Here is a 42,191-nt window from a genome sequence, read left to right on the forward strand (position 1 = left end):
TCGGCCAGCAGATGACCGCCGTCGCGGTCGCCGTCCAGGTCTACGACCTCACCGGCTCCACCTTCGCCACCGGCCTGGTCGGACTCTGCTCACTGCTCCCACTCATCGCCTTCGGCCTGTACGGCGGCGCCATCGCCGACCGGGTCGACCGCCGCCGCCTCGGCCTGATCGGCTCCGGTGGACTCGCCGCCGTCTCCGCCCTGCTCGCCGCCCAGGCCCTGCTCCACCTCGACGCCGTCGCCCTGCTCTACGCGGCCGTCGCCCTCCAGGCCGGCTTCTTCGCCATCAGCTCGCCCGCCCGGTCCTCGATGATCCCCCGGCTCGTCCCGCGCGAGCAGCTGACCGCCGCCAACGCCCTCAACACCATCGGCATGAACCTCGGCCAGACCGTCGGCCCCATGCTCGGCGGCGTCGCCATCGCCGCGTACGGCGCCCAGGCCGCGTACCTGGTCGACACCGTCGCCTTCACCGCCACCCTCTACGCGATGTGGCGGCTGCCCGCGATGCGACCGCAGGCCGCGAGCGGCAAACGCGCCACCGTCCTCGACGGCCTGCGCTTCCTGCGCGAGCAACCCAACCTGCGGACATCCTTCCTCGCCGACCTCGCCGCGATGATCTTCGGCCTCCCGCGCGCCCTCTTCCCCGCCATCGCCGTCGCCTTCTACGGCGGCGGACCCGGCACCGTCGGCCTGCTGGTCGCCGCCCCCGCCGTCGGCGCCCTGGCCGGCGGACTCTTCTCCGGCTGGATCAGCCGCATCCACCGGCACGGCGCCGCAGTCCTCACCGCCGTCGCCGCGTGGGGCCTGGCCATCGCCGCGTTCGGACTCGTCCACAACCTGCCGCTCGGCCTGCTGCTGCTCGCGGCGGCCGGCTGCGCCGACACCATCTCGATGATCTTCCGCAACACGATGATGCAGGTCGCCGCACCCGACGACATGCGCGGCCGCCTCCAGGGCATCTTCATCGTCGTGGTGGCCGGCGGCCCCCGCCTCGGCGACTTCGAATCCGGCACCGTCGCCACCCTCACCACCCCCACCCTCTCCATCCTCACCGGCGGCCTCGCCTGCATCGCCGCCGTCCTCCTCCTCGCCACCCGCCGCCCCGCCTTCCTCCACTACGACGCCCGCCACCCCACCCCCTGACCCACCCCCTCCGCCACCCCACCCGATACCTGGCAGCGAGCACCCCCCGACGTGCTGTATTGTTTTCCACGTCGCCGGGGAACACCGGAGACAAGGTCAGAAAGCCAAGGAGCCCAACAGGGCGCCAAGGCGGACGACCACGGGACGTGGCGCAGCTTGGTAGCGCACTTGACTGGGGGTCAAGGGGTCGCAGGTTCAAATCCTGTCGTCCCGACGGTAACGTCGCAGGTCAGAGGCGGTTTTCCTGGTAACGGGAAGGCCGCCTCTGGCGGTTTTCGGACATGGCGAATCGGGGCATTTCGGACATCGGGTCAAGTGGGGTTATCGCTGATTCATAGGTCGCATCGGGCAACTGGCATTGAACCCACGACTTTCGCGGCGATCTTCGGCCCTATTCCAAGGCTGGTCGCTGGCTGGCGCACTTGACCGGCGCGCGGCGTGTCGATTCTCGAAATTCCTTTCCTTGCTCGGCTGTTGATGGGTCGTCTGGCGGTCTCCGGTTTGATGGGTTTCGCAGCCTCGCCCGATCTGCCTGAGTTTTTTGACCACTCTGGGTGATCGAGACTGTTTCGTGACGTCCTGTTTCGGGGTCCCTTCTGCATGAAGTGGGCTTTGCGCTGCGGGAGTTGGCTTCATGTGACGGCTGTTCAGTCGGTGGCTTCGCGCCTGAATCGTTACCGTCGTGCGCGGTGGCCTTGGTTGGTGTGTCACCACCTTCGGGGGATTCGTCCGGTTCGGCGGAGTTGTTCGGCGAGGTGGCGGGTGAGGTTGTCTCCGGCTTCGGCGATCGTGCGGAGGTCGGGGTGGAGGTAGCGCACCGTGGTGCCGAAGTCCTGGTGGCCGGCGATTTCCTGGAGGATGTGGGGAGGGACTCCGGCGTCGGCCATCCAGGTCAGGCCGGTGTGGCGGAGGTCGTGGCGGCGCAGGTGTGTGTGGCCGAGGGCGTGGACGACGTTGTCCCAGTGGGTGGCGTCGCGCAGGGTGGCGGTGGTGATGCGGCCGCCGCGGGGGCCGGTGTAGAGGCGGGCGTCGGGATCGCCGCGGGTGGTGTGGAGGCGGCGGAGGATCTGCGGGCGCAGCGGTTCGATGATGGGGATGTGGCGGGTGTGGCCGCCTTTGGGGGCTTTGTCGACGAGGCCGCCGGGGGCGGGTGTGGTCTGGTGGCGGCAGGTCAGGATCCACTGTTCGGTGTCGATGTCCTCGGTGCGGACGCCGGAGACCTCGCCGATGCGGGTGGCGGTGCAGGCGCTGTGGACGACGACGTCGCCCCAGCCCCGGTAGTGGTTGTAGGAGGCGTAGATGAGGGCGTCGGCGAGCTCGGTGAGGGCGTCCCAGTCGCGCAGGGCGAGGCTGCGGGGTTCGAGGAGTTCGTCCTCGGCCTGGCGGAGTTCGTGCTGCCAGCCGGTGACGTGGGCCGGCTCGTTCGCGATCAGTCCGTCGGCGACGGCCTGGCGCAGGATGCGGTGGAGCATCGCGAGGGTGCTCTTGGCGGTGGAGCGGCCGCAGCCGTCGGCGATCCAGGCGTACACGGCGTCCTGGATCAGGCCGGTGGTGATCAGGTCGATGGGCAGGTGTCCGAGGTCCGGGAGGATCCGCAGGCGTAGGCCGGCGAGGTAGGGGGTGTGGGTGGTGCTCTCCAGCCCAGCCAGGATCACCGACAGGCGCCGCTCGACGTACTCGGCCAGAGGCATGGAGCTCAGTCGGGGGAGGACGGGGCTTCCGGTGGCGTCGGCCAGCACGGTCAGCCACTGGGTGACGAGAGTGGGGTCGAGCCCGTTGTGTACGGCGGTGTTCAGGAACACTGCCCACGCCTGCGTCTGGGCCGGGATGGCATCACCGAGGGGGCGGTGGGGAAGGGGCACGTCTGCGATGTTGGGGCGGTGGGCGGCCCGAGGTGCCGTAGAGCCGGAGGACGAGGCGCTCCGTGCGTAGGGTCCGGTGCCTGGTGAGTGTTTCGGGGTCTTGCGTGAGGTGTTCATGATTCAGGGTTGCCTGATGCCGGACGTGACATCGCCGGTTCTTGCGTCGGACGCCTGAGGTGCGACGCTCGCCGGTCGTGCACGGCGCATGGGTCCAATGGATGGTTCCAGGTCGGCGCCGCAGCAGTTGGCGCGGCTGTGGCGCGGGTGCGCCGATGAATGGTCGCGGCGTTGGCTCTTGGACGGGGAGACTTTCCGGGATGCCGAGCTCGACCGCGAGGTCGTGGCACCGGTGGGCCAAGTAGCTCCTGCTCGCCTCGGAGGCGCCATCCTGCGCGCGACCGTGGCGTTCGGCGGCGCGAGGTGCTGATCGGCCGGGTGCGCTCGCCGCCGAAGACGAAGCTGGACCGGCCCCGGTCGGCCTTCGGAGAGGGCGTGCCTCCGCGCGGCCGTTGCCTGTCGGCTCGCGGTCCGCTGCAACCGTCGCCGGTCAGTCTTGACTTAATGACGACGTCATGGTGTCATCACGTCATGCTCTATGCTGTGCCCGCCCTCCGCGACATCGACCAGTCCGTTCTCGCGGAGATCGGCGAGATGCGGGACCGGCTGCGCCTGCACCTGCGCACTCCGCGGCGATGGGAAGGGCAGTTGCGGCGCAACTTGACGGCGCGGGCGATCGCTGGCTCGAACACGATCGAGGGCTACGCGGCGAGTGTGTCGGATGTCGAGGACATCATGGTCGGCGAGGCGCCGATCGATGCGAGTGACACCGTCGCGGCCGAGATTGAGGGCTACCGGCAGGCGATGACCTACATCCAGCGTCTGGCCGAGGCCGGCGACGACTTCGCCTACAGCAAGGGTCTGCTCAACTCGCTGCACTTCATGATGCAGGGCCACCACCTGCTCAAGCGGCCCGGTTGGTGGCGCAGCGGGCCGGTGTACGTCACCTCCGCCGAAGACCCGACCATCGCCGCCTACACCGCCCCTGACGCTCAGCAACTGCCGGAACTCACCGGCGAGTTGGTCGCCTGGCTGAACGCGGGTGACCTCGAAGCGCCCGGTCTGGTGCGGGCGTCGATGGCGCACCTGAACCTGGTGTCGATCCACCCGTGGTCGGACGGCAACGGCCGGATGTCGCGCGCCTTGCACACCCTGGTCCTGGCCCGTGAAGGCGTCATGGCGCCGGAGTTCTCCAGCATCGAGGAATGGCTCGGCCGGGCCCGCAACACCTACCGCTACTACGACATCCTCGCCGAAGTCGGTGGCCCGGTCTGGACCCCCGACCGTGACACGCTGCCCTGGGTCCGGTTCTGCCTGCGTGCCCACCACCAGCAGGCCCAGACCGTCGAACGCCAGGTCACAACCACGCGGGAAGTGTGGACCGGCCTCGACGAGGCCGTCGAGCGCCAGGGCTGGCCAGACCGGATGCTCTACGCCCTCTATCCGGCGGCGATGGGCAATCGCGTCCGTCGCGCCACCTACCAGGCAGATGCCGACCTGAGTGAGCAGCAGGCCCAGCGCGACATCCGCGAACTCGTCCGCGCCGAGTGGCTCGCCGCCAACGGCGAGGCCCAGGGCCGCTACTACACCGCTGGCCCTGGCCTTCCCGAAGCTATCGTTCGAGGCGTGCGGGAGCCACGGCCCCTTCGCGATCCTTATTCGTCCTGAGGCTCATTCAGTCGATGCCGGGCCGATCAGGATCGGTAGGGCTTCCTCCGGATGGTCGGCGTGTGAAGGGCCCAGCGCTTCGGCTGCTTGAGAATGTGCCAGAGGGGTCCGGCAAAGGAACGGACCGTTGGGCCGGAGAGGTCCCCGCTGCCGGTCCACCCGGCCCGGTGTTCACCAAGGGGTTGGTCAGCGCCTCACCATCGGTGTTGGCCGGGATGTAGTCGAGCAAGCCGACGGACTGCCCAACCCGGGGGTACCTGCCTCCTCGGCCAGGGAGACAACACCCAGCATCTCTGGTGCGCCAATGTGGTTTGCACCGGCCGCAATTTCGCTGACCGCCAGTCACCTTGGCTACTACCATTCCCATACGTCGCAGATCGCAGACTGTCCCACCGCCCCTCGCACGACACAAGGTAACGATGAAGATCAAGCGAGCACGCATCCAGAACTTCCGCAGCTTGCGGGAGGTGGACATCGAATTCGATGCGACGACGTGCTTCATCGGGCCGACCGGCGCGGGGAAGTCCACCGTCCTGCGGGCGCTCGACTGGTTCTTCAACGGGGAGAAGACGCTCTCCCTTGACGAGCACGATCTCCACTCTGCGGCCGACAGCCGCCGGATCACCGTCGAGGTCGAGTTCAACGACCTCACCGAGTACGACCGGGGCGTGCTGGGCAGCTACGCCCCGCCCGAGAGCGACACCGTGATCGTGTGGCGTACCTGGGAGGACGGCGAGGACAAGATCAGCGGAAGGGCGCTCGCCTTCCCGCCCTTCGAAGCCGTCAGGGCCGTGCCGACCGCGATGGCCAAACGGAAGGCATATGGCGAACTGTGCGACCAGCAGCCGGACCTGGACCTCCCGTCCGCAGGCTCCGAGGCCGCTGTCATGGAGGCGCTCTTGACCTGGGAGCGTGAGCACCGCGACCGGCTCGTCCCCACTGAGCGCAACAGCACCTACTTCTTCGGCTTCGCGGGCCAGAGCAAACTCGCCGAACTGATCGACTTCGTCTTTGTCTCCGCCGACCTTCGCGCCGCAGAGGAAGCCGACGACCAGAAGGCCTCCGCGCTGGGCCGCATCCTCGACTACGCGGTGAACCGGACCCAGGAGATCGCAGCACTCAGCGAACTTGAGAAAACCGCCCACGAGGAGCGTCTGAAGATCCAGAACGAGGCGTACAAGCCGGTCCTCGACAGGATCTCGGGTGCGCTCTCCCGGGAACTCGCACAGTTCACGACGGGACGGGGGATCGCGCTCGCACCGGTCGTCCACACGCCGAAGCCGGCCAGGACCAGCTTCAAGGTCAGCATCTGGGATGGCGCGGCCGAGACCTCCGTCAGCCGCCAGGGCCACGGTTTCCAGCGCGCGCTGATCATCGCCGCCCTCAAACTCCTCGCCGAGACCCGGAAGCCCAGCCAGGAGACGCGCACCCTGTGCCTCGCCATTGAGGAGCCCGAACTCTTCCAACACCCCGCGCAGGCAAGGATCTTCGCCGACGTCCTGCGCGACCTCGCCACTGCTGACGGAAGTCGGGTCCAGGTCACGTACGCCACCCACAGCACCGTTTTCGTGGACCACCGCGCGTTCCACCAGGTACGCAGGTTGCGCCGCGACTTCGTCGACAACCACCCCACGACCCGCACCAGTCAGGTCACTGTGGACGACCTCTGCGAGGCGCTCGCCGGTTACGTGAAGCCTGACAGCGTGCGCCGCCACGCCGGCCTTCGCTGCACCGACACCCTTGCCGAAGGCTTCTTTGCTCTGGCCGCCGTGCTCGTGGAGGGGGACACCGACGCCGGTCTGATCACCGGCTGTGCCCAGAACATGAACCTCGGCCTTGCCGCCCAGGGCGTCACTGTGATTCACGTCAGTGGCAAGAACAACCTGATCCTCTGCCATGCCATCCTCACCGCCCTCGGAGTGCCCTGCTACGTCGTCTTTGACGGTGACTGCGGTATGGAGGAGCGGAAACTGGCTTCGATCCAGGGGCGGGAGGGTGACGACTACCTCCAAGCCATGAAGAAGATCACCGCAGCGGCCGACGACGCCGCCCGGATGAATACGGACCTGCTCGGATACCTGGGCGCGCAGAAGCGGGTCCCTTGGCCGGAGTCGGTGTCCACCTCGACCTACACGGTCTTCGACGACAACCTGGAGGAGTACCTCAAGGGTGCCTGGCCCGCATGGTCCAAGCGGCTCAAGCAACTGATCGAATCCGGCGAGGGGTTTCCCGGCAAGAACGCCCCCACCTACCGGGAAGCCGCCAGCGGCGCGGAAGGCAATCCGCCCGCGCTGCTCGTCCAGCTCCTGGCCAACGTCCAGGAGCTACTGAAGGCCAGCATGCCGCCGTCAGTCCACGCCCTGCCGCGCCAACTCGGGCCCGACAACGCTGCCGAGGCTGTAGTACCCGCTACCTAGACCGAACCGAACCATTCCGGAGCTGCCGCAGCGTACCGGCGAGGGCGCCAGCAGGGATAGTTGTGTCCTTGCCGTGAGCTGTCATCTCGGACAGGCCGCACCAATTGTCGGCCGCTCCCTGCTCGTCGTGTGCGGCTCACCACCGAGGACCGAAGCTGACCTCCCCGCGCTCTCCGTTCCGGCGGTGAACTCGTCGTCCTGATATGCGCGGTGGGGTTAGCGGCTTCGGCTATGGTGGAGGGAAGCCTCGGATCCGGGCTGCCGGCAATACCGGCGGAACCAGTCACGGGCGACGACTTCACCACCGTCCGGGGGCGCGCTCGCAGCGCGCCCACCAGCGGGACTCCACTTTCACCGGGCACGCCCGTCCGCCTGCCCTTCTGCCCCCGGAGCCTTCCGCATGCCCGATCAGCACGTTGCCGCCATCCCGCGGGACTTCTTCTGCGAGCACACCCCCAGCAAGAGCCGGGTCATGGCCCTCGTGGACCACGAGAGCGGCCCCGCTTCGCTCCAGGCCGTCCTGACCTGCCGTGATCGTGAACTCGCCCACCATGCTGCGGTGTTGCTGCGGCAGGCATTGAAGTCCGCGACGAAGTCGTGGCAGCCGGAGCGGGCGGATGCGTTGTACTCCAGGCTCCCCGACGCGCCGGCCTCGTCCCTGCGCCAAGCTGTCTCGCACGCCCTCGTCGGCACCTGGCCCGTGAGCGCCGCGTCCTTCACCGTCTCGCCCGACCAGGAGCAGGAAACCGCGCCGGACTACCTTGACGAAGACGAGGACACCGGCCACGAGGAGCGGGAGAAGCGGACCCCCTACGACGCGAGGCTGCGCGACCTCCCGGGCCTGGTCGTTCAGGTCACCACACTGCGCGAGTTCCACGTCCACGACTCCGACCTGCTGCTGAAGACCGCCCGGGGAGCCGGCTGGACTCCGATGTCCGACGACGAACTCCCCGACGAGGACCCACAGGACCTGGTCGGGGCGGTCATGTGGCTGGCCGACCAGGACGGCTACTTTGAGGGAGCCGACACACTCACCGACCAGAGCTCGGCTTCCTTCCTGAACGCCGAACAGGGACATGAGCTCGCCGACTGGAGCAGCCAGCCCGTCGTCGCGACCTTCCAATCCGGATGGCGCCTGCAGGCCTCCCAAGACGATCAGCCGGAGGGGGAGGGGGAACTCCCCGATTTCGCTGCCCTGTTCCCGGTCACCGAAGACCACTGCAAAGACGACGACTGCGAGGAATGCGGCTGGCAGCTCACCCCCCGCACCGCCGACCTCCTGCACACCGCGCTGAGCGTCCTCGCCGACCAGGCGTACGACGAAACCGAGGACCTCGGTGACCGGCCGCTGACCGCCGAGAATCGCAGTGCATGGGACATCTTTGCCAGCATGCCCAAACTCACCTACCGCTGCGACCTGCAGTGGCGCCGCCGTATGGCCCGCGCCCTGGACGATCTGGTCGGCGACCTCGAAAAGGGCGACTGGCCCGAACCGACCTGCACCGCCGAAGAACTCGCCCTCCACCTCGCGCTCCGCGAAGCACCCAGTTACCGCGATGAGGTCGACGACAACGACGGCCACCCGCACCACCAACTCCCCGTCCACCGCGACGACTACGACTACGACGCATGCAGAGACTTGTTCTTCCAGGACACCGACGTCCTGATGCTCTACAGCGCTCGGTTCGACGGCATCGAAGACCCCGACAACGACATTAACCGCGACCTCGGCATCGGCGACCTGCGTCCGGCCGCGTGGTTCGAACCGTTCGGCAACGTCGAAGCCCGCGACCCCCGCCGTGGCTTCCGCCGCTGACCGGAAAACGGGTGGGGAGGCCCAGGCCGCTGCTCCCCGGCGTCCTGGGCAGGCGAAGGCTGCGAATCCGGGCAGGTTCCGCCCACGAGCGCAGACCCGCAAGCTGCGGATTCACCTGCGAGACTTTCAAAGTCCTTGGCCAATTGGACAGTTGAGATGTCCGGATCGATCCGGCAACTGACCCCCGATGTTGCCGGAAGGTAATGGGGCCGACACTCTCTGTCCATGGTCAACAGGTGCCGTGCCATGAAGAAGGACGGAAGGCTCTGCAAGAACCGGGTGCGGGAGGAGGGACTGCGCTGCCACAAGCGCCAAGGACTCCCTGCAGGCCGCCGCCCGCTCGGGCCCTCGCCCCGACGAACCCTGGCCGGTTCACGCACCGGCACCACCAAGCCGCGGCCCCACCGTACCGGCACCCTTGCCAGCCCGCGCCGCACACCCGATCCGCGACCCGCTCGGATTCCCGCCCAGCGCGGCCAGCCTGCGCCACCACCTCGGACCCCGCGCGTGGTGACCCGTGCCGAGACGGACAGCACCGTCCGGGCGTGCGCCCAACTCGTCGGCGGGGGCGGTGGTGACGTCATCGCCGCCCAGGCCGTCCGCTACGTGGCCCCGGACACCTGGAACGCCCTCGTCGAGCGGCACCGCGGCAAGGGCTGCGACACACTCGCTGCCTTCGCCCGAGCCCTACTGGACGGCAAGAAGTCCCTGCACGGCGTGATGGGCAGTCTCGTCGGCGCCCTGCTGGCCGCGCTGGGCCGTCCCCGGATCGAGCAGGTCTTCGCCCAGGAACTCGCCAGCCGCGTACCGCTCCCCTTCGGACACGAGATCGCCCTCGCCGCCCGCGGCCTCCAAGCAGCCGGCATCTTCATCTGCTTCACCGACGCGGGCACGATGAACGACTGCGCCTGCCTGCGCGACCTCCTGGTCAACGAGGGCAAGGCGCAACTGGACAACCTGCTCCAAGGATCCCTGAACGACTGGAGCGAACTGCCCGCCCGCATGCTGCCCACGGCCGCCGGTGGCCGGACCGCGAGGAGCTGAACGATCCTGTCGCGCCGCCCGGCCGCCCGGTTGCGTCATTGTGAAGCGTGCGAACCCGCCTGGGGATCGCCGAGGGGGCCGCCGTACGATGAACAAGGTGCTGGACCGCGCGCCAGGGGTATCCGTCGTCCGAGGCGCTCGTTAGAGTGGCAGGCCGGTCTGCTGAAGAGGAGCGTGAGGGGTGTGGCTGCCACGGCTGACCACCTCAAGGCACTCCTCAACGCCCATGCCACCGGCGACGACGACCGTTTCTACAGCATCGCCCTTCAGGTCGCGGCGAAGTCCGCGCGCCAGGGCCACGGCAAACTCGCCGTCGAACTCCGCGAGCTCATCGACGCCGCCCGCGCCGACAAGATCCCCAGGATCGCCCCGACACCGGTCGTCCAGCCCCGGGGCGAACTCGCGAGCCTCCTCACCGCCGGGTACCCCGACGTCCGCCTCGACGACATGACCCTCGCCGACGATGTCCGCGCCCCCTTGGACAAGGTCCTCCACGAGCAGCGCCAGCGCGCACGCCTGGAGCGCTTCGGTTTCACCCCCGTGCACCGCATCCTGCTGTCCGGGCCGCCAGGCACCGGCAAGAGCATGACTGCCGCAGCCCTGGCCAAAGAACTCTCCCTGCCGCTGTTCACCATCCGCCTCGACGGACTGATCAGCCGCTTCATGGGAGAGACCGCCGCCAAGCTCCGCACTGTCTTCGAAGCCGCCGCCGAGACCCGCGCCGTCTACCTGTTCGACGAGTTCGACGCCCTCGGCGCCGAACGCACCGCAGGCAACGACGTCGGCGAGGCTCGCCGCATCCTCAACTCCTTCCTCCTCTTCCTCGACGAAGCCCCTTCCGAGAGCCTCGTCGTCGCCGCCACCAACCACCGCCACCTCCTCGACCGCGCGCTCTTCCGCCGCTTCGACCTCGTCGTCCATTACGCACCGCCCTCCCCACAACAGGCGATCGAGATTCTGCAACGACGCCTAGCCGGGATGGACACCACCGGCGTACCTTGGTCCGACCTGATCGCCAAGGTCGACCAGCTCAGCCACGCCGAACTGGTCAAGGCCGCCGAATCCGCGGCCAAACGCGCCATTCTCGGAGGCAACGACGTGGTCAACAAACACCTCTTGACCGAAGGACTGGACGAGCGGCACGCGCTGCGCCATGCCTGACCGGGCCCCGTCGCGGTTCACCCCGCACCTGCTGGTCCCGTGGGATCCGAAGACGCTCACGCCGAAACCCTCCGGACCCGCACGGGGCGGCGGGTTCGCCGACCGGTCCGCGGACCGGCAGGGCCACGTGGACCGCCTGCTCGACGGCCTCGAAGAAGCCCGGAAGGCCTCCACCACAGAGCGTCATGAGGTGGACGCGGCCGAACGGGCGAGCGGTTTCGCGATCCGGGTGGAGGCCGCCGACACCTACGACCTCCAGGTCCGCAGCCTCGCCAACTCCGGGCTGACGCTCATGAGCGTTCACGAGGCAACCGGCAGCAGCCCGCAGGAAGCCGTCATCTGGATCCCCGACGGACGGGTGCAGGCGTTCGCTGAGAAGATCAGCCAGTTCACCCAGGACACCCCGAGCGGCAAGCCGAAGCAGCAGGCCGCCGTCGCCAACACAGAACGCATCCAGCACGCTCTGCTTGACCACCTCTGGCAGGATGACGCACCACTGCCGGACATGAGCGAACACCGCTGGTGGGAACTGTGGTTCGACCCGGGCATCACCGACACCGACCAGATCGCTGTCCTCCAGCGGATCGCCGCCGCCAACGGCTGGCCGATCGCCGACCGCTCGATCACCATCGGCGACTACCGGGTCGCCCACGTCGCCACGACCGGCGCCCAGCTCAAGACGCTCCTCGCCACCAACGCCTGCCCCTCGGAAGTGCGGCAGCCCAGCTTCGCCGAGCAGATCCACACCACCGCCCGAACCCTCCAGCGCGACCTCGCCCTCGACCTCGCGACCCGGCTGGAGCACGCCGCCGCCGGCGCACCCGTCGTGTGCATCCTCGACACCGGCATCCACCAGGAGCACCCACTCCTCAAGCAGGCCCTCGCCGGCCGCGCGCAGAGCGTGTTCCCCCACGAAGGACCCGACGACAACAACGGCCACGGAACCAAGATGGCTGGCCTCGCCCTCCTCGGCGACCTTGCCGGCGCCCTCGAATCCACAGGCACCATCACGCTCACTCACGGCCTGGAATCCGTCAAAATCCTTCCCCGGCAGATCCGCCACGACGACACCCCGCGAAGCCACGCGGAAGTCACCGTCAACGCGATCTCCGACGCCGAGACCGGCGGCATCGACCAGCCGCACGCCCGAGTCTTCTCCATGGCGGTCACCGAACGCTCCACACCCGAACGCAACGGCACCGACGGCCGGGCCAGCCTGTGGTCCTCCTCCCTCGACGCCCTCGCCGCCGGAACCGACATCGCCGTCCACGACGACCGCATCGAACTCCTCGGCGCCCCCGACCCCCGAGCCTCCCGGCTCATCGTCGTCTCGGCCGGCAACATCCGCGAACACCCCGTCACCCACCTCCGTCAGGACGACGGAACCCTGCACCACCTCACGCTCTGCGACACCTCCGCGATAGAGAACCCTGCCCAGGCCTGGAACGTCCTGACCGTCGGCGCCTACACCGACCTCGCCCAGCCGCCCCGGGACGCCATGTTCGACGGCTACCGTCCCCTGGCTGCCGCAGGCGAGCTCTCGCCTTTCAGCCGCACCTCCGTCGCTCTTCCCGTGAAGACCCCCGTCAAGCCGGACATCGTCCTCGAAGGCGGAAACCTCCTCGTCGATGCCGACGGCACCCTCACCGACGAACACGACGTCGTCAGCCTCACCACCACCCACCACGGCATCGACCGACCGCTCACCACCGCCAACGCCACCAGCGCCGCCACCGCCCAGGCCGCACGCCTCGCCGCCATCGCTCACGCCGCCTACCCCGCCCTCACCCCCGAAACCATCCGGGCACTGCTGGTCCACGAGGCACGCTGGACCAGTGCCATGACCGACGGCATCCTCAACGCCAACGGCCGCCGCCGCACGGGCAAGGGCAACGGCAGCAAGGACTTCGCGCGCAACGTGCTGCGCCGCTACGGCTGGGGAGTGCCGACCGAGGAACGGGTCCTGTCAAGCGCGACGAACGCCGTCACGCTGATGATCCAGGGCTCCCTTGTCCCGTTCCGCCGTGACAAGGGCCGCGTCCACCTGGGAGAACTCAAGCTCCACCAACTGCCCTGGCCGCGCGAGCAGCTCCTCGACCTCGGCGCCACCCCGGTCCAGCTGCGCGTCACCCTCTCCTACTTCGTCGAACCCAACCCCGGCCGACGCGGTGTCATGGGCCAGCACACCTACGCGTCCCACAAGCTGCGGTTCGCGATCAAGGGGTCCCTGGAGAACCTGTCGGACTTCGAAGGACGCGTCGCGAAGGACGCGCAAGCTGCGAACGACGGCATGACCACGGTCGGCAAGTTCGAAGGCGACAAGGCCTGGCTCGTCGGCTTCGACAACCGCAACCGTGGCTCCCTGCATGCCGACATCTGGAGCGGTACTGCCGCCGAGCTCGCCGACTGCGGAGCCCTGGCGGTCTACCCGGCCGGTGGCTGGTGGAAGTACAACAACAGATCCGACCGCGTCGGCCGCCTGGTCTCCTATGCCCTCCTCGTGTCCCTCACGACACCCGAAATCGAGATCGACCTCTACACCCCGACCGCGGTACGGCTCGACGTGCCCATCCCGACCGACCTGGCCGCGCGAGTGGAGACGTCTGCCGGGATCCCCGTGCAGCTGCCCCTGGACTGGTAGACCGCAGCGTTCCGGCAGCTGCTCTGGCTCAGCGGCATGCAGCGCTGTGCGAAGCCGGGAGGGCAGCCAGCCCCGAGGCCCTGAAGGCCACCGGTCACCCGTCCTGGGTCGTCGGCCAAGCACAGCTCCGCCGGGCTGACAGGGCCGGCCGCGGCTCACCGCTACGCCGCCAACGGCAGGTCGTCGTCGCCACGGGGGACGGGATGGGCGGCCATCTGGAGGGTGGCTTGGCGGTGGATGGCGGTCATGACTTTGGGGGAGAGGCTGATCCAGGCGCGGCTGGCCTCGGTCTTGGGTTGCCCGACGGCGAGTTCGCTGTTGTCGATGGCGGCGAGGGTCCAGCGGACGTAGAGCTTGCGGTCCATGAGGTGGACGTCGGACCAGTGCAGGGCGAGGATCTCGCCGCGGCGCATGCCGGTGCCGAGCATGACCTCGAAGAGATCGGTCAGCTGATCCGCGAACTGCTCCGAACCATGCCGCAGGAACGTCGCAGCCTCGTCCGGGGTCCAGCAAGTGCGTTCCGCTGCAAGGGGCTTGGGTGGGACGGAAGCAGGAGTCGGACGACGCGCGACGCTGGATTCGTTTCTCTTCAAAGCGAGCGTGCTGGGTACCACGGACGCGCTCCCGCTGTGGTGCAGTTCGCCCGGAACAGGCGCCGTCGGGGTCGCTGTCCGTGCTGCCGGATAGGCTCACCGGTCGAGACTGATAGGGGAGTTGAGTGCGCGACTCTGTGCTGACCGCTGATGTTCCGCTCGGCCCGTTCGACGGCCATCTCGTGCCTGTCTTCGCGGCGAAGGGCAAAGCCTCCAAGCTGCATGCACACCTGAGGTGCACCCGGCTTCGTGCGGACGGGGCGGTGGCCTTGGAGGTGCCGCTGAACGCCGGGACGATCGCCCGCATGTGCTCCGTCTGCGCGTACCACGGTGACTGGGACCGGCCGGACAGCGGTGTCGGCCTCTTCCTGCGTGCACTCGGCGGCCACCGCGGGCTGATCTCCCAGCTGAAGGAGTACACGGAGGCGGACCCGCACGACGAGGTGACGCAGGAGGAAGCCGAAGGCGCCGCGGACGTTCTACGCGTCGAGCCGGTCTCCGAGGAGGACGAGACCTACGACGGGGACCGGGAGGTCCGCGACGACGCGGAGCGCTTTCGGGACTTGGTGCTGTCCAGGTGGCGTGACGCCGTGGACAGCCTTTACCTCGCCGAGAGCGTCGTCGCGAAGTTCCCCTGGCTCGCCGACTGGGCTCGGCCGAAGGCGGCGCTGAAGGAGGAGTACCTCCAGACGCTGCGCGAACGAGCGGGGCTGTTCGTCGACGCGACGGGTCTGGTGGAAGCAGCGGCGGCTGCGAGCCTGGAAATGCCCAAACTCCCCACGGACGACGAAGCGTTCAGCGCCATCGGTGACCACAAGGAGATCGCCGGGCGGCTGCGGTCGATGTGGTCCCGCTGGCAGGGGGCAGCGGCGGACGCATGGGGGCTGCCGGGCGACCACCTGGTCACGTATCAGGCCGTTGGGGGAATCAATTCACGGCGCAAGGGGTATGACGGAGCCCGCAGTGCGGCAGACCGGCTGCTGGCTTCCTGGGAGGAGGAGGCACGCCGGGTCGCCCGTGCGTCGGACCCGGGCGTGACGGTGACGCTGACCGCACACCTGCAGGAACCCCGGAATGAGGACCCCCACACGCGGCAGCGTGAGCGGGGGCTGCTGGGCGGCCTCGACAACTGGACGCTCGGCGTCCTGCCCACCTACCTGACCACCGCCGACTGGGGCCGGCGCAGGCTCACTCTCCGCGCGCCCCAGCTGATCGTCGACCAACTTCTGGCCCGCGCCGCGCTCGTGCGGTGCGAGCCCGAGCCTCCCGCAGCCCCGACGGCTGCCGGCGAAGCGAGTCCCCTGGGGCCGGGCGTCTTCGACGACACCGCCGTGCACCAGCGCCGCCCCCTCACCGCGGAGCACCTGCGGCTGCTCAGCACCGCGCCCGGCGCCGAGGACCAGCTGTACACCGTATTCTCCACCGACGCCGGGACGGAGGTCCTGCCCTTCAAGGAGTTGGAGCGGCGTGCAGCCCGTGGCTGGCGAGGTGTCCTGCTCGCCAGCTCCGCCGACCTGCCCGCGGCACTGATCGAGCCCTGGTCCGAGGCGATCGGCCAGCGCCCGGAGGAGCCCTCCGCCCTGTGGCGGGAGCGGATGCGCGAAGCCGACGACCCGCTGTTCGGTGAGCGACTCGGTCTCGAAGCCGGAGCCGAGCGTGCCGCCTGGCTGGTCTCCAGGGACAGGCCCTGGGCGCGGGAGTTCAACCTGCGGCTGCTAGCGGTGGCCCGCGGTGTGCCCGACCTGCGCAGTCTGGACTCCGGGTACGACCGGGCCGGACGTTCGCGCAGCCTTCCCCACGCGGTGTGGCAAGGACTCCTCGCCCACGGCCAGGACTTGGACCTCGAACCGTTCGAAGCACCCGACACCGGCACCTGGAAGCGCAGCGGTAGCGGCATCCCGCTGGGGGTCCTCGCGCATGTCCAGGTCTACGCGGTCAACGCCGACCCCCGCTACCAGGGCAAGGGGCACTCGCCGTTCTGCTCCCACGTCCGCGAACGCGGTGTCGTTGCAGACGACGACCTGCTCACCATCGCGGACCTGCTGGGAGACACGAAGTTCGACTGGTGCAGCAAGTGCGGGGGCTACGCGATCCGCCGCCTGACGGACACCCAGCTCGCCCACTACCGCGCCGCCCACCGGCTCCACGACATCGCGCAGCAAATGGACCCCGTCCGAGGCGGATACGACCCCGGCCGCCTCGGACAACTGGTGGAGCAACTCCTGGAACTTCAGAAGTGGGACCCCGACACTGACGACCGCCCCCACAGCGAGGACTCCCACCAGTGGCACCAGATCGTCCGGGAGCTGCTGCTCCGGGCCCGAACCGCCCAAGCCGACCAGCCCTGAAGCCTCCCTCGACCGACCACTTGACGAGGCCCCATGGACAACACACCGAACAGCCCCCTGTCACCGCACGCCCTCGGGCCGCAACTGCTCGAGCGGCTCACCGCACCGCTGCGGCAAGCCGGATGGAAGCAGGACGAGACCTGGTACGAGGACGAAGAGGACGAGGACGATTCTGGTCACGATGCGCCGGCAACTGTCGAACTGAGCCGCTCCAACTTCCACCTCTTCATCAGCTGGTACCCGGCCACCGGCCGCCTCGTCATCGACGACCCTACCGACGGCTGGGACTGGGACGGATACCTTCCTCCGCTGTTCGCGCTCGACGAGCCGCTCACCATCGACCTGAGCCCGTACTCCATCCAGGTGGACAAGGCGGAGGCCGCACGCCGTGCCTTCGCCGCCGCCGGGCTGCTCGACACGACACGCATCCACCTGCCCGACGACGCGACACCGCTCCGCGGGACCCTGAGCACCCTGTTCTGGAAAGAGCACATCAGCCCTGCGATCCGCCAGCACCGCCGCGAGCACGACGTCCTGCAGGCACTCAAGGCATTCGGCGAGGACTTCTCCTGGCGCATCGGAAGCGGACTGCGCACCTACCCAGTGATCTCCCCCGACCCGGTGCCATCAGCGGCAGCGCGGGGCGTCGCCGAATGGTGTTGGCGGCGCGAGAGCGACGTTGAGGACTGGCACTTCAAGATCGACGACATCGCGATGGCCCGGGCCAACATCGCCGCCACCCGGGCCGTCCTGCCCCACGTCCACCCCGAGGCCATCGACTGGCACGCTGTGCGGCTCGCCCTCACAGCCCCCGCCCGCCGACTCGCCGACGGCCAAGCCCTGCGGGACATCTTCGAAGAAGGCTGGGAGCCGATCCTCGCATCCATTCATCGTGAGATCGACCTCTGGCAACGGGTCGACGAGGAGCTCGGCCCGGAGACCACCATGCGCATGCTCTCCATGCACGGCTCCCACACCGAGTCCGTTGGCGAGTGGTGGGGCTCAGGCTGGTTCGAAACCGTGACCCGCCGCGCTATCGGCCGCGCCGCGGATGCCGGCACCCTCCCCGCCTCGGTCCTCGAAGTCTTCACAGACCCGGAACACTTCGCTGACGCCGCCGCCGGCCACCCCGACCTGTTGGACGATGACACCTTCGCCTGGCTGACACGTGCCGTCTTCCAAGAACGGCTCCTCCGGCACAAGGCGCACCTGCCCCGGACCACTGCACTGGCCCTTCCCGACTGGGTGGCGCAGAGCCTTCTGGCCCCGGACGATGAACCGTCATCGACAGAAGCGTCATGATGGGCGAAATAGAAGCGAGCCCGGCCGCGCCTACTACCGGAGCTCGCGACTGCGCACCGCCGCGAGGGGCTCCGGGTGGTAGATCCCCTTCACCCCGTACGGCAGGAGCTTTGGGTCGAAGTCCACCGCCCGGCCAGCCAGCACCACCAGCTCGGCCGGTCCGCTCCGGTGCCACTTCGGCCCGTAGGTGTCGGTGAGGTGCACCCTCAGCAGGCGCCGCGACGCCTCCCAGGCTCGGGCCTCCTCGAAGGTCAGGTCGTGATCGAGCATCCAGAGGGAGATGCGCCGCATCATGCGGGGTGCCATGAGGAATTGGCCGAAGGTGGGAAGCGGGTTCTTCGAACGTTTGCGCATCAACTCTCCTACAGAGAATGGCATTTGAGAACTATTGCATCATCTCAACGATGCGGTGCGCATGCCGGCATTCCCCGCGGAAAAGGGGCGGCTCAGGCTGCCCCGCCTCGACCGAGGCAGTCCCAGCGCTCCAGCACACGCGACGGCCAGCTCGCTCCCATGCCGGTAACACGGCGCGGGCGGGTGTGACCGTCGGCCGCCGGCTGATCCGCCCCCGGAAAGGCCGGCGTGTCAGCGGACAGGAGCACAATGTGATCCAGGTAACCCTTTCGGCCCATTGGGAGCAGAATGGACAGACGCCTCATCCAGACCGCGGTTGTCGGATCCCCGGACTCCGACGAGCCGGCGATCTGCCCGGAGGACCCGAAGGAGCTGGATCTCTTCCGGCTGCAGAACAAGGACACCACCTGGTGGTGCGGCGTGAACCTCCCGGGCGGCTGCGGCCGCCAGCTGATGACCCGCCGCTGCGATGACAAGATCTGCCACTTCGCGCACTACCGCTCGGCCGGAGACGAGCACGGCATCCAGTGCGGGCGCCTGGCCCGCAGCAAGGACAGCGCGGACCACCTCTTCATGAAGGCCGACCTCGCGGCCTGGCTCAAGTCGCAGGACATTGCCGTCACCTTCGACTTTCCCGAACCCCGAGGCTCCGCGATCGTCTTCGACCTCGCCGACGGACGCCGCCTACTGGTCCACCTCGATCGGACACAGTCCGTGGACTGGGACGACGACCAGGTCACCGAGTTCCTCCTCGGCACCGGTGTCCTGATCCCCACCGACCGTCTCGCCGCCCGCGGCTACGTCCACCGCATCCGCTACGAGAGCGAGCGCGACGGCCGCCGACCGCTGATCATCGGCACCCAGAGGCCCGCCCGGACCGACTGGAACGACCTGCGCACCCTCATCCTCACTCCGCAGGGCTTTGCCCCGGCCGCCCGCCCCGAGACGACCCAGACCGAGCAGTCCGCCACCAACGTCCCCGTGCCGCCGCAGCACACGACTGAGCGGCGCTCGATCGTCACGGTGACCCGCTCCGACACCGCGGCAGCATCCGCCGCCCGCAACCACGAGGCGGCCCAAGCCGCCATCCGGAACCTCAACTGGGCCGGCCCGGAGCGGCTCCGCGCCACCCTGACCACGATCGAGGAACTGCTCACCCACGACCAGAGCTTGGAAGACCACCGGCACCTGACCGAGGCCCTATCCGCCGGCCGACGGCGCCTCACCCTGCAAACCCGCCGCCGCGCCGAGGTGATGATCCAACTGCGCCGGGCCAAGCCCGGCACGCTGTCCCGACAGCTCCTGGAGGAAGCCCAGCAGCTGACCTCGGACCCCGGCACCCCGGAAGAGGACCGCGCACTGGTCGCCGAACTGACCGCCCAGTACCGCGCCGAAGCCGAGAAGCGCCTCGCGGCCGCGCGGCAACAGCGGATCCTGGCCGAGCACCAGCAGCAGGAAGCGCTCCAGCAGCAGCGGGCCGAGCTCCGCCAGCGCCAGGAGCAGGTCCAGGCCGAGCTGGAGGCCGCCCAGCAGCGGAAGGGCGCCGCCCCGGCTGCGCCCCGGTGGCGCGAGACGCAGAAGGCGACCGCCGAGTATGCCGAACTCGCCAAGCCGCTGCTCGGAGCGCTGAAGAAGGCGGGCCGGGAAGGGGAGACCCGCACCTGGGGGTCCCTTGCAGACCGTACCGGCATCAAGCGCCTGCGGCAGCTCGGCCACCTGGCGAAAATTGAGGTCCTGGTGATCGCCGAAAGCGGGACCCCAGCCGACCGGCCGCTGTGGTCGGTCGTCCTGGCCGCGGTCGGCGGCCAGGACGCTCTCGCGATCCACCGCGCTGTCTGCGAACGGCTGGGGCGTCCCCTGCCCGACGCCGACGACCTCCTGCGTGCCCGCCTCGACGAGGAGCGGACCATCCTTCAGCACGGCTGGTAGGCCTCAACGATGTCCGGGTTCCCGACGGTGGGGGAGCCCGGGCAGCAGCCGCGTTCCGGCAGGCCGCTCAACTCACCTTCCAGCGGGAGTCGTCGACCGCCTGCACCAGCAGGTCCTCGGACACACCGAGATCCCGCAGGACCAGAGCGGCGGCCAAAAGCAACCGCCGGGAAGATCCGAACCACGCGCAACGGTTCCCTCTCCCGTTCTCGCGGGGAGGGAACCGCTGTGCCGACGTCGGCGGGCAGGGCACAGGCTGCTCGCGAGTCTGCGGGCCCGGGTCGTCGCGGGCCCCGCAGCACTCTCGTCAAGCACTGGCCCTGAGCTGTTCCCCCTTCGGCGCGAGCATGGCCCCGAGCAGGACGCTGAGCGCCAGGACGCCGACCACCGCGGTGAGCAGCGTGGTCCAGTCGACGGTGAGTGCGGCGTTGTAGGGCCACAGGCGGGCGGCGGCCAGGACGAGTCCTGCCGCAGCGCCGGCGACGGTCGCGAGGGCGGCGATCATGAGGGACTGGTAGGCGAGGATCCTGCGTTGGACGGCGCGGTGGAAGCCCATGTCGTGCAGGCGGCGCAGGTCGGGGCGCAGTTCCTGGGCGGAGGCGGAGAGGGCGATCGCGAGTGAGGCGATGACGGCGGCGCCGGCGGCGGTGAGCAGGATGTACCAGACGTTCTGGGGCGGGCTGCTGGGCCCGTGCTCGATCCGCAGGTCGGTGCCGGGGATGCCCAGGCGTTCCAGTGCGGTTTTGGTTTTGTCCTCGGTCGCCGAGGTGATCTCGTTCGGGCTGGTGGCGATGAGGGTCTGGGTCTGGACGGTGGCTCCGAGCTTTGCGGCGGTGCGGCTGGACATGAGGGCGCCTGCCCGGTTGAGCGTCACCGCGTCGACGGGGTCGGACAGTTGGGCGTTGTCGATGCGTACGGGTTTGGGCTGCCCCGTGGCGTCGTAGGCGAGGACCATGGCCTGGGTGCGGACGATGTAGGGGGCGGCCAGCACGAGGACGCCGCCCCGGTCCAGGACGTCCTGTTCGCGGGCGGTGGGGGCGCGTCCGGTCAGTGCCCGGAACTCGTCCGGGGTGTCGATGGCCTGGATGCTCTTGGGGTGGACCTCCGGATCGACGTCGGTTGCCGGGGCGAGATTCCACGGGAGGGCGACGAGCCGGTCCGTCGTGGCGGCGGGGCGGGCGGCGATCAGCGCCTTGACCTCGGTGACGGGTGCGGGCGCGGCAGCGTCCTCGAAGGCCTGGCGGACGGGTGTGATGTCCGTGGTGTGGCGCAGGACGACCTCGATCTGGCCGAGGTGCCGGGAGCCGACGTAGGCGGCCTTGGCGTCGGCGGCCGAACTGGTGAGGATCGTCAGGGTCGCGGTGGCCACGCATACGGAGAAGAACCCGATCGCCACCGCGGCGACGGGGCGCCGGGGTTCCCGGGCGAGGCTGCGCATGGCGACGCGGCCGGCGACGGAGGTGTCGCGGGCCGCGGTGGCGATCACGCGCAGGACCGTGGGGATGACCATCAGGGCTGCCGCGCACAGGCCGGCGCAGCCGAGCAGGCCCATGACGGAGGACGCCGAGCGGGAGGACACGACGAACGCTGCGGACAGTGCCGCGATGCTGAATCCTGCGACGATCCGCTTGGCCAGGGCCGCGCGGGTCCTCGATCGGGTGTCGGGCGCGGCTGCGAGCTGCCGCTGGACCGGCCCGGTGAGCGCGGCGCGGGCGGGCAGCCAGACGGCCGCGGTGCCGGCGACGGCGGTGAGGACGACAAGGACGACGCCCCGCACCCAGGGGATGTCGATGGGAGAGAGGTCGTGCTGGACGGTGTCGCGCAGGACGGGGCGCAGGGCCGTGCTCAGCACCGTGCCGCTGGTGAAGCCGACCAGTGAGCCGCTCAGGGAGGCGATGAGTCCGGCCAGGCGGCACACGCCGAGGATCCAGGCGGCGTCGAGGCCGATGGCGGACAGCAGGGAGAATTCGCGCTTGAGTTGGCGTACCCGGACGCCGAAGGCGGCTGCGGCGCCGACGCAGACGAGCAGCAGGCCGGGGAGCAGGACGACGCCGGGTTCCTTCTCGATGAGGGAGCGGCCGTCCAGGACGGCGGTGCGGGACTTGAACTGCAGGCCGGTGTTCACGGCCGTGTCCTGGAGGCGGTTCAGGTCGCCGGGGCTGCCGGCGAGCAGCCAGGACTCGGTGAGGAGCATTTCCCGGTCGTGGGTCCTGTCCTGCCAGTGCGTGCTCTGGCCGGGGGCGGCGAGGACGAGCCCGCCACCGTAGGCGAGGGGTTCTCGCACGATGCCGGTGACGGTGGCCGCGTCGTCGGACCAGCGGTAGCGCAGGGTGTCGCCGATGTCGAGGTGGTAGGTGGAGGCGATCTTGTCGCTGACGGCGATCTGGCCGGGCCGGGTCGGGAGGGATCCGCCCGGCCGGACTTCGACCCAGTCCTCGACGACCGGCGCGGACCAGTCAGTCTCGCGGTAGTGGACGGCGATGGTCTCCTGATTCAGGAGGACGGGAAATTCCAGGGACTCCAGGACCGGTGCGGCAGCGATACCGGGTGAACTTCGGCGAAGGAGCGTCTCGATTTCTTCCTTCGCCTGGGGGGCTCCGGTGAGAGTGGCGTCCGCGGCGGCCATCTGCCCGCGGGTGCGCTGCTCGGCCGTGGGGGTAGTGGCCTGCAGGCAGCCGGCGACAATTGCGGCCATGAATACGGGCACGATGAAAAGCGCGAGAATCATCACGCGCCGTCGTCCTCGGCCGAGGACGACCCGCGCGGCGACTGTCAGCCTGGTCCGGTCGATCAGCACTCGGCGTTCTCCTCGGCCCGGTCGCGGGAAATTCGGCGGCCGTCTTTCAGCTCGACGATCTGGGATCCGTAATCCATGTTGGCCGGATTGTGTGTGCTGAGAATGACCGTGGTTCCGTCCGCTCGCAGACCGGCGAGGAGTTCCATGATCTCGCGGCCGGTCCGGCTGTCCAGCGAGCCGGTCGGCTCGTCGGCGAGGATGAGATCCCGCTCGCCGACGACGGCTCGGGCGATGGCGGCCCGCTGCTGCTGCCCTCCCGACACCTCGGCCGGGAACCGGGCGCCCAGATTCTCCAGCCCGACGCGGGCCAGCGCGGCGTGCGCGGCGTCCCTGGCCTCGCGGCGGGCCGTCCCCATCCCTTCGAGCGGAAGTGCGACGTTCTCCGCCAGGGTGAGGTCCTTGACCAGGTTGAAGTCCTGGAAGACGACGCCGACCCGGGCCAGCCGGAGCCGGGCGAGGTCCCGGTCGGACGCGGTGCGGACGTCGGTGTCGAGGACGGTGAGGGCTCCGGAGTCAGGCCGGTCGAGCCCCCCGATCATGTTCAGCAGCGTGGACTTCCCCGAACCGCTGTCGCCGACCAGGACGACCATCTCGCCTCTGTCCACCGTCAGGGACACCCCGTCCACGGCCCGGACCGTCTCGCTCCCGATGGTGAAAACCTTGCCGACTGCGTCGGCGTGCACGATGGCCACAAGTCTCCTTCAACGCGGCGGGGGCCTCGACGGCGTCGAGGCCCCCGCGCTTCTGATGGTGCGTCAGCAGGCGTACTGGTCCGTGTACATGGCGACAGAACTCGCGTTATCGTAGTCCATCAGACTCAGGCTGTGGTTGCTGGAGTTGGAGTTCATGCAGCGGGAGTACCCGCCCAGGTTGACGTTCTCGAACCACTTCGCGTCGACCCCGGAGTTGTTGTACCAGGAGTTCATCTCGTCGCCGAAGCCCTCGTCGTTGAGGTTCCAGTGGTTGCCGGGCTGGTTGCGGAACCAGCCGCCGCCCTTGTAGTCGTCGTCCCGGTACAGGCAGATGTAGCCAGAGTCGCAGCCGGTCGGCGCCGCGATGGCCACAGCCGCGTTGCTCAGGACGCCGAAGGAGATGGCCGCGACGGCCAGCCCGGCGACAATGCGCTTGACGTGCATCTTTCCGCCTTTCGATGGGCCCGCGGACATGGCCGCGGGCATGGCTGAACAGATACAGGGCAGCGCGAAATACCGGAGATCCCCCCGGATTCCCGCCCCCCACATTCGGTGCGGGACGAACTTACGGGCAGTGGCGGCCCGGGCGCAATCGGTACTCAAACCTTTTCGAAGTGACCCGGTTCACGCCGCCGTAATGTTTGAAATTCGCGCCCTTTCAAAAGTGTCTGATCGGGCGGAAATGCATATCCAATGCAAACTTATTGCAATACCTTGAAGCGCTCATGGATTGCGTCAAATATTCTGACATGTCCGGCTTCGGAGGGTGCCGCTCCTTCCGTGTCGCCGGCGGATGGCCCCGCCCCGCACCCCTGCCTCCGGTGCAGGCGCGTGGCGAAGTGTTAGACGCCGTTGTCTTTTCGGAGCCACGCTCAGTACGAACCCCGCCCGGACTGCGCCTCACGGATGATCGCCCGGGCGGTCATCAGCTGCGTTCAGGCTCGGTACGCGCCGCCAGCGGATCAAGATCAGTGCATGCGGCTGCTCCACCTCCGCACTTGCGGGCATACCGATCGGACGACTGCTCGACCACTATGGCCCCCGCGCGGTGATGACCACGGGCTCCGCGCTCGGCACCGCTGCCCTGACCGGCGTCGCCCTCGCGCCGAACCTGCTCGTCACCAGTCTCACCGCCGCAGACTGGGGCCGGCGCACCCTCACCCTGAAGGTCCCTGCACTCGTCGCCGACCGGCTCCTCTCCTCCCGCTCCTCTCGCGTCGAATGCGAAGCCGTTACTGCCGCCACCGAGATTCCGCTCGGCGGCGAGGCCGGCGCGCCCTTGCACCACATCAGGCCCGGGATTTTTGACGATGCCCCCGTTTACGACCGGCAGCCGCTCGCTGCGGACCACTTGCGCGCACTGCGCGCGGTGTCGGTGGGCGAGGACCAGCTGTACCTGGTGTTCTCGGTTGGCATGGGGACCGAAGTGCTTCCGCTGACCACGGTGGAGAAGCGGCTGGCCGCCGGGTGGCAGGGGACCGTCGTTGCGAGCGCGTCGGATCTGCCTGCGAGCGTCATCGAGGCGTGGGTCCGTGAGATCGGACCGCGGCCCGAGGACGGCGAGCGCATCTGGCCCGCTCCCGTCCACGACCCGCACGATCCGCGGTTCGGTGCGGACCTGGGGTTGGCAGACGGCGACCGCGCCACCGCCTGGCTGCCGTGGCGCGGAGAGAACGTCGAGTACGGCCTGCGGTGCCTGGCGATGGCACGCGGTGCCGCCGACCTGCGAACGCTCGATGACAGCCGCGACCGCGAAGGACGACGGCGCACGGTCCCGATCGCGGTGTGGCACGGTCTGCTGGCCAGCGTCCGTCACCTCGACCTGCGGCCGTTTAAAACGCCCGGCACCGACCGGCGGCACGGCGGCAGCGGAATCCCGCTCGGCGTCCTTGCCGGCGTACAGGTCTACACGACCGATGCCCAGCCGGGCTGGAACCGCAGGGGCCACTCGGCGTTCTGTTCGTACTCCGGGGAGCGCGGTGTCGCCGCTGACGACGACCTACTGACCATTGCGGACCTCCTCACCCGCGACGGGTTCGACTGGTGCAGCAAGTGCCATGGCTTCGCGGTGCGCAGGTTCACCGACTCCCAGGTCTCCTACTACCGTGCGGCACACCGCCTCCACGCCGTCGCGCAGAGGCTCGAAAGGGACGGCGGCGCCACGGACGCGACCAACTGGGAGAGCCTCGCGAATCAGCTGACAAACTCGCCGAGTGGCACCCGATCGGCGAGCCGTACCGGGACGGTCCCGGCTCGTGGCGCTGGACGGAGATCATCCGCGACCTCCGACACCGTCTCGCGAACGGCCACCGGACCCCCTGACGAGGTTGCCGGCATCTACTGGGCCGCAGGCGGCTACGCCGCTCGCAGGCCATCACCACCCCGACCCCGAAACAGGTTCTGCTGGTTGGCCGCTTGGTCGAGTGCCCGGACAAGGGCCTCGACGGCCTGGTCTGCGGAGTCCTTGAAGAGGTGGCCGTAGAGGTTGATGGTGGTGGCGAGGGTGGATCGGCGCAGGGTCTTGGAGACGATGGCGAGGGGGATGCCTTCGGCGATCATGATGCTGGCGGCGGTGTGGCGCAGGTCGTGTAGACCGATCCGGGGCAGGCCGGCCTCGGTTGTGCGCTTGCGGAGTTGGTTGAGGACCCACTGGGGCCGTAGGGGAGCGCCGGTTGGCTTCGAGAAGACGAGTCCTTCGAGGCGGCCGTCGGGGTGGGCTGCCATCTGGATGGCCGCTTGGCGGTGGAGGGCGGCGGTGACTCTGGGGGAGAGGCTGATCCAGGCGCGGCTGGCCTCGGTCTTGGGCTCGCCGAACGTCAACTCGCCGTTGTTGACAGCGGCGAGGGTCCAGCGGACGTAGAGCTTGCGGTCCATGAGGTGGACGTCGGACCAGTGGAGGGCGAGGGCTTCGCCGCGGCGCATGCCGGTGCCGAGCATGACCTCGAACAGATCGGTCAGCTGATCCGCGTACTGCTCCGAACCATGCCGCAGGAACGCCGCGGCCTCGTCGGGGGTCCAGCAGGTGCGTTCCGCGGCACGGGGCTTGGGCGGGACGGAGTGCTTGGCGGGGTTGTAGCGGAGGCGCCAGGAGCGTACGGCGGCGTTGAGCGCGTTGCGCAGGGTGGAGGCGGCCCGGTGGACGGTGACTTTGCCCCGGCCGGCGTCGAGTTGGGCGGTGATCCACTCGTCGATGTGCTTGGGCCGCAGGTCGAGGAGCCGGTGGTGGCCGAATGCCGGGATGAGGTCGCGCTCCACGCATGCCTGGTAGCCCGCGTACGTGTTCGGTGCCAACCGCACTTTCTGCAGGATCAGCCACTCCCGGAGGAAGCTCGCAATCGTGGTGCGGCGATTCTCGTACACTCCGCGCAGCTCGCCGTCCAGTACTGCGGCCATCTCCCGCGCCGCCTCGGCCCGGGAAGCGAACCCACCCCGCCGGCGGGTGCGGCGCTGTCCCTCGTCGGGGGCGAGGTCGACGCAGTACGTCCACTTCCCGTGCTTCACATCGCCGGCCAACTGAGGGCACCACGGCCCGAGTTGCTTTCCGTTGCTGTCCGAGCAGCCGCACCGCCGGTACACCCTGCCCCGCTGTGGACGCTGTCCCATGGACCCCTCCTCGCACTCGGTGCTCTCTGTCACCAAGGTTCGCGACCCCGTTCGGCGTGTCGGTAGAGCGTGCGACCAGGGCGCGAAGCGCGCCTTGGTCGGCCGGCGGCGACACGCGCAGGACGACACGCCGCTTGGAAGATCACGGCACGTAGTCGATGGGTAGACGGTTCTGATCCACCCCGGATGCCCTGCAGCAGGCGACCTTGCAGGCTGCTGTTTCGAGCTGCGTCATCGGTATGCGGCGAGTAGTGGTTGGAGTGCTGTTACTCGGCGTGTCCACGGCCGCTGCTGGGCCTTGGGACCATTTTGGGACCAGCTGTCATGGCCGCTGGTGGACGCATATGGACGGAGCTGGACATCTCTGACCGACCTAACGCCTGGGCCTCCGTCAGGTCGCGCGAGCCGCATGAGCACTCCTTCTGGATCAACTCCTATGTGCAGTAGATGAGTTGGCCGCCCACTCGGTACCCGTCGAGCAGGCGGCCAATCAGCAAGGTAGTAGGCCTGGGGGTCAAGGGGTCGCAGGTTCAAATCCTGTCGTCCCGACTTGCATCACTGCAGGTCAGAGGCCGTTTCCGCCGGATGGCGGAGACGGCCTTCGTGGTTGGTGGTCGCAGTGTGGTCGTGAACGCTCGTTCACGTCGCGCTCCGGAGGGCACTACCTGCACTCGGGAGCGCCTCAGGGCGGCTGGCTCCTCGTTCGTTGGCGATTTGAGCGCGGCAGACAGGCCGTTCGGACGCGGTTCGGCGTCGGAGCGACGTTGATTTTTCTGTGGGCGGGCATGCTTGTGAGACCCGCGGCGTTCGTCTGTGAGCGGTTGCTTGAGTGGACGTCAGCTGTGGACCGGCTGCCCGGTGTTCTGTGTACCCCTGGTGTGGGATGGGGCTGTAGCGCCGTCAGGCGGCGTGGCTGAAGAGCGGGTTCGGTGCCGGCCCGCTGAGGGCGAGGACGTCAACGCCGCGCGCGCGGGCTTCGACGAGGCAGAGCCTGGCTTCGATGGTGTGGACCGCGGCCATCGCGACATCCCAGGTCAGGTGGCTGTAGATGTTCGCGGTGGTCGAAAGGGTGGAGTGCCGCAGCGTCTTGGAGATGACCGCCATGGAGACGTTGCCCTCCAGGGCGAGGGTGGCAGCCAGGTGCCGTAGGTCGTGGATGGTCACGTGGGGCAGGCCGGCCTGCTTGCGCAGCTCGTGGAAGCGCCGGCGGACCGCGGCCGGGTGGAGGGGCTTGCCGTCCGCGCCCTGGAAGACGTGGTCGTTGTCGGTGGAGGTGCTCCTGGCCATGGCGCGCTGGAGGGCGGCGGCGACGCGCTCCGACAGGGGCACCCAGTTGCGGCTCTTTCTGGTCTTCGGTTCGGTCAGGACGAGTTCGTGGTTGTCGATGGCGGAGAGGGTGTGGCGGATGTACATGACGCGGTCGTCGATCCGGACGCACTGGCGTTGAAGCCCGAGTGCCTCGCCCTTGCGCAGGCCGGTTCCGATGATGACCTCGAAGAGGTCGGCGAAGGCGGGGTCGACGTTGCGGCAGTGGGCAAGGAAGGTGACGGCCTGCTCCGCGCTCCAGGGCACGCGCTCGTCGGCGCGGGGCCGGCGCATGGGCAGGGGCTGAGCCGCGTTGAAGGGGAGCCGGTGGGTGCGGACGGCGGTCCCCAGGGCGCTGGAGAGCGTGGCCAGGCAGTGGTAGACGGCCTGGCGGCCGCGGCCGGACTCGAGCTGCTCGTGCGCGTAGGCGGCGATGTGATCGTGGGCGAGCTCCTCCAGACGCAGCTTGCCGAACACGGGGATCAACTCGCAGAGCACGTAGGTGCGGTAGCGGGCGTACGTGGTGGGCTTGAGCAGGAACTCCATCGACTTCAGCCACTTGGTGAGGTAGGCGGCCACCGTCTCGTGCGGGTCGGCGTCGAAGCCCGACAGACGTCCCTTGAGGACGCCCCGCAGCGCCGTCTCGGCGTGCCACTCGTCCTCGAATCCGCCGCGTCGCACGGTACGTCGGCGGCCGCTGAGGGAGGGGATGTCGACGGCGAAGGTCCAGGTTCCGTGCCCCTCGGCGGCAAGACGCGGGCACCCGGCCCCGAGCTGGCGCCGAGCCACGTCGCGGCATCCGCACCGACGGTAGACGCGGCCCCGCCGCCGCTCTGAACTGCGCACTTTCGTCTGCCTCCTGCGGTCCTGACTTCTCGATCAGCCCGCGAGGCTACAGCTCCCGCATCCGGATGGCCGCCTGCGACCACCATGCGATCACCAACGCGGAATCATGACTCTGACCTGCGACTCTCGGTGAGAGCCCGCAGGTTGACCGTTTTGTTGGCTCGCTCGGCATGGCGCAAGTGCGGTCTCGGTTAGGTAGATTCTGATGCTTTGTCACCTTCTGTGGCCGGAGCCGCTCGTGAGAGCATGCTCTGGCCAACGTCCGTGACGCCGTGTCGTCAGCGTCAGCACCGCGCCGCCGGGTGCCGGCGCACCCGGGTGACCTCGCTGCTTGCTTGCTGGCATGCCTCGTACCGGTGGGACCATCCGAAATCTGATATTGGCACCAATATCGCCACCATCACCAGCGACGAAACGCTGGAGGAATGGGTAGGTCGGGTCGCAAGGGCTAACAATCCAATATGGAAGACGCCCCGCCAGAACTGGCAAAGGCCACTGGGTGGCGCAGGGCGCAAAACGGCCAGCTCTCTTTCCTTCGCCACCGGTCTTGTTTGGTGTTTTCTGCTCAGCGTGCCCAGGAGTTACGCGGTCGCGATTGTGATCGAGCAACCTGCACGGCAATGAACCGCTGCCTACGGCAGACTGGTCCGGCATCGAGTCCGCGACGCTGACCATGCGGCCGGAAATTCTTCGGGCGTGCAGCACTGGCCGGGCTCGTGAACTGTCCTGTTCCTCCAACGGCCTGTCCGCGCTCGGCACCGCCGACGCCCTGGCCGCCTTGGCCGCCGCCGAGCAGCTGATCGCCCAGACTGCAGACGCGGTCTTCCGGCTCGCCGAGGACCACGCGGCGAACTTCGTCTCCTACGTCTGGTTCACGCTCGACGCACTCTCCCGCATCCCCACCCTCACCGCGCGGCCTCCGCTGGCGGCGGTGCACAACCTGCTGGCGATGCGGCAGCTACCCCCCGATCTCCAACAACGCTGGCTGACCCTGGCTACCGAGACCGCCGAGCAGTACGAAGCCACCGAATCTGCGGCCCGGCGCCGCTGGACCTCGCCGGGCACCAGCATCGGGACCGCCCGACGACTCGATATCCTCGCCGAAGCCCTCACTGTGTACCTGCTGCAAGACCCCTCCGTCACCCCGGACAGTGAGGACGCGTGGGCCAGCATTTTCTCCAGGCCCTCTCCCCACGAGTGGCCTCTGCAGCGCGCCCTGGACTTCTTCGCTCAGCACGAGGTCTACGACATCCTGCTGAAGCAGCCCGAAGTCAAAGGCGCGTGGTCGTTCACCGAGAGGCAGTCCAAGACCAGCGCCCGGCGGAACGTCGACATCGCCGCCGCGATCACCGGATGGATCTCCGGCGAGCCCATCCCCCGCCTCGCTACTGCCTGGCTGCCCGGCCTGGACAGCGAATGGGCTCTGGAACAGACTGTCAGCAACATCAGTGAGGCTTTCGAGCACTACCTCGCCTGGACCGTCGGGGCACTGGTCAACCTCGTCAACCTTCGCCTCGAAGAGACCGAGGCCGAGATCCGCCTGCCCGCCGCCGCTGGCTGGCATCTGCGCCACGGCGTCGACACCCCACAAGCCCTCGCGCTGCTCAACGCTGGCGTCACCTCCCGTCGTCTCGCACGCCAGATCGGACGTACCGCAGCCGAACGCGGCATCGCCGCAGAAGAGTTGCGGGCCTGGCTGACCGGACTCCACCTCGCTGGTTGGCGCGACCAGTTCGCCGCCACTGAATACGAGATCAACGACCTGCTCGAGTATGTCCGCAAACGCCGCCCCAGCCTGATCGGAGCACTCCTGGACACTGGCCACGTCTCCCTCGACGTACTCGTCACCAGCGCCGCACCCGCCCAACCAATCGTCGTCCAGCTACGACCCGACCTCGGTCCGGACCCCGCAACCCTCGTTGTCGACGACGGCTCGCACATCCGTGCTCTGGTCCCTGCCGATGCCCACCTCGACGTCCACGCGATCACGGCAGTGGCATCGACTTCGAAGCGATTCTGACCGGAGGCCGCATCACCCTCGCACTGCCCCTCGTGCGCTAACAGGCTCGCGGACTACTGCGGCAATCCCCTGACCCGCGTCCTTAACCTTCGACGAGACGAACTGCGATCCGTCAGTCTTCGGCGAGATTCGCTCAAGGTTCGGTGCGACGGGACATCGGGGAGCGATACCTCGCGGGGAGCTTACTTCCGAAAATAATCGTTTGACAGTTCGAATGTGACGTATTGTCAGACCCTCCCTCTAGCTTGGCCCTCGTGTCGGCCATCTACGGAAGGGGACCCTCCCAGTGTTCTTCGAGGAACCGACTGCGGCCTACGAGAGCCTGACCGCGCGGATGAAAGCACTGGCCGTGGTTCGTCCGATCGTTGGCCTCGACTCCAGCAAGGCGAAGACTGAGAGGGGCTGGCACGGTTACCGGCTCGCAGAACTGGCTCTGGCGGCTGTCGACTTCGTCGCCCTGAGCAGCGATATGGGAACGATGGTTCGCCAGGATGCCGTGGCAAAGGAAGTCGCGCGGTACGCGGCCCTTCAGGTGCCCGAAGGGACAGAGAGCGAACGCGTGGCCATTGGCACGTGGATCATCGAGCGACTGATCAACGTCGAGGAGCGCGACCGTGCGTTCCGGCAGCCCATCGGCACCCTCAACGAAGAAGGCTTCTCCGTAAGGGACTTCCCGTTCCAGATCCTCAGAGAGGTACCCGACGAGGTCGGGCGTGCCGCACTGGTGGTGACCGAGGCCGCGATCAATGTCCTGCTCCATGCGATTGACATCGACGTCGCATCGGCGCAAGTCGCGGCCGAGGCCCGACTGACCGCGATGCTAAAGCGGGCCCGTATCGAGGACGCGTTGCAGGCGGCACTGCACGCCCGCCGGCAGAGCTTGCGCTACGCGAAGCAGCTCATCGACTGGAGGGCCGCCATGCAGCGCAGCGTGCGCGCCATCAGCTGGACGGACCAGGTCGATGAGGAGGTCGAACTCGCCCTCGATCATGTCAAGGCGCGCTCCGATGCCGAGACTGCCATGCAGCAGCGGGTGGGCGAGCTGCTCGAAATCACCGAGGACGAGCGGAAGCGCCAGCAGCTACTCGACCTGGGCACTGTGCTCGCCGACTGCCTCAATCGCCACGCGGGGCTCACCGTCTTGCTGATGCAGCTCGGCCCGGAGTTCCGCCGGCAGCAAGACCGGCAGGTGTTCGTCGTACCCGCGCTGCACACACGGGTCCATCTCGAGGACCAGCTTCTGCGGCCAGTCCTGGAGCTGCCGATAGACAGTGCGGACGGGCCGCTGGCGGCCTTCACCCGCGCGGCCTTCGGCCCCAGGCGCCCGCACGTGCTCTACCTCCCTGACTTCTTCGCTGCACTGTGCCGGATCACCGAGAATCAGCCGTTGGAGCCAGCTGTCGTCCAAACCGATCACGAATGGGACGAATCCGCCAACGAGCCTCTGTTCACCGCAGAACAGGAACAGGACGCGGCAGACATCCTCGCCGGCGTCCCAGCGGCGGGGGTGCGCCTGTCCGCGCTCCTGCAACGAGCACGGCTCAACCCGCCAGGCGTAGGCCAGCAGTGGGGGGCCGATCACTTGGTCGCGCTACGTGTCCAGGAACTCTTCCGCAACGTCCCCGTCTCCCAACTGGCCGAAGGGAAGCAGACGGTTGTCGCGATCGACGACGGCGCGGAGCTGGATGACCCGCGGTTCGGAGGATCCGACTTCCTCGTGCTGAGCGTGCGGGCCGAACCGGTCAACTCCACGGGAGGCTCGCCCGGCGCCCGCCCCATCCCGTCGCCCCGCCACCCCGGCGCCCCTGCACCCGCGAAGGAACAGGCATGACGAACGATGACGTGGCGGACGCCACCCGCATGATTGCCATGGCCCTGGGCCGCGGCAGGGTGCCAGCACGATCGGGCGAGTACGCGAGACTCGTCCAGCGCTACCACCGAGACCCTGACTATGCCCACATGGTGCACATGGCGGCGAAGGGCTTCGATCTGACGGTCCTGGACGTCGACCACCGCTCAGGACTCATCCTGGGCACCACCACGGAGAGCTCACTGTCCTTGTCGGTCACCGAGCTGGTGCCCGCTCCCCTGGACCGGCCGTTGTATCTGCTCGCCCAACTCGCCATCGCCACGCTCGCGTTCCCTCGACCGCAAGACTTGGACGACGACGAGTTTGTGGGTCGCGTCACCGCCAGCGCCGTCGACGACTTCGTGCGCGAACATGCTCTGGCGATCGAGCAGCGCATCACCGCGGCTGGTGAGGACCAGGACCCGCCGACCGGCCAACCGGGGCTGGAGGCACTATGGCGTGCGTACCTGCGGCGCAGCGCCACGGGCAGGACCAAGGGCGACAACACGCCGTTTGCCGCCAGCCGCAAGATCGTCGAGCGAGCACTGAAGCACTTGGTCGAGTACGGCTTCATGCACAAGGTGCCAGGCGACGGCGAGGGCACATACGTCACGCACGTGAAATACCGCGTCCAGATCCGCGAGCTCGCGGCCGGCGAGATGCTCGGAGAGCTCGCGGCTCTGGGCATCTCACGTCTGCCGAGCGGAGACCTCTGCCGCACAGACGATCCGGCCCCGCCAACGCCCGGCGCCCCCGGCCCCACGCTCACCGCACCTCTCGCCGACTGACCGCACGGGAGTCCACTGTGTACGAGTTGAACCGCGTCCTGCTGCGAAACTTCGGCCCCCGCGACGCCCGGTACGAGTGGGTCGACCTCGACCTGTCCGGTGTCGGAGAGCCGGTGTCGACCGGCGCCCTGGTTCCCGACGTCGGCCACGTTCCACATCGGCCCTCGCCCGCGAGCCTGGTGATGCTGGAGAACGGGGGCGGCAAGGGCGTGCTCCTCACCGCGATCATGTGTACGACCATTCCTTACCGCCACAAGGATCTCGAGGCGCTTCGCAAGTTCGTCGTCTCGCCCGTCCAGCCGTCGCACGTCGTGATGGAGTGGGTGGACGCGCGCACCGGCCAGCTCCTGGTCACCGGTCAGGTCCTGGCGCCGGCAGCAGACAAGCACCTCAGCAGGCTCTTCTACAGCTTCCACCCCGGAGCGGCCCTCACCGCCGATCGCCTGCCTTTCCACGATGGCGGCATCTGGCTCTCCTACGACGACTTCTGCACCGAGCTGCGGGACATCAGGGCCCGCAATGAAGGACTGGGCCTGCGGGAGGAAGCCGGCCAGAAGGAGTGGGAGGCCCATCAGAACAGCCTCGGCCTCGAACCGGACCTGTTCAACGTCCAGCGCGCGATGAACGCCACCGAGAGCGGTGCCGCCAACGCGTTCACCACGACCACGTCCGGTGCCTTCGTGGAGTGGCTCCTCAAGAAGGCATCCGACGCTTCCGATTACGATGCGGTCGGCAAGATGTTCACCGGGTACGCAGGGTCAGTCTCTCAGTACCAGCTCTGGCAAAAGGAACGCGCGTTCGCTCTAGAGATGCAGCGCCGGTGCCAACAGGTCGACGACGCGCACACAGCACAGCGCGCGCAGGCAGCACAGGCATCACAAGCCTCGAAGAACCTCGTGGCGCTGGCTTCGACACTCCTGGCCAGGGACAGGCAACTGGCAGGTGAGGTTGAGCTGTGCGGCGCCGCCTACGAGCAGGCGGACGTCGAGCGCCGGAAGAGGATGCGCGCACAGGACGCCGCCGACCACGCGCTGCGACACGTCGAATGGCACAGCCTTCGGCTGGATCTGGCCGATCTTGAAGCCAAACGGGCGGAAGCCGAGGCGAGGAGACTTGAAGTTGAACAGGAACGCGACGGCTGGGCCCACGTACCGCTGGCCCTGGACCTCGCGACTGCTCGCCATGCCTTCGACAGTACCCAGCTCGACCTGACCCGGGCCGAAGGGGCCATCGCGCCCTATGCGACAGCCGCCGATGACGCCGCAGCCCGGCTAAGGATCGGCCTGCGGCTGGAAGAAGAGAACGTCCGTAAGAAGATCCACGACCTGCAAGAGGCTACGCGCACCAGCGGGATCGAGGTCAGCGCGTGGCGTGCCCGAATGGGCGAGATTCGAAAGCTCGACGGTGCTGCGGAGAGCGAGACGGCGAGCCTCAGCTCGTTCGTCGCCCAATTCGAAGCGGACCTCCAGCGCTCGCGCGATTCGCGGGACGTGCTGGCCGGAGAGACCGCGGCGGACGCAGCCACCCGCTCCCGCGCGGCGGAAAAGGATCTCGAGGAGCAGGCCGGCGATGCGAAAGCCGCCGTCGACGATGCGAGGACGAGCGCTGCCCGTGCCCGGGCGGAGCTCTCCACCGCCGATGCCGCCGCGTCTGCGGCCAGCAATGCCGCCGACAATGCGCGCACTGTGATCGACCGGCTCCGAAGCAGGGCACGGCACATCCAGCGCGATCCCCTCACCTCGGAGCTGCTGGAGACAGAACCTGACGCGACCGGCGATGATGCCTTGGCCTGGATCTCCGCCGGGGCAGGGCCGCTGCACGAACTCGCCGGGCGCCGCCACGCAGCTCTGGAAGGAGCGCTTACCGCTCAACGGCGCAGGCTGGACAGAGACCAGGAGTACCTGGCTGCCCTGGACACCAGTGCCGGGCTGCTCCCCGCCCGGGCTCACGTACGCGAGGTCTGCGACGCCCTGCTTGGGCATGGAGTCGCCGCCCATCCGGGATGGATCTGGATGCGCGACAACCTGCCGACCGACCTCCACGCCCGGGCCGTGTCCGATCACCCTGACCTCGTGGACGGAGTGATCGTCACCGACGAGTCTGCGCTGGAGAAGGCGCGCCAGTTCCTGGAAGAGCTCCGGCCACTGCCGGCAGCGGCTGTGGCCATCGGAACCGGTAACCGCTTCGCCAACGTGGCTCCCAGCGACCAGGCGGGGCGCACCGTGGTGGAGCCCACACCCGCCATGCACGATGAACTGGCCGCGGCACGCGAGCGGGAGATCGTCGAGGTTCGCATCCGGGAGACCTCCGAGGAGATCCAGCAGCAGGAGACACGTCGAAAGGCCACGGCACGTCTCCTTGCCGCCCTGGACAACTGGCAGGACGAGATCGGAGAGCTTCCCCTCGACGTACGTCTTGAGGAGCTGAGGAGCCTTCAGGGCGCCGCCGGGGTCGCCAGGGAAGCAGCCGACGCGGCCTCCGAACGGGTACAAGCACTCGAACTGACCCTGGGCGAAGCTGAGTCGCAGCGCGAGACCGTCCGCGCCCGGTGGGCAGTCCAGCGAAGGACGGCAGACGACCTGGAGCGGCTAGCCGGCCGCGAGGCCGAGGCCGGCCGTGCTGCTGACCGGATCGCCGAACTCGAACGCCGGACCACGATGCGGCTCGTCGAGTTCAGCGAGCTGGAAGCAGCCTGCTCCGCAGCGGAGGACGAGAGCCTTCGCCGTGCCCGCCTCATCGAGAACCACGAGCAGGAGGCGGCCGGACACAGCCGGGAGCGGGACTTGACCACGGCCACCGACGAGGCCGAACGCCGCCAGGCACAGTCCGGCCCGCTCGACCCCTTGCCCGTGCTGCGACAGCAGTACAAGCAGGCCGCCTCCGACCTACGCGCCCGTGAGGTCGGTGAGGACCTTCGCGAGCGCGCGCGGACTGCGGAGGCCAACCTCCGGACCTGCCAGGCTCTCTGGAAGAAGGTCCCACCCCCTGTACAGGATCGAGCACAGGTCCTTGCTCAGGACGCACGTGCTGATGACGCCACCCAGCGAGACGCTCTCGTGCGCAGCCTGACCGAGCGGGGCACGCGGCTGCAGACCGACGAAACTCACCTCAATTCGCAGCACGCCCGCGTCCAGTTGCGGCTCGAGCAAGCCCGCCCGGCAGAAGGCCAAACCTGGCTGGAGGAGGGGGCCGCACGGCAGTGGACCCCGTATGACCGGGCCCAGGCCCAGAAACTGCGGGAGACAGCCGGAGAATTGAAGACCGGCGCGGACCGGGCAGCGCGTACGGCCGGCGAGGCATTCTCAGCCGCAGACCGCGCCAAGCAGCAGGCTGAGCGCAGCCGCACGACCCTCGCCCCCGTCCTTGCACTCTTCGAGGCGGCGATCAAAGGCATGCCCATCGATCAGGAGGCCGCACCCTACCCTGGATCACTCGAAGGCACCGAGTCCAAAGCCCGAGAGGCTGTGAGCCTCCACATGACGACCCACAAGCAGAAGACCGCGGCCGACCGAGCTGTCGAAGGAGCCGTTGCCGATCTGAAGGACTCCGTCTCCAACGTCGCGTACCACGACCTGGACATTCCCCTACGCACACAGATTTCTCAGCTCGACGGACGGAAGATCCCTGCCCTGGCCGCCGATTGGGCAACCGCTCTCACTGAACGCGCCGCTGTCCTGGCCTCTCAGCTGAACGGCGTCGAGCAAGTCCGCGACACCCTGGTCCTCCAACTGGCAGGCCGTGTCTCCGAAGAGCTCAAGAAGCTCGACCGTGCCAGTGCCTTCTCCGTCTTCCCCGACGACGCCGGCCCGTGGTCGAACCAGCGCTTCCTGACCATCAGGTACCAGCCGCCGGAGCAGCCCCTGCTCCATGGACTGATCCGCGAAGCCGTGCAGACCATGGCCACTTTCCCAAACGCCGCCGGGCTCAAGGGAATCGACGTCGTCATGCGCTGCCTCCATAGCGCCGTCCCACGAGGCTTCACCGCCAAGGTGATCAAACCAACTGCTTCGCGCACCATCGAGCACGTGCTCGTGGAAGACATGAAAACGATCTTCTCTGGCGGCCAAGAACTCACCGGAGCCATCCTTCTGTACTGCGCGCTGGCCGCCCTGCGAACCTCACCAGGTCCGCGCAGTCGCACTCGGCACGGCGGTCTCCTCATGCTGGACAACCCCATCGGCCGCGCCAACGCCGACTACCTTGTGCAGATCCAGCAGGAGATGGCCACCGCACTCGGCATTCAGCTGCTCTACACCACCGGGCTCAGCGACGACAACGCCACCCTGCGGTTCCCCCTGCGCATCCAACTCCGCAACGACGCGGAAGCCCGAAGTGGGCTGTCCCTCGTCCGCGTCGACGAGCACGTGCGCGCGTCCCTGGTCCCCCGGCCACGGGTCACACCCGACCCCGAGGCCCCCGAGCCCGCCGGCTACCTGAGCACCGCCCGGCTCTACACCAAGACCGAGGCCGGACAATGACGACGCCAGACGACAGCCCGGTGCCACCCTTGTCTCCAGCCGCTGCCCGGCTCAACGACACCCTGCATGCCAGGACCTCCGGCGGCGGCACGCTCTCTCGCACAGCCCTGACGGAGGCATTCGCCTCTGCGCTGCCGGGTCTGTCCCACAGCGGCAACAGCCGCCGTAGCCTCGCCACCTTGCTCGTCGAGCTTGCCGACGCGCAACTCCTCGCCCTGCCCTCCAGCCCAGCGAAGTGGGACGCCGGGCGCCCCCCGCTACCCGACGCCGTCCGCATCGCCCGCTCCCATCCGAGCTCCGCAGCACCCCGAGAAGCGCGGTCATGGAGACCGGAGCTCAGCTGGGCATCGACCGCGCGCATCACCACCGCACAGACGAACATCCTGACCACGATCAACCGGTGGTTCCGGGACACGAGTAGCACGGCACAGGCCCGCCGCCCACTGTCCCTGCGCGAACGATCCCACGAGATCTTCAACGATGAGAAGCGCCTTGACAGTCTGATCAGCGGAGCGCTGTTCGGCCCGGGCCGACTCGACATGGACCAGCTCGCGACCTACCGGGAACCCCCACCGCTCGCCTACCGACACCTCGGAGACGGCGACACCATCCTTGTGATCGAGAACAGCGATACCTTCGCCACCCTGCGCCGTCTGCTCCAACGCGACCCCGGCCGCATCGGCTACATCGCTTTCGGTGCCGGCCGCGCCTTCGAGGCGACCGTTGCCAGCGTCGCCGAACTCCCTCAGGTCCACCGCATCCTCTACTACGGGGATCTCGACGCGGACGGCCTGTCCATCCCGGCCAGGGCCTCCATTGCCGCAACGCTGTTGGGTCTACCGCCCGTTGAACCAGCGGAAGGCTGCTACCGGCTCCTCCTTACCCGCCCTCGCAACACAGCGCTCAAGATCGACCCGAGCCGCGCCCGGCTACTCGTGGAATGGCTGCCGCCCGCCCTACAAGATCAAGCGCTCGTGATGCTCACGGCAGGTGACCGCGTCGCCCAAGAAGCCGCAAACCAGAACCACCACCTCGCAGACACTCAGTGGCTCACCATTCGTGAGACGGCACCAACGACCTCCCGCCCACACTCCGAGCCTCCGCCGCGAGGTGCTGACGGCGAGAGCGCTTCGGTCCCAGCGCCGCAGGCGGCGCAGCCCTGCCCCCAGCCGCGATCCGATAACCTCACGCGCCGACCTGATCAGATCCCCGCGGTCACCCTCACCCGCACAGCCAGTCCCTTCGATCAACCGACAGCATCCTGAGCCACCGCCCCGCACCGGTGATCGGCCCCGCGCGGGCCGGCTACTGCTCCGCGGGTAGGACCCCGTATGGCGTGCGGGGAGTGCCTGCACCCGGGCGGCTGGCTCTGCGACTCCCAGAGGACACGCGTTCGGCGCCGACCCTCACCGAGGAAAGCAGGCAGAGAAGTTGTCAGAAGTCCGGGGCGTGGTGGGGGTCGTCGGGGTCAAGCGGTTCCAGGCACTTCGTCCCGTCCTGCCGGGCGCCGGGTGTCCTGACCTACGCGGCCAGACAGGTGCTTGGCACGGTCGTGGAAGTCCTGTCCTCGTGGTGGGCGTCGGCGCGGTCGAGTGCAGCGGATAGCGCTTTGACGGCGTCGTCGGCGGAGTCCTTGAGGAGGTGGCCGTACAGATCGGCGGTGATGGCGAGGTTGGCGTGGCGCAGGGTCTTGGAGACGATGGCGAGAGGGATGCCAGCGGCGATCATGATGCTGGCGGCGGTGTGGCGCAGGTCGTGCAGGCCGATGACGGGGAGGCCGAGTTCGGCAGTGCGCTTGCGGAGCTGGTCCAGCAGCCACTGCGGGCGAAGCGGCGAGCCGTCCGGGCGGGCGAAGACCAGACCTTCGAGGCGGCCGTCGGGGTGGGCCGCCATCTGAATGTCGGCCTGGCGGTGGAGCGCGGCCATGGCTCTGGGGGCGAGGCTGACCCAGGCACGGCTGGCCTCGGTCTTAGGCTCGCCGAGGTGGATCTTCCCGTTGTTCACGGCGGTCAGTGTCCAGCGGACGTAGAGCTGGCGGTCCATGAGGTGTACATCGGACCAGTGCAGGGCGAGGATCTCGCCGCGGCGCATGCCGGTGCCGAGCATGACCTCGAACAGGTCGGTGAGGTGATCGGCATAGTGCTCGGCGTTGTGGCGGAGGAACGCTGCGGCCTGGTCCGGGGTCCAGCAGGTGCGCACCATGGCGCGGGGCTTGGGCGGGACGGAGTGCTTGGCCGGGTTGTAGCGCAGCCGCCAGGTCCGCACCGCGTGGTTCAGGGCGCCTCGCAGCATGGCCACCGCGTGGTGGACGGTAGTGCGCCCGCGGCCGGCGGCGAGCTGGGTGCTTACCCAGGCGTCGATGTGCTTGGGGCGTAGGTCGAGCAGCAGCATGCTGCCGAACGCGGGGACGAGGTCGCGTTCGATGCACGCCCGGTAGCCCGCCCAGGTGTTCGGGGCCAGCGCCGGGCGCTTCGCCTCCAGCCACTCGTACAGAAAAATGCCGACGCGCAGTGTCCGGTCCTCGTACACACCCCGGTACTCGGCATCCAGCACCCGCGCCATCTCCCGGGCCGCCTCCGCCCGGCTGGCGAACCCGCCCCGCCGCCGAGTCCGGCGCTTGCCGTCCTCCCAGGCCAGGTCCACCGCATACGTCCACCGACCATGCGCGGTATCGGCGGCCAGCCGCGGGCACCACGAACCCAACTGCTTCCCGCTGCTCCCGTCCGTGCACCCGCATCGCCGGTACACCCTGCCACGCTTGGGGCGCTGCGCCATGGATTCCTCCTCGAACCAAGTGGTGATGGCCCCTCAAGGGTTGCCGGGAGGGCGAGCGTGTCGGCAGAGCGTGCGTAGCGGGGCGTGGAGCACAGCAAGATCGACTGACCGGGACACGCGCCCGGCGACACGCCGCGAGGATGGTCGTGATGCGTATCGGCGGGTAGGTCAGCTTGATCGCGATGCGTCAGCCTCCGCGAGGTCGTTGCCTGGCCGCTACTCCGGCGCCCTCGGCGGCTCGGTCTGAACCCTGAGCACGACACTCGCCCATTGGTACATTGCCATCCCACAGACCCCCGACCGCCGTCAGTTGGACGCCTGGCGCGAAGCTTGGAACGTACGCACCCGAGCGCGCAAGCACCGTTCGAAGTATGGCGATGTCAACGTCCCGCCTCACCAGAGGGCGATCGTTCCGTCGTTAGCCGTTGGGCTGCCAGCCAAGGAACGGTGCGGTATTTCCAGCCGTTCGAGGAGACTGACCACATCCTTGTGGTGCGCCTGAGGGTAAGTCAGACCCAGGAGTTGGCGTGCTCTGGTGAGTGCGACGTAGTAGACCCGGGCTACTTCGCTTGTGCGGCAACTTCGGCTCTCCCACGCTTGGAGGAACTCAGTGGCTGTTGTCTTTCCGGGCTTGAGAGCTGCGTTTCCGCTGTTCAGGCATAGGGTCGGTGGTCTCGGGGAGTGGTGGCGTGTCATGTTGTCGC

25 protein-coding genes and 1 tRNA gene (1 of these 26 running past the window's edge) are annotated in these 42,191 nt (G+C 68.5%); 17 read left to right on the plus strand and 9 right to left on the minus strand.

The window, feature by feature from the left end:
• Together ACZ6R9_RS32185 and ACZ6R9_RS32190 are read left to right on the plus strand one after the other, a co-directional pair.
• Positions 1–1,142, plus strand: the 3' portion of a protein-coding gene (locus tag ACZ6R9_RS32185) for an MFS transporter (RefSeq protein WP_380478271.1). The gene continues 298 nt to the left of window position 1, outside the view; 1,142 of the gene's 1,440 nt are visible here — the last part of the coding sequence; its start codon lies off the left edge, out of view; the stop codon is at positions 1,140–1,142.
• A 140-nt stretch (positions 1,143–1,282) separates the two neighbouring features.
• Positions 1,283–1,356, plus strand: a tRNA-Pro gene (locus ACZ6R9_RS32190).
• A 493-nt stretch (positions 1,357–1,849) separates the two neighbouring features.
• On the opposite strand, the gene ACZ6R9_RS32195 is transcribed toward ACZ6R9_RS32190, so the two are convergent.
• Positions 1,850–3,004, minus strand: a complete 1,155-nt coding sequence (locus tag ACZ6R9_RS32195) for a tyrosine-type recombinase/integrase (protein WP_465542184.1) — start codon at positions 3,002–3,004, stop codon at positions 1,850–1,852.
• A gap of 588 nt (positions 3,005–3,592) precedes the next feature.
• Here ACZ6R9_RS32195 and ACZ6R9_RS32200 point away from each other — a divergent pair.
• The 6 genes from ACZ6R9_RS32200 (at position 3,593) to ACZ6R9_RS32225 (ending at position 13,808) form a co-directional block, all read left to right on the plus strand.
• Positions 3,593–4,729 carry a Fic family protein gene (locus ACZ6R9_RS32200; protein WP_380478268.1) on the plus strand — a complete coding sequence of 379 codons (1,137 nt, stop codon included), beginning with the start codon at positions 3,593–3,595 and terminating at the stop codon, positions 4,727–4,729.
• A gap of 419 nt (positions 4,730–5,148) precedes the next feature.
• Entirely contained in the window at positions 5,149–7,146 is a 1,998-nt protein-coding gene (locus tag ACZ6R9_RS32205) for an ATP-dependent nuclease (protein WP_380478267.1), read from the plus strand.
• Between the two features lie 400 nt (positions 7,147–7,546).
• A complete protein-coding gene (locus tag ACZ6R9_RS32210; protein WP_380478266.1) occupies positions 7,547–8,962 on the plus strand; it encodes a hypothetical protein in 1,416 nt (471 codons plus the stop codon).
• Positions 8,963–9,472: 510 nt separating this feature from the next.
• Positions 9,473–10,006 (plus strand): hypothetical protein, encoded by a 534-nt coding sequence (locus ACZ6R9_RS32215; protein WP_380478265.1) that lies wholly within the window; start codon positions 9,473–9,475, stop codon positions 10,004–10,006.
• A 183-nt stretch (positions 10,007–10,189) separates the two neighbouring features.
• Positions 10,190–11,167 (plus strand): AAA family ATPase, encoded by a 978-nt coding sequence (locus ACZ6R9_RS32220; protein WP_465542187.1) that lies wholly within the window; start codon positions 10,190–10,192, stop codon positions 11,165–11,167.
• Positions 11,160–13,808 carry a S8 family peptidase gene (locus ACZ6R9_RS32225; RefSeq protein WP_380478263.1) on the plus strand — a complete coding sequence of 883 codons (2,649 nt, stop codon included), beginning with the start codon at positions 11,160–11,162 and terminating at the stop codon, positions 13,806–13,808. Before ACZ6R9_RS32220 ends, ACZ6R9_RS32225 begins: the two co-directional genes overlap by 8 nt.
• A 161-nt stretch (positions 13,809–13,969) precedes the next feature.
• Here the strand turns inward: ACZ6R9_RS32225 and ACZ6R9_RS32230 are convergent, their stop codons facing one another.
• Positions 13,970–14,422: a tyrosine-type recombinase/integrase gene (locus tag ACZ6R9_RS32230; protein ID WP_380478262.1), complete on the minus strand. Its 453-nt coding sequence runs from the start codon at positions 14,420–14,422 to the stop codon at positions 13,970–13,972.
• 242 nt (positions 14,423–14,664) lie between these two features.
• On the opposite strand from ACZ6R9_RS32230, the gene ACZ6R9_RS32235 reads away from it, so the two are divergent.
• The gene (locus tag ACZ6R9_RS32235; protein WP_465542190.1) at positions 14,665–16,749 is read left to right on the plus strand and encodes a hypothetical protein; all 2,085 of its coding nucleotides are present in this window, start codon (positions 14,665–14,667) and stop codon (positions 16,747–16,749) included.
• Positions 16,750–16,782: 33 nt separating this feature from the next.
• Positions 16,783–18,051, plus strand: a complete 1,269-nt coding sequence (locus tag ACZ6R9_RS32240; RefSeq protein ID WP_465542192.1) for a hypothetical protein — start codon at positions 16,783–16,785, stop codon at positions 18,049–18,051.
• A gap of 33 nt (positions 18,052–18,084) precedes the next feature.
• Here ACZ6R9_RS32240 and ACZ6R9_RS32245 read toward each other — a convergent pair whose 3' ends face one another.
• The gene (locus ACZ6R9_RS32245; RefSeq protein ID WP_380478259.1) at positions 18,085–18,405 is read right to left on the minus strand and encodes a hypothetical protein; all 321 of its coding nucleotides are present in this window, start codon (positions 18,403–18,405) and stop codon (positions 18,085–18,087) included.
• 288 nt (positions 18,406–18,693) lie between these two features.
• Between ACZ6R9_RS32245 and ACZ6R9_RS32250 the strand changes: the two genes are divergently transcribed.
• Positions 18,694–20,334 (plus strand): competence protein CoiA family protein, encoded by a 1,641-nt coding sequence (locus tag ACZ6R9_RS32250; protein ID WP_465542194.1) that lies wholly within the window; start codon positions 18,694–18,696, stop codon positions 20,332–20,334.
• Between the two features lie 307 nt (positions 20,335–20,641).
• Here ACZ6R9_RS32250 and ACZ6R9_RS32255 read toward each other — a convergent pair whose 3' ends face one another.
• From ACZ6R9_RS32255 to ACZ6R9_RS32275, 5 genes are all read right to left on the minus strand, one after another.
• Complete coding sequence (locus tag ACZ6R9_RS32255; protein WP_465542196.1) at positions 20,642–23,029, minus strand: ABC transporter permease family protein; 2,388 nt, start codon at positions 23,027–23,029, stop codon at positions 20,642–20,644.
• A gap of 95 nt (positions 23,030–23,124) precedes the next feature.
• A complete protein-coding gene (locus ACZ6R9_RS32260) occupies positions 23,125–23,823 on the minus strand; it encodes an ABC transporter ATP-binding protein (protein WP_465542198.1) in 699 nt (232 codons plus the stop codon).
• Positions 23,824–23,886: 63 nt separating this feature from the next.
• On the minus strand, positions 23,887–24,267 hold the full coding sequence (locus ACZ6R9_RS32265) for a peptidase inhibitor family I36 protein (protein ID WP_380478255.1): 381 nt from the start codon (positions 24,265–24,267) through the stop codon (positions 23,887–23,889).
• 1,911 nt (positions 24,268–26,178) lie between these two features.
• Positions 26,179–27,336 carry a tyrosine-type recombinase/integrase gene (locus ACZ6R9_RS32270; RefSeq protein ID WP_380478254.1) on the minus strand — a complete coding sequence of 386 codons (1,158 nt, stop codon included), beginning with the start codon at positions 27,334–27,336 and terminating at the stop codon, positions 26,179–26,181.
• Positions 27,337–28,326: 990 nt separating this feature from the next.
• Entirely contained in the window at positions 28,327–29,520 is a 1,194-nt protein-coding gene (locus tag ACZ6R9_RS32275; protein ID WP_465542201.1) for a tyrosine-type recombinase/integrase, read from the minus strand.
• 375 nt (positions 29,521–29,895) lie between these two features.
• Here ACZ6R9_RS32275 and ACZ6R9_RS32280 point away from each other — a divergent pair, with 375 nt between their 5' ends.
• From ACZ6R9_RS32280 to ACZ6R9_RS32305, 6 genes are all read left to right on the plus strand, one after another.
• Positions 29,896–30,201 (plus strand): hypothetical protein, encoded by a 306-nt coding sequence (locus ACZ6R9_RS32280; protein ID WP_465542203.1) that lies wholly within the window; start codon positions 29,896–29,898, stop codon positions 30,199–30,201.
• 49 nt (positions 30,202–30,250) lie between these two features.
• Positions 30,251–31,597: a hypothetical protein gene (locus tag ACZ6R9_RS32285; protein ID WP_465542205.1), complete on the plus strand. Its 1,347-nt coding sequence runs from the start codon at positions 30,251–30,253 to the stop codon at positions 31,595–31,597.
• Between the two features lie 286 nt (positions 31,598–31,883).
• The gene (locus tag ACZ6R9_RS32290; RefSeq protein ID WP_465542207.1) at positions 31,884–33,428 is read left to right on the plus strand and encodes a hypothetical protein; all 1,545 of its coding nucleotides are present in this window, start codon (positions 31,884–31,886) and stop codon (positions 33,426–33,428) included.
• Positions 33,425–34,234: a hypothetical protein gene (locus ACZ6R9_RS32295; protein ID WP_465542209.1), complete on the plus strand. Its 810-nt coding sequence runs from the start codon at positions 33,425–33,427 to the stop codon at positions 34,232–34,234. The genes ACZ6R9_RS32290 and ACZ6R9_RS32295 overlap by 4 nt, the downstream gene beginning before the upstream one ends.
• A gap of 17 nt (positions 34,235–34,251) precedes the next feature.
• Positions 34,252–38,712 (plus strand): coiled-coil domain-containing protein, encoded by a 4,461-nt coding sequence (locus ACZ6R9_RS32300; RefSeq protein ID WP_465542211.1) that lies wholly within the window; start codon positions 34,252–34,254, stop codon positions 38,710–38,712.
• 179 nt (positions 38,713–38,891) lie between these two features.
• Complete coding sequence (locus ACZ6R9_RS32305) at positions 38,892–39,977, plus strand: Wadjet anti-phage system protein JetD domain-containing protein (protein ID WP_465542213.1); 1,086 nt, start codon at positions 38,892–38,894, stop codon at positions 39,975–39,977.
• 256 nt (positions 39,978–40,233) lie between these two features.
• Here the strand turns inward: ACZ6R9_RS32305 and ACZ6R9_RS32310 are convergent, their stop codons facing one another.
• Entirely contained in the window at positions 40,234–41,355 is a 1,122-nt protein-coding gene (locus ACZ6R9_RS32310; RefSeq protein ID WP_465542215.1) for a tyrosine-type recombinase/integrase, read from the minus strand.
• Between the last annotated feature and the right edge of the window lie 836 nt (positions 41,356–42,191).

The organism is Kitasatospora sp. NPDC048662 (assembly GCF_055587065.1).

What these genes read in the sequence shown, in the direction of transcription:
- ACZ6R9_RS32200 (WP_380478268.1), top strand. Translation starts at nt 3,593, where the DNA reads ATGCTCTATGCTGTGCCCGCCCTCCGCGACATCGACCAGTCCGTTCTC.
- ACZ6R9_RS32205 (WP_380478267.1), top strand. Translation starts at nt 5,149, where the DNA reads ATGAAGATCAAGCGAGCACGCATCCAGAACTTCCGCAGCTTGCGGGAG.
- ACZ6R9_RS32210 (WP_380478266.1), top strand. Translation starts at nt 7,547, where the DNA reads ATGCCCGATCAGCACGTTGCCGCCATCCCGCGGGACTTCTTCTGCGAG.
- ACZ6R9_RS32225 (WP_380478263.1), top strand. Translation starts at nt 11,160, where the DNA reads ATGCCTGACCGGGCCCCGTCGCGGTTCACCCCGCACCTGCTGGTCCCG.
- ACZ6R9_RS32240 (WP_465542192.1), top strand. Translation starts at nt 16,783, where the DNA reads ATGGACAACACACCGAACAGCCCCCTGTCACCGCACGCCCTCGGGCCG.
- ACZ6R9_RS32245 (WP_380478259.1), bottom strand. Translation starts at nt 18,405, where the DNA reads ATGCGCAAACGTTCGAAGAACCCGCTTCCCACCTTCGGCCAATTCCTC.
- ACZ6R9_RS32250 (WP_465542194.1), top strand. Translation starts at nt 18,694, where the DNA reads ATGGACAGACGCCTCATCCAGACCGCGGTTGTCGGATCCCCGGACTCC.
- ACZ6R9_RS32255 (WP_465542196.1), bottom strand. Translation starts at nt 23,029, where the DNA reads ATGGCCGCAATTGTCGCCGGCTGCCTGCAGGCCACTACCCCCACGGCC.
- ACZ6R9_RS32265 (WP_380478255.1), bottom strand. Translation starts at nt 24,267, where the DNA reads ATGCACGTCAAGCGCATTGTCGCCGGGCTGGCCGTCGCGGCCATCTCC.
- ACZ6R9_RS32285 (WP_465542205.1), top strand. Translation starts at nt 30,251, where the DNA reads ATGCGGCCGGAAATTCTTCGGGCGTGCAGCACTGGCCGGGCTCGTGAA.
- ACZ6R9_RS32295 (WP_465542209.1), top strand. Translation starts at nt 33,425, where the DNA reads ATGACGAACGATGACGTGGCGGACGCCACCCGCATGATTGCCATGGCC.